The 57671-nt window shown below is 39.0% G+C and carries 47 protein-coding genes and 1 tRNA gene (2 of these 48 cut by a window edge); 19 read left to right on the forward strand and 29 right to left on the reverse strand.

Features of this window, described 5'->3' with window-relative positions:
* Positions 1 to 515 carry the 5' portion of a serine hydrolase domain-containing protein gene (locus ESB04_RS03235; protein ID WP_129026229.1) on the reverse strand. It extends 730 nt beyond the left edge of the window, so only the first 515 of its 1245 coding nucleotides appear in the window; it begins with the start codon at positions 513 to 515; its stop codon lies off the left edge, out of view.
* 153 nt (positions 516 to 668) lie between these two features.
* Between ESB04_RS03235 and ESB04_RS03240 the strand changes: the two genes are divergently transcribed.
* Positions 669 to 2066: an aminopeptidase P family protein gene (locus ESB04_RS03240; RefSeq protein WP_164969582.1), complete on the forward strand. Its 1398-nt coding sequence runs from the start codon at positions 669 to 671 to the stop codon at positions 2064 to 2066.
* A gap of 76 nt (positions 2067 to 2142) precedes the next feature.
* Positions 2143 to 2439 (forward strand): DUF1304 domain-containing protein, encoded by a 297-nt coding sequence (locus ESB04_RS03245; protein WP_317127016.1) that lies wholly within the window; start codon positions 2143 to 2145, stop codon positions 2437 to 2439.
* Positions 2440 to 2514: 75 nt separating this feature from the next.
* On the opposite strand, the gene ESB04_RS03250 is transcribed toward ESB04_RS03245, so the two are convergent.
* Positions 2515 to 2886, reverse strand: coding sequence for a hypothetical protein (locus ESB04_RS03250; RefSeq protein WP_129026233.1), 372 nt, complete (start codon positions 2884 to 2886; stop codon positions 2515 to 2517).
* 140 nt (positions 2887 to 3026) lie between these two features.
* Here ESB04_RS03250 and ESB04_RS03255 point away from each other — a divergent pair, with 140 nt between their 5' ends.
* On the forward strand, positions 3027 to 3755 hold the full coding sequence (locus tag ESB04_RS03255) for an NUDIX hydrolase (RefSeq protein ID WP_129026235.1): 729 nt from the start codon (positions 3027 to 3029) through the stop codon (positions 3753 to 3755).
* A gap of 70 nt (positions 3756 to 3825) precedes the next feature.
* Here ESB04_RS03255 and ESB04_RS03260 read toward each other — a convergent pair whose 3' ends face one another.
* The 6 genes from ESB04_RS03260 to ESB04_RS03285 form a co-directional block, all read right to left on the reverse strand.
* A complete protein-coding gene (locus tag ESB04_RS03260; RefSeq protein ID WP_129026237.1) occupies positions 3826 to 5232 on the reverse strand; it encodes a sulfatase family protein in 1407 nt (468 codons plus the stop codon).
* Between the two features lie 2 nt (positions 5233 to 5234).
* Entirely contained in the window at positions 5235 to 6719 is a 1485-nt protein-coding gene (locus ESB04_RS03265; protein ID WP_129026239.1) for a sulfatase family protein, read from the reverse strand.
* 402 nt (positions 6720 to 7121) lie between these two features.
* Positions 7122 to 8729, reverse strand: a complete 1608-nt coding sequence (locus ESB04_RS03270) for a tetratricopeptide repeat protein (RefSeq protein ID WP_164969583.1) — start codon at positions 8727 to 8729, stop codon at positions 7122 to 7124.
* A 622-nt stretch (positions 8730 to 9351) separates the two neighbouring features.
* Complete coding sequence (locus ESB04_RS03275; protein ID WP_129026243.1) at positions 9352 to 10425, reverse strand: helix-turn-helix domain-containing protein; 1074 nt, start codon at positions 10423 to 10425, stop codon at positions 9352 to 9354.
* 640 nt (positions 10426 to 11065) lie between these two features.
* On the reverse strand, positions 11066 to 12100 hold the full coding sequence (locus ESB04_RS03280) for an AraC family transcriptional regulator (protein WP_129026245.1): 1035 nt from the start codon (positions 12098 to 12100) through the stop codon (positions 11066 to 11068).
* Positions 12101 to 13000: 900 nt separating this feature from the next.
* Positions 13001 to 13074, reverse strand: a tRNA-Asp gene (locus ESB04_RS03285).
* Positions 13075 to 13148: 74 nt separating this feature from the next.
* Here ESB04_RS03285 and ESB04_RS03290 point away from each other — a divergent pair.
* Positions 13149 to 13673, forward strand: coding sequence for a DinB family protein (locus tag ESB04_RS03290; RefSeq protein WP_129026247.1), 525 nt, complete (start codon positions 13149 to 13151; stop codon positions 13671 to 13673).
* A 204-nt stretch (positions 13674 to 13877) separates the two neighbouring features.
* Positions 13878 to 14651: a diaminopimelate epimerase gene (gene dapF / locus ESB04_RS03295; RefSeq protein ID WP_129026249.1), complete on the forward strand. Its 774-nt coding sequence runs from the start codon at positions 13878 to 13880 to the stop codon at positions 14649 to 14651.
* Here dapF and ESB04_RS03300 read toward each other — a convergent pair.
* Entirely contained in the window at positions 14638 to 16422 is a 1785-nt protein-coding gene (locus ESB04_RS03300) for a hypothetical protein (RefSeq protein WP_129026251.1), read from the reverse strand. The genes dapF and ESB04_RS03300 overlap by 14 nt on opposite strands.
* Before the next feature lie 107 nt (positions 16423 to 16529).
* On the opposite strand from ESB04_RS03300, the gene ESB04_RS03305 reads away from it, so the two are divergent.
* Positions 16530 to 18284: a phospho-sugar mutase gene (locus tag ESB04_RS03305; protein WP_129026253.1), complete on the forward strand. Its 1755-nt coding sequence runs from the start codon at positions 16530 to 16532 to the stop codon at positions 18282 to 18284.
* A 126-nt stretch (positions 18285 to 18410) separates the two neighbouring features.
* Here ESB04_RS03305 and ESB04_RS03310 read toward each other — a convergent pair whose 3' ends face one another.
* From ESB04_RS03310 to ESB04_RS03325, 4 genes are all read right to left on the reverse strand, one after another.
* A complete protein-coding gene (locus tag ESB04_RS03310) occupies positions 18411 to 20003 on the reverse strand; it encodes a peptide chain release factor 3 (protein ID WP_129026255.1) in 1593 nt (530 codons plus the stop codon).
* Positions 20004 to 20089: 86 nt separating this feature from the next.
* A complete protein-coding gene (locus tag ESB04_RS03315) occupies positions 20090 to 21568 on the reverse strand; it encodes an APC family permease (protein WP_129026257.1) in 1479 nt (492 codons plus the stop codon).
* Between the two features lie 64 nt (positions 21569 to 21632).
* Positions 21633 to 24557 carry a protein translocase subunit SecDF gene (secDF, locus tag ESB04_RS03320; RefSeq protein ID WP_129026259.1) on the reverse strand — a complete coding sequence of 975 codons (2925 nt, stop codon included), beginning with the start codon at positions 24555 to 24557 and terminating at the stop codon, positions 21633 to 21635.
* 57 nt (positions 24558 to 24614) lie between these two features.
* On the reverse strand, positions 24615 to 24968 hold the full coding sequence (locus tag ESB04_RS03325; RefSeq protein ID WP_129026261.1) for a hypothetical protein: 354 nt from the start codon (positions 24966 to 24968) through the stop codon (positions 24615 to 24617).
* 93 nt (positions 24969 to 25061) lie between these two features.
* Here ESB04_RS03325 and nadC point away from each other — a divergent pair, with 93 nt between their 5' ends.
* Both nadC and nadA read left to right on the forward strand, forming a co-directional pair.
* Positions 25062 to 25922: a carboxylating nicotinate-nucleotide diphosphorylase gene (nadC, locus tag ESB04_RS03330; protein ID WP_129026263.1), complete on the forward strand. Its 861-nt coding sequence runs from the start codon at positions 25062 to 25064 to the stop codon at positions 25920 to 25922.
* Complete coding sequence (gene nadA, locus ESB04_RS03335; protein WP_129026265.1) at positions 25919 to 26905, forward strand: quinolinate synthase NadA; 987 nt, start codon at positions 25919 to 25921, stop codon at positions 26903 to 26905. Before nadC ends, nadA begins: the two co-directional genes overlap by 4 nt.
* 177 nt (positions 26906 to 27082) lie before the next feature.
* Here nadA and ESB04_RS03340 read toward each other — a convergent pair whose 3' ends face one another.
* Both ESB04_RS03340 and ESB04_RS03345 read right to left on the reverse strand, forming a co-directional pair.
* Positions 27083 to 27556, reverse strand: coding sequence for a RidA family protein (locus tag ESB04_RS03340; RefSeq protein WP_129026267.1), 474 nt, complete (start codon positions 27554 to 27556; stop codon positions 27083 to 27085).
* A complete protein-coding gene (locus tag ESB04_RS03345; RefSeq protein WP_129026269.1) occupies positions 27549 to 30185 on the reverse strand; it encodes an MGH1-like glycoside hydrolase domain-containing protein in 2637 nt (878 codons plus the stop codon). Before ESB04_RS03345 ends, ESB04_RS03340 begins: the two co-directional genes overlap by 8 nt.
* Before the next feature lie 234 nt (positions 30186 to 30419).
* On the opposite strand from ESB04_RS03345, the gene ESB04_RS03350 reads away from it, so the two are divergent.
* The 5 genes from ESB04_RS03350 to ESB04_RS03370 all read left to right on the forward strand — a co-directional run bounded on the left by ESB04_RS03350 (position 30420) and on the right by ESB04_RS03370 (position 35041).
* On the forward strand, positions 30420 to 31391 hold the full coding sequence (locus tag ESB04_RS03350; protein WP_129026271.1) for a GSCFA domain-containing protein: 972 nt from the start codon (positions 30420 to 30422) through the stop codon (positions 31389 to 31391).
* 63 nt (positions 31392 to 31454) lie between these two features.
* Positions 31455 to 32537 carry an Mrp/NBP35 family ATP-binding protein gene (locus ESB04_RS03355; RefSeq protein ID WP_129026664.1) on the forward strand — a complete coding sequence of 361 codons (1083 nt, stop codon included), beginning with the start codon at positions 31455 to 31457 and terminating at the stop codon, positions 32535 to 32537.
* 3 nt (positions 32538 to 32540) lie between these two features.
* On the forward strand, positions 32541 to 32795 hold the full coding sequence (locus ESB04_RS03360; RefSeq protein WP_129026273.1) for a NifU family protein: 255 nt from the start codon (positions 32541 to 32543) through the stop codon (positions 32793 to 32795).
* A gap of 4 nt (positions 32796 to 32799) precedes the next feature.
* Positions 32800 to 34518 carry a D-alanine--D-alanine ligase family protein gene (locus ESB04_RS03365; RefSeq protein ID WP_129026275.1) on the forward strand — a complete coding sequence of 573 codons (1719 nt, stop codon included), beginning with the start codon at positions 32800 to 32802 and terminating at the stop codon, positions 34516 to 34518.
* Between the two features lie 4 nt (positions 34519 to 34522).
* The gene (locus tag ESB04_RS03370; RefSeq protein ID WP_129026277.1) at positions 34523 to 35041 is read left to right on the forward strand and encodes a YfiT family bacillithiol transferase; all 519 of its coding nucleotides are present in this window, start codon (positions 34523 to 34525) and stop codon (positions 35039 to 35041) included.
* Positions 35042 to 35058: 17 nt separating this feature from the next.
* Here the strand turns inward: ESB04_RS03370 and ESB04_RS03375 are convergent, their stop codons facing one another.
* The 5 genes from ESB04_RS03375 to ESB04_RS03390 form a co-directional block, all read right to left on the reverse strand.
* On the reverse strand, positions 35059 to 36000 hold the full coding sequence (locus ESB04_RS03375; RefSeq protein WP_129026279.1) for an SPFH domain-containing protein: 942 nt from the start codon (positions 35998 to 36000) through the stop codon (positions 35059 to 35061).
* A gap of 131 nt (positions 36001 to 36131) precedes the next feature.
* Positions 36132 to 37286: a serine hydrolase domain-containing protein gene (locus ESB04_RS03380; RefSeq protein WP_129026281.1), complete on the reverse strand. Its 1155-nt coding sequence runs from the start codon at positions 37284 to 37286 to the stop codon at positions 36132 to 36134.
* A 46-nt stretch (positions 37287 to 37332) separates the two neighbouring features.
* A complete protein-coding gene (locus tag ESB04_RS12635) occupies positions 37333 to 37464 on the reverse strand; it encodes a hypothetical protein (protein WP_262707673.1) in 132 nt (43 codons plus the stop codon).
* Positions 37464 to 37940 carry a SixA phosphatase family protein gene (locus ESB04_RS03385; RefSeq protein WP_129026283.1) on the reverse strand — a complete coding sequence of 159 codons (477 nt, stop codon included), beginning with the start codon at positions 37938 to 37940 and terminating at the stop codon, positions 37464 to 37466. The genes ESB04_RS12635 and ESB04_RS03385 overlap by 1 nt, the downstream gene beginning before the upstream one ends.
* On the reverse strand, positions 37937 to 38440 hold the full coding sequence (locus tag ESB04_RS03390; protein WP_129026285.1) for a gamma carbonic anhydrase family protein: 504 nt from the start codon (positions 38438 to 38440) through the stop codon (positions 37937 to 37939). The genes ESB04_RS03385 and ESB04_RS03390 overlap by 4 nt, the downstream gene beginning before the upstream one ends.
* A gap of 190 nt (positions 38441 to 38630) precedes the next feature.
* On the opposite strand from ESB04_RS03390, the gene ESB04_RS03395 reads away from it, so the two are divergent.
* Both ESB04_RS03395 and udk read left to right on the forward strand, forming a co-directional pair.
* Positions 38631 to 39167, forward strand: a complete 537-nt coding sequence (locus ESB04_RS03395) for a class I SAM-dependent methyltransferase (RefSeq protein ID WP_129026287.1) — start codon at positions 38631 to 38633, stop codon at positions 39165 to 39167.
* A 66-nt stretch (positions 39168 to 39233) separates the two neighbouring features.
* Positions 39234 to 39863, forward strand: coding sequence for a uridine kinase (udk, locus tag ESB04_RS03400; RefSeq protein ID WP_129026289.1), 630 nt, complete (start codon positions 39234 to 39236; stop codon positions 39861 to 39863).
* On the opposite strand, the gene nadB is transcribed toward udk, so the two are convergent.
* The gene (nadB, locus tag ESB04_RS03405; RefSeq protein ID WP_129026291.1) at positions 39849 to 41432 is read right to left on the reverse strand and encodes an L-aspartate oxidase; all 1584 of its coding nucleotides are present in this window, start codon (positions 41430 to 41432) and stop codon (positions 39849 to 39851) included. The genes udk and nadB overlap by 15 nt on opposite strands.
* Positions 41433 to 41543: 111 nt before the next feature.
* Between nadB and ESB04_RS03410 the strand changes: the two genes are divergently transcribed.
* The gene (locus ESB04_RS03410) at positions 41544 to 42485 is read left to right on the forward strand and encodes a hypothetical protein (RefSeq protein ID WP_129026293.1); all 942 of its coding nucleotides are present in this window, start codon (positions 41544 to 41546) and stop codon (positions 42483 to 42485) included.
* A 187-nt stretch (positions 42486 to 42672) separates the two neighbouring features.
* On the opposite strand, the gene ESB04_RS03415 is transcribed toward ESB04_RS03410, so the two are convergent.
* On the reverse strand, positions 42673 to 47133 hold the full coding sequence (locus ESB04_RS03415; RefSeq protein WP_129026295.1) for a translocation/assembly module TamB domain-containing protein: 4461 nt from the start codon (positions 47131 to 47133) through the stop codon (positions 42673 to 42675).
* Positions 47134 to 47202: 69 nt separating this feature from the next.
* Between ESB04_RS03415 and tsaD the strand changes: the two genes are divergently transcribed.
* On the forward strand, positions 47203 to 48201 hold the full coding sequence (gene tsaD, locus ESB04_RS03420) for a tRNA (adenosine(37)-N6)-threonylcarbamoyltransferase complex transferase subunit TsaD (protein ID WP_129026297.1): 999 nt from the start codon (positions 47203 to 47205) through the stop codon (positions 48199 to 48201).
* A gap of 127 nt (positions 48202 to 48328) precedes the next feature.
* Here the strand turns inward: tsaD and ESB04_RS03425 are convergent, their stop codons facing one another.
* The 6 genes from ESB04_RS03425 to ESB04_RS03450 are packed head-to-tail and all read right to left on the reverse strand — an operon-like array spanning position 48329 to position 54803.
* Positions 48329 to 48985, reverse strand: a complete 657-nt coding sequence (locus tag ESB04_RS03425; RefSeq protein WP_129026299.1) for a hypothetical protein — start codon at positions 48983 to 48985, stop codon at positions 48329 to 48331.
* Positions 48986 to 48990: 5 nt separating this feature from the next.
* On the reverse strand, positions 48991 to 50271 hold the full coding sequence (locus ESB04_RS03430) for an adenylosuccinate synthase (RefSeq protein WP_129026301.1): 1281 nt from the start codon (positions 50269 to 50271) through the stop codon (positions 48991 to 48993).
* Between the two features lie 20 nt (positions 50272 to 50291).
* Positions 50292 to 50777 (reverse strand): Fur family transcriptional regulator, encoded by a 486-nt coding sequence (locus tag ESB04_RS03435; protein WP_129026303.1) that lies wholly within the window; start codon positions 50775 to 50777, stop codon positions 50292 to 50294.
* Between the two features lie 49 nt (positions 50778 to 50826).
* A complete protein-coding gene (locus ESB04_RS03440) occupies positions 50827 to 53076 on the reverse strand; it encodes a RelA/SpoT family protein (protein ID WP_129026305.1) in 2250 nt (749 codons plus the stop codon).
* Positions 53077 to 53079: 3 nt separating this feature from the next.
* Positions 53080 to 53559 carry a 2-C-methyl-D-erythritol 2,4-cyclodiphosphate synthase gene (gene ispF, locus ESB04_RS03445; protein ID WP_129026307.1) on the reverse strand — a complete coding sequence of 160 codons (480 nt, stop codon included), beginning with the start codon at positions 53557 to 53559 and terminating at the stop codon, positions 53080 to 53082.
* A 5-nt stretch (positions 53560 to 53564) separates the two neighbouring features.
* The gene (locus ESB04_RS03450; RefSeq protein WP_129026309.1) at positions 53565 to 54803 is read right to left on the reverse strand and encodes a M16 family metallopeptidase; all 1239 of its coding nucleotides are present in this window, start codon (positions 54801 to 54803) and stop codon (positions 53565 to 53567) included.
* A 93-nt stretch (positions 54804 to 54896) separates the two neighbouring features.
* Here ESB04_RS03450 and ESB04_RS03455 point away from each other — a divergent pair, with 93 nt between their 5' ends.
* Together ESB04_RS03455 and ESB04_RS03460 are read left to right on the forward strand one after the other, a co-directional pair.
* A complete protein-coding gene (locus ESB04_RS03455) occupies positions 54897 to 56009 on the forward strand; it encodes a hypothetical protein (RefSeq protein ID WP_129026311.1) in 1113 nt (370 codons plus the stop codon).
* 2 nt (positions 56010 to 56011) lie between these two features.
* Positions 56012 to 56713, forward strand: a complete 702-nt coding sequence (locus tag ESB04_RS03460) for a class I SAM-dependent methyltransferase (RefSeq protein ID WP_129026313.1) — start codon at positions 56012 to 56014, stop codon at positions 56711 to 56713.
* Positions 56714 to 56917: 204 nt separating this feature from the next.
* Here ESB04_RS03460 and ESB04_RS03465 read toward each other — a convergent pair whose 3' ends face one another.
* On the reverse strand, positions 56918 to 57671 hold the 3' portion of the coding sequence (locus ESB04_RS03465) for an NAD-dependent epimerase/dehydratase family protein (RefSeq protein ID WP_129026315.1). 182 nt of this gene lie beyond the right edge of the window; only the last 754 of its 936 coding nucleotides appear in the window; its start codon lies off the right edge, out of view; the stop codon is at positions 56918 to 56920.

Genomic DNA, 57671 nt, shown 5'->3' on the forward strand with positions numbered 1-57671 from the left:
CGATCAAGCGCCGTGGTGGCCAATCCATGCGTCATGCCGGATGTATGACTAAGCAGCTGAGCTATGGTGATTTGACTATTCAAAGAGTCGGTTTCACCATTGGCACCCTGATGAATATCCTTAGCTACACGCATATTTTTAAACTCTGGAATGTATTTGGAAACAGGATCTGTCAATAAAAAATGGCCCTCTTCAAATAACATCATAAATGCCACACTGATGATAGGTTTGGTCATTGATTGCATGTAAAATAGGTCATCCGTTTTCATAGGAATCTTATCCACGGCATTGCTATATCCTAAAGCACGATGCTCAATGATTTTAGCATCCTTAACAATCATACTGACCGCACCTGGAATTTGCTTGGTATCAATTTCTTTTTGTAAAAAAGCTTCGTAGCGTTTTAGGCGCTCCATAGACATCCCCGCAACCAGTTTATCGGAAGACTGTGCAATACTCAAGGACGTGCTAAATAGTAAGGCAAGTAGGGAAAATATAATTTTAGTCGTTTTCATTGGGTAAGATAGCTAGCTAAAAATTTGGGATGAAGCTACTAAATATTTAGGTCAAACACCTACATGAGGTGCATCAAATTAATGGGAGCTTCCGTCATTATCTCAAATGAAATTGATACTTTTATTTTCTTGATCCAATTAAAGCCAAAAAACATGAAAAATAAACTACTATTTAGCTGGATACTTTCCATGGTCATTGGGATGGATGCCTTCGCACAATCCAGCTCATTATATCCCAACGATTATCTTAGTCCCGAGTTTCACGCCAGTAGAAGAGCAGCATTCAAAGAAAAAATATCGGATAAAGGAATGGCTGTATTTTTTGCCTCTCAGGTTCGGGTTAGAAATAATGACATCACTTATCAATATGCTCAAAATAAAAACTTTTACTACCTCACAGGTTTAGATGAGCCTAATGCGGTCCTGTTCCTATTTAAAAAACCCGTGACCATTTTGGGGAAAACAGATACTGAATTTATCTTTATTCAAAACCGTGACCCATTCAAAGAACTTTGGACAGGTAAAATTCTAGGTGTAGAAGGTTTCAAGCAAAAAAGCCATATGGAGCAGGTCTTTACGTATGACAAATTAATGGCCTCCACCCTACCCATTGCACAGGTTGATTCCGTTTATTCCCTTTACAGAAATGAGGGTATATTTGGCAAATATGAAAGAAGAGAAGAGCCATTAACTCGCATGGCGAATATGTTGGATAGTCTAATTATTGCTCACAATAAACCCTTGGCTCAACGTTCGACCATGCAAATATTAAGCAAGTTGAGAGGAATCAAACATCCCGAGGAAATTGCCTTAATCAAAAAAGCAGCTGAAATCAGTGTAATGGGACATAATGATGTGATGCGTTCCATCAAGCCAGGAATGAAAGAATACCAAGCGCAGGCCATCATGGAATATCATTTTAAAAACCAAGGATCAGAATATACGGGCTACCCTAGCATCAACGGAGCGGCGGGTAATGCCTGTGTATTACACTACATCACCAATCTGAAGGAAATCAAAGCGGGAGAATTATTACTGAGCGACTGTGCCGCTGAGTATCATGGCTACAGTGCAGATGTAACCAGAACGGTACCTGCCAATGGTAAATTCAGTGAGGCGCAAAAGCAAATCTATGAAATTGTCTTACAGGCACAAGATGCAGGAATAGCTGCATGTAAAGCCGGATTACCCTTTTCAGGTGTCGATGCTGCTTCCAGAAAAGTTGTTAATGAGGGTTTAATTAAGTTAGGTATTGCGGCCAACGACAAAGAAGCTAGAAAATATTTCCCTCATGGAACTTCCCATCATTTGGGATTGGATGTACATGATATGGGGCCAAGAACCCTGGAAGCAGGGGTAGTTTTAACGGTGGAACCAGGAATATATATTCCCGCAGGAAGTAATTGTGATCAAAAGTGGTGGGATATTGGAGTCAGGATTGAAGATGATATTTTAGTGACCCAGGATGCCCCTATTAATTTGTCGGCAGGTTCACCTAGGACAGTAGCTGAAATTGAAAAAATGGCCAAAGGAAAAAGCATTTTTAAATAATATCCGATGGAAATCCTAGCCAAAATTAGTATTGGATTGGTTGCCCTAGAGCATATCTATATGTCTGTATTTGGAGATGTTCGCTTGGGAAACCTTGGGCAAAAAAACATTCCGTGGGGTACTAGCCCCCGAATTATTTAAGCCCACCAAGAGCTTGGCTGCCAATCAAGGATTGTATAATGGCTTTTTAGCGGCAGGATTAATTTGGTCTTTTTGTATCTCAGATCCTGTTTGGTCAAAAAACATAGCACTATTTTTCTTGGGATGTGTGTCGGTAGCAGGTCTATTCGGGGCGATGTACAGCAAGGCCATATTTTTCAAACAAGCATTGCCTGCCCTCACAAGCCTGATATTAAGTTATTTATTTCTCTAAAATGAAAATTTACTAATGAATAAAACATAAAAAAGGGGCCATGAAGCCCCTTTTTTAGATCAAACTATTACCTAATTATTTAGTTTCTTTGATACGCTTGGCCTTTGTTTCAAACATCCCTAATAAATCACCTTTCAAGTTATCATCATCCACTTTAGTCAAAGTCATCGTGATATCCATTCCTTGCGCTTGAAAAAAGATTTGAACTTGATTTTCCTTTTCTTCAACGCTAGCATCCAAATCCCCAGCTTCACCTTTCAACACGGCTTTAAGTTTACCCTCAACACGCGTAATCTCACTAATGAGTTTGGTATCTCCATTGGGAGTTCCAACAACTACGATTTCCCATTTCCCAGCAAAAAAATCAGGCGCAAAGCTGGAGGCAGAAAAACTTTGAAAGCTTACGAAGAAAGCTAACAAGGCTAATAACATACTTACTTTTTTCATGGATTGAAATATTTAGATAGTAAAAATCTCCACGAACTCTCATGGAAAGGATTTAATTTGACTCAAATATAAAAACAAAATTTATATTGTCTATTTTTTAGACAATAATTTATTATTTTTGAGTAGAGCTCCATAAACCTATGTCTAACAGCTACATAAACATTTCTCAGAAGAATTATATCCCTCAATTGTCAATTGATTGTGTCATATTTGGCTACCAATCGGGCAATATCAAGGTGCTGGTTTCCAAATTAAATTTTCGGGGAGATTTCTGGTGCTTACCCAGTGGGTTTATCTACCAGGATGAGGATTTGGATGCAGCAGCCCAACGAATCTTGGAGGATAGAACCCAAATAAAGAATATATACCTCAAGCAATTTTATGTATTTGGGAAATCGAATCGAATCAACTCCGTATTCATCAATTCTCTGTTGGAGCAAAATCCACAACTACAAGGCTCGCCTGAAGAATTTGCCTGGTTTGTCAGAAGATTCATTTCGGTAGGTTATTTTGCATTGGTGAATATGGAAAAAGTTATCCCCCAAAAAACGGAATTGGATGAAAAAATGGAATGGGTAGATATTTATGATTTACCCAACCTGATTATGGATGGAAAAGAAATTATTGCAGAAGCATTGCAGTCATTGAGAAGGAATTTCGACGACCAGATGGTTGGATACAACCTTTTACCTGAAACTTTCACTATGAAGGACCTACAGCAATTGTACGAAACCATTTTTGATAAACCCTTCCGCAGAAATAATTTCCAAAAAATGATGCTGGATCTAAATATCCTAGACCGATTGGAGAAACAATTCACCGGTGGAGCGCATAAGGCGCCTTATTTGTACCGATTTAAGGAAAGATAATTTAACTATACCCTGATGCTGATTTGACAAACAAGTTTTTCATATATCACAAAAATAATATGGCAATACATTATAGTCTACTCGCCTCTAACCTGGCAATCTTTTGCCCCATTTTCTTCCTCATTTCCACCAAAACAGATTGATATTTTTCTTGATTGGCCAGATTATTTTTTTCCATTGGATCACGAAGCAAGTCATATAATTCTTCGTGCTTCAAATCATCTCGGTACCTAAAGTATTTCCACTTTTTGGTTCTATAGCCCTCGCTGGAGGCAATAATATCCACTTTCCATAAATGTTCACATAAAAACTCCAATCGGCTTTTGGCAGGGGCCTGCGATTGGGTATAGTTAGCCAAATTGATTCCTTGCCAAGCATTTGGAGCCTTCACTCCCGCAAATCCAAATATGGTGGGAGCAATATCAATGTTCAATACCTCGTCTTTGATAACCCGAGGCTTTAAATTTCTGGGATCATAAATAATCATGGGCACTCGTAAAGACTGATCATACATTAACCACTTATCGGCAAATTGCCTTTCCCCCAAAAAGTAGCCATTATCTCCCATCAAAATGATGATGGTATTTTTATCAATTCCCTTTGCGACCAACAATTTTCTAATCTTTCCAATTTCCAAATCTACTCCAGAAATCATACGATAATAACCTTTTACGCTTTTTTGATATTTCTCTGGTGTATCAAATCGCCATAACCAGCGTGTTCTATTTTCTCCCTTTCTTACATACTCTGGTTGAGCCATAAAATCAGCATCAGAAGACATGATTGGCGGAGGAATGGTGACATGTTGATACATAGTATCCAATTCAGGCTGCCAGAAATATTGGTCTAAGGCCGGGTCGTGTGCATGCGGCGCACTAAAACTCAAGGATAAACAAAATGGTTTATCTGTTGGCGCTTTGGAAATAAAATCCATGGCCTTTTGAGAGGTATATCGGGTTAAATGAACCGTATCTTGACCCAAGGTTTTATAGAAATAACCCCTTCTATCTTTGTATTTCGTATTTCGATCATAATTCTCTCCTTCATCAAATAGCGTATTAAAATGCGGATATTCTACACCAAATTTTCCATAAAACCCCGTGTAATACCCCGCCTTTTTAAGTAAAGCCGGATAAGACATATCCGCATAGCCTTGTTTCAAATTACCTTGTTGGAACGTGTATAAATGGGTTCTCTCATATAATCCCGTAAGAATACTCGCCCGACTGGCTGCACAAATTGGCGTGGTAACAAAAGCATTTTTAAAATATATACCCTCCTTGGCCAGCTTATCCATCTCCGGCGTTTGAATAATTTTGTTTCCGGCAAAACCCATCGCATCTGCCCGGTGATCATCGGTTAAAATAAAAATAATATTTGGTCTTTGTGACTTCCCTTGCGCCAAGCTATAGATGGGGTTTTGAACCGATAAACCAAGCGCAAGAATCCAAACAGGAATCAATTGAAATACTTTCATATTTATTTAGTTTCTGGATATCCGGAAGAATTATCCTTGATGGGCAATCCTTGATAATTAATTTTTACATAAGGCACGGTTTCCGTGGAATCGATCACATAATTCCATTTTTTGACATATTGTAAACCTGGCAAGAATGCGTCTTTCCGCTTTTTCAACTCATGGGATAGCATCTTGTCCAACTTACTTTCTAGCTGATACAGCTCCTTTTTACCCACCAAATTATTCATTTGAAAAGGATCTTTTTCTCGGTCAAAAAGTAACCAAGGCCCATTCAAATCACGCACATAAGTATATTTTTCTGTCATGACCCCACGGTATTCTTTACCTCCTCTTTTACGAGTCCATTGACCAAATGGCTGTACACAAGACAAAAGGGTATAGGAAACATCATTTTTCTTTTTCCCCTTTAAAATAGCTGAAAAGTCCTTTCCTTCCACCGATGAGGGTATCTTAATTCCAGTGAACCCTAATAAGGTAGGCATGATATCTGGAGAATTTATCAATACCTTGGATTTTTTACCCTTCTCTCCCAATGCTTTAGGATAATGAATTAAAAACGGTACACGTACGCTTTCATCATAAGGTTGCTGTTTATTCCAGGCCCCATGTGAACCCAGCAAATCTCCATGGTCAGAAGTAAAAACAATCAGGGTATTTTGATCCAATCCTTTATCCTTCAATGTTTGCCAAAGCTGCCCAACACAATCATCAATGGCCGTCATATGAGCATAATAACCTCTCAAATCATTTTGTACTTTGGCTACTTTATCCGCTGGAACATTATCCCTGAGTTTAAAGATTTTATTCTCATATATTTTTCGGTATTTTTCAGGTGCTGTTTGGTAAGGATCATGAGGAGAACCAATGGAAAGCACTAAAAAAAATGGATCATCACCAGCTTGCTGCTTATTAATGTATTGACAAACATCTTGGGTTTGCGCAATGGCATCATAGGTTTCCCACATTTTTTTCTGTGGGGAATCTCCTTCATAGTAGGCCGATTTATTATAGTCATGCGTACATTCCAAAGCCTTCCAATAATCGAAACCTTGTTGACGGGTTTTAGGAATATAGGAACTACGCCCATGACCATCCACATGCCATTTTCCTAAATAGGCCGTTTGGTAACCATGAGCCTTGAATATTTTACCAATAGTAGTACGGTTAGAATCCAAGAGCACGTCATTCATGAATACTCCGTGGGTCAAAGGATACTGACCCGTTAAAAAAGAGGCCCGATGTGGAGAACATACAGGCATACCTGAGACGGCATGAGTTAAATTTAAACTTTTACTTGCCAAACGATCCAGATTGGGCGTTTGTACATTTTCATCACCGGCATAACCAGTAGATTGCGCCCGCCACTGATCTACTAGGATGTAAAGAATGTTGGGTTTAGATTTTTTTTGGCCCGCAACACTCCAAGGCACCATAGCCAACAAACATAGGCTACAAATTGAAATATAGGTTAGTCGCTTTTTCATGTATGAAAGGCAATAGTCTAGAATTTCATTAAATTTTGGAAAATCAACAAAAGTAATATCCCCTGTAGCCCAATTTCGCTTGAATGTCCAAGACTTATCTTATTTAAATAGGTTAGTAATTATATTGGTAAATATACTCTTTGTCATTAAATACCAATAATGATCAGGGAAATTAAGAAGAGGTGGGAATAAGAATAGAAGGGAAAATTGGAAACATGGAGGGAATAAAAAAGCTCAACCCTATCAAAGGTTGAGCTTTCCAAAATCTCTGTGTTCTATTTCTTTAACATGTTCTATCATTAAAGATGTACAAATAAATACACCCAAAAATTGTGGTGCAAATTACAGACTGTCACATAACTGTCACAAAAAAGAAATACACATTTGAAGTATTTTAATTAGCTAAAAATCAGACAAATAAGTAAAAATACTGACGTCAGAATTAGTCAGGTTTAACTTTTTCCTTAGTCGAATTCTAGCCATTTCCACTGCCCTTAATGACTGACCTGTTAAATTAGAAATCTCCTTAGTGCTCATATCTAATTTCAAGAAAGCGCATAGACGCCGGTCATTATTACTTAGCCCAGGGTGTGCCTCCAGTAATTTTTGAAAGAAAAATTTATGTATCTCAACGAATCGGACTTCAAATTCCTCCCAGTTTTTTGTTGAATTAAGCTTTTCTATATCTTTAGAAATACTTTTTAATAGATGGCTAGGGTCAGAATTAGTTGGCTTTGTTGATCTTATTCGGTGAACTATTAGATTAAGTGATTCTTCCTTTTGAATGGCTTGCAAGGCATTAGAGGCCATTTTCTTATTGACCATTTCTAGGTCTGCCTGCAACCTATCATTTTCCAACTTACTGATTTCCAATTGCTGTAATTCCTTTTCATAACCTAATTCGATTTCCTTACTACGCCGAAAATACTTCATTAAGAAATATAAAATAACGAGTATAATGACCAAGAGTAAAACAGCTAAAAGTCGCCTGGTCTTCCTTTCTTGATTCTTTTCTGCTTCTAATTTCTTAAAAATTTTTCGAGCAAATGATTTCCGATACAAAGCTTCTTTAGCTTCATCTCTTTTCATTTTTGCTTTGGAATCCAAATTTTGATTTAAATAATCCAAGGCTAATTTGGCATTCCCCTCCTTCTGATAAATCTGATATAAATGATCCGAAATTTCAGCTTCTACCTCCACTAAATCTGACTTTTTAGCTATTTCGAGACCTTTCGTATAATAATCTAGCGCAGCATTTTTTTGATTATTTTTTTCAGAAAATTCACCCAAACTCAAATAACATGCCGCTACCATAGGAGAATTTTCTAGCTTTTTTTGAATTTCTAGGGCTAAGTCTAAATAACTTTTTGCTTTAGCTATTTGATTTGTTTCAACATATAAAATACCCAATGATTGAAGTAACTGTGCATAAACTAATTGGAATTCCGATTTATGCTTTGCAAAGGTAATACCAGAAAGGTAAGCTTGTTCAGCTTTAGAAAATTGCTTTTTCTCTTTATAAATATGCCCTAAATCCAAATAAATATTCAGCTGATCCTCCAAGGAAACATCCTCTTGATGTTGTTTGGCATATTGCTGTAACTTGGTAATCCCTTGATTAAATAAACTATCCGCATGATCTAATTCTCCCAAAAACATGTGTAATACCCCTAAATTACCCATAGCTTGACCTATTCTCTTCTCATCTTGTTCCTTTTCTGCCAAATCCAAGTATTTATTTAAATATACCTCCGCTATATCATATATTCCCGCATACAAAGCCCCTCTTGTGACTTCTAAATAGCCGTCAAATCTTAGCTTGGGAATATCTAGTTTTTCAGCAAGTTTCGATGCTTCAATAGCTTCACTAATACCCAGCTTATAGTTTATTAATATATTTTTCTTAGCAATTTGTAATTTCTGAATGACCTGTAAAGAGTCTTTGATTTTTTGACTGTCCGTCAAAATTCCCACATCGAGTGATTTCTCATTCTCGCAGGATATTGTCAATAGGATTGTGAAAGAACACAGTAAGTACCCAAAAACAAATTTCATAGCTAAAAAGCAATTAGTATTCAGATATTAAATAGAACAAATTATACCATTTTTCTTCTCCCAAATCATTTCTCAAAATTTGAAAATCACAAAAGATGTAAGTTAAATATCTATAAAGTGAGGAAGAAAGATGTTACTATCACATTACTGTCACATGTGAGATAATTCATATTCAAAAACCACATAAATCAACAAACAAAGTCACAGTCATGTAGTAATTTTGCTGCCACAATTCGCCTATAATCAGACAAATTAAAAGGTTAGCTCTTAAACATTAACTATTCCAATTGCTATATTTAGTTTATTAATTTTTAAAGAATAATCCGATTATCTTCCTTGAAATACTTCCATTTTTGCTAGTAAGGTTAGCTAGTTACCATTCCAATTAGTTAGCTGAAAGACTAGTGCTGAAAAAAGTAACGGCGATACGTAAATGTAAAGAATAAAACAATTGACAAAAAAATAAATAACCCTCATCATTTTATCCAAATTTCAAAGGCTTGCCTCAAAACTAAGGCATAATATTCTTTTAATGCGGAGTGAAAAGTAATGAGAAAACCTGTTATCCCGAATAAAATTAATCCACAGATGCGAGTTTTTCCAAATACTCACTGGGCAATAAGCCTGTTCTTTTTTTAACAGCCGTTATAAAAGAAGTACGCGAGGCAAAGCCAACATATTTTCCAATAAATTCAATGGAGTAATTAGCAAAGTTAGGGTCTTCACTCTTAAAAGTCTTCAAATAATCTACTCGAGCGTCATTAATAAACTCATTAAAATTTTTACCCGATTCTTGATTTATAACTGCCGAAAGCAAATAGATGGGAATATTCACTTCCATGGAAAGATCAGAAATGGTGTAGCCGATTTTGGTAAATGACTGACTTTTTTCAAAATGTTCATTTATGGTAGACCAAATATTTCTCCCTTTGTGAATACTGACAAAAGTGATTTCTTCTTCTGGTTCTACAAATTCGACAGCCTCATTTAAAGACCTAACGGGATTATTGATTTGAACCCATCCCGTCAATCCATAAAGAATTTTGGGATGGCAAAATAAGTACAAACTAATAACCAAAATCTCCACCCAAATACTTACTAAAATGAATCGACCCACAGAAATATTATAATTTAGATGCAGAACGCCTCCTACAAATGCAACAAGTATTCCAAAAAATAAAACAGTAGCTATGATTAGATGAAATCGGAAGATCTCCTTATTTCTTTCAATCTGTAACTTTAAATTAAATATTTTATCCTTTGATTTATATAATTCATAAAAGGTCAAAACCGAAAAAATCAATAAACAAAAAATCCGATAAAAAGGAGCCCAATTAGTTGGCAACATTCCTTCAGGCTCAGAAATATACAGCGATTTATCAAAAATTGTATTTAATATAAACGCCTTTTTTTCTTCCTGACTAAGTAGATAAAAAGGAATTCTGTTAACCATATATATGAGCACAGGAATAAAGTTTAACAATTCCTTTCGCAATAAAACTACCGACTGATGAAGTACTGATTTAATATACAAATAAGCAAAAGGGCCGATGCATATGGGTGCCCAAGAATAAATTTTGTACGTGTATGGAAATTTTATGTATATATCCGTCAAAGGCAATATATTTCCTGCAGAGGTTAATACTAACATCAAAATTAAAGCTCCTAATAATTTTGAACTTAAAGACGAATAGGATTGCCCCAAGATCAGTATGCAAGCAACTACAATTCCCAGCGTAGATACAATCAGGGTTATGAGTATAAATGTAAAATCGTTCAATTTGAAGTGTAAATGATTGTAATGTTAATTTAGAACAGTATCGTATTATTTTAAAAATTTAAGGTTTATTCCATCATAGAACACCTAAAGAAATTATAATACCCATGCGTTTGACAACAATTGATATTGATAATATCCTATTTTAAAGTAAAACTAGAAAAAAACGCAGGGAACAAACGACAAAGAGAGCACCATGATGTCCAAAATCTTGAAATTTGAACACAAATTCCCCAAAAGTGAACAAGAAGCTCTTGTACACTAAAATTGGGGTGGCTAATTTCGACTTTATTTGTTTTAGGAACAGATAGAACTATAGAACACAGTTTTTGGTAATCCTTTGGCTTATAGCTGAAGGATTATTTTTTTTGCATCTACAGCTAAAATTTATTTAATGTAATTTACAAATACAAATTTTCTATTCCTCAATCTAACATTTTACTAAATACTTAAATAAAAAAGCTTCAGATTCCTCTGAAGCTTTTTAGATAATAAGTAGTAAATAAACATTTAATCAATCCAATTGATCTAAATAATCTTTAGGTAACAAACCGGTTCTTTTTTTAATAGCTGTAATGAATGAGGTACGGGAGGCAAAACCAATTTTTTGACCTATGTATTCGTTGGAATAACTTTCAAAAAATGGATCTTCCTTTTTAAAGGTTTTCAAATACTCAATTCGAATATCATTGATAAATTCATTGAAATTCTTTCCTGCCTCTTGGTTTATAACTGCGGAAATCAGATACATGGGAATATTGATTTCTGTGGAAAGATCCACGATAGTGTATCCAATTTTGGTAAATGATCTCTTTTTTTGCAAATGTTCATTGATGGTCAACCAAATATTTCTCCCTTTATGAATACTGACATGGGAGATTTCTTCATCCTCCTCCATGATACCCACTGCCTCTTGTAAACTTCTTACTGGATTATTTATTTGAATCCATCCTATCAATCCATATAGAATATTAGGCGTTGAAAATAAGTAAATACTGATAACTAATATTTCTACCCATAAACTTATAAGAAATATCCCATTAGCTTGTATGTTAAATTTTACTTGAATGATCACACCTAAAATGGCAGCGATTAATCCCCAAAATAAAATGGAAGTAATAATCCAATGAAAACGATATATATCTTGATTGTTGGAATTAATATCCTTAAGATTAAATATTTTTTTTCTAGATTTAATTAACTCATAAACGGTAAAGATGGTAATAGTCAACAAATAGATAAATCGAATAATTGGTGCCCATTGTATAGGAAGCAATCCTTCAGGTTCGGTTAAATACAATGTTTTATCTTGATATGTTCTTAGGATAAACTGCATTTTTTCACCATCGGAAAGAAGATAGAATGGGATTCTATTGAGCATATAAAGCAGCACAGGTAAAAACAATAAAAATTCTTTTCGGCGTAATCTTACGGATTGGTGTAAGACCGATTTTATATACAAGTAGGCAAAAGGAGCAATAGAAAATGGCGCCCAAGCAAATATTTTATATGAGTTGGGGTATTCTAGATATATACTCGTCGTTGACATGGATAAGCCAATGGAGGTACAGCATAAAGATATGAGTAATCCAGCGAGTAGCTTCGAGCTTAAAAATGAAATGGATTGTCCAAAAAGTAGTATGGAACTTACAATAAACCCGAGCGATGATAAAACAAGGGTGATAATTAAATAGGTTAAATTAGTCAAATCCTATAGTTTTTTAAATCCAACAATTACGATATCACCAAAAAAGTGATACCAAAAATCATACAACCATAGTATTTAATAGAACACTGACGAATAGACCCCTGAAAACCTAGCTTGTAAGCTTGAACACATCCAAGTGAAATTCAATCATTTGATACCTGAAATTACACTTTTTCATTCAAAAAACAAAAACGAAATCGCTTAATTATCAAATAGTTACGTATAACAGCATCAATTTTAATCTTGGTAATGTTCAAAATCAAAAAATATGGTCAGCAGATTTCTAATTATGAACTTTATTTGAATTTATTGAACATATACCATTTGTGGACAAAAAATACCCTATTTAATTTCGTGGATATCGTATTTAGAAACAGATACAGTAATAGAACACAGGTACATATTAATCCTCTAGCCTTTGGTTAGGGGATTATTTTTTAATAAATGGGTTCTTAATGTTTTCCCAAAAAATTGCTTGAATTTTACAAGAACATTAGATACAATGAATTACTCTTAGTTCAAAAAAACGGGTTAAAGATAAGTTTATCAACCGTATATTGAATGAAAGCAATAGTTGAATGGAAATTCATGTAACTCTTTCCAATGACATATGGTAAGAAATTAACCTCACTTGTCCATTCCCCGATCTCCTCCTCCATATATTGCCCCGAACTAGATTTTGATACAATCTAATAGACATAAAAAAAGTCCCTGAAAATCAGGGACTTAACTTTATTTGAGCGGTCCGGACGGGACTCGAACCCGCGACCCCATGCGTGACAGGCATGTATTCTAACCAACTGAACTACCGGACCGTCTTGTAATGTGGCACAAAATTAGCTAATTTATCCTTTCAAACAAATGCCCAAGCAAAAAAAACCTAAAAAATATGTTCCCTCCTGCCTCATATGAATACCCTAAAACCAGCTACTTCACTGAATATCTGAATTTTGAGCCCAACGAGAATATTTTTGAAGTTTTTGAGAATCAAACAAAAATAATCTTGGACATTTACCAAAATCTTTCTCCTAGGCAATGGTCTTACGCCTATAGCCCAGGTAAATGGACCTTGCAACAGCTTTTAGGCCACATGGTAGATACAGAACGTATCATCTCTTATCGTGCCTTGGCTATTAGTCGAGGAGAACAACAGGCCCTACCGGGATTTGATGAAAATGCCTATTTAGTAAAAGCCCATTACGAAAATCAAAATCCTGAACTGATCCTCAAACAGTATCACCTAACACGTCAAGCTACCATCGCCCTTTTACAATCCTTCTCTCCTGATCAATGGAATACTATTGGTCAGGCTAATGGCAATTCCGTCTCTGTTCGTGCATTATCTTGGATGATTGCCGGACATGAAAAGCATCATCTGTCCATTATGAATGAGCGATATGCTATTAGGAATTAGGAATGTAGCAACTGGAATGTACAATTGAGTGTTAGGAGGTCTTGCGCCTACGGGCATTGCAATTTGTCTTACCTAGTTGCTGTCGAATCTATCATTCAAGTGATTATTTTGAATTTTTAAACCAAAACTCTACAATATTCATTTTACATTCTACAACATTACTAACTCTGTTAACAATTATTCATTCTTCACTATCTTTACCCCATGAAATTTTACAAATACCAAGGTACAGGCAACGATTTTGTGGTCATTGATGACAGAGAAGGAACTTTTCAGCTCGGTCAAGCGGAGATTGCCCATCTATGTCACCGCCGTTTTGGCATTGGAGCCGATGGGTTAATGCTACTTCAAAATGCCGAAGGTTATGACTTCCGTATGGTTTATTATAATTCAGATGGAACCGAAGGTAGTATGTGTGGCAATGGTGGACGCTGTTTAGTACGCTTTGCGGCCGACTTAAATATCGTACAAAATTTCACCACTTTCATTGCCATTGATGGAGAGCACCACGCACATATTGCCCCGGATAAAATCTCCTTGCACATGAAAAATGTGGCCAAAATTGATGCTATTGAAGGCGACTATTTTGCACAAACAGGTTCCCCGCATTTGGTTCGATTTACTTCAAGTGTGAAGGATGAGAATGTCCAGCAAGTAGGTGCCGCCATCCGCTATTCTGACACTTTCAAACCACAAGGTGGTACCAATGTCAATTTTGTGGAAATTCTAGAAAAAGGACTATTTGTCAGAACCTACGAACGCGGCGTAGAGGATGAAACCTATTCCTGTGGAACTGGGGTAACAGCTGCCGCTTTAGTGGCTAACTCGGTCAAAGGCCTGTCCAGTCCAATTAGCATTCAAACTTTAGGAGGAAATCTATCCATTGAGTTCAAAGGTGATGCTCAAAACGGATATCATGATATATTCCTTATTGGACCAGCGGTGTGTGTCTTTAAAGGCGAAATTACATCCCTTTAACGGGTATATTGGTAAAACTTCCCATCGCACTTACTTGATTATTTTCTACCCGGTATATTTTCAGGCGGTAATTTCCATCTGGCAGATAAATAAATGGCAAATATCCTTCAGCGTGTCGCACATAAATGGCATCGTGATATTTCAACTGACGGGCTCTATCCAATTCCATAAAATACAAATTAAAGACCCAGCATTTCTTTTCGGCATTCTCAAAGACCACGTAAATCCCGTCGGAACCATGCGAAACCTTGACATGCGTTTTCTCGCCATGATACCTTAAACCATTTTTTTCTAACTTAAACTGCAACAAATCTTTGCCTGTTGATAAGGAAGTTTTTACCTGAACATCTTTTTGAAATTCCTTTTCTAAATGTGCCTCTCTAGGGCCCAACTGGTAAAATCCATGGGCAAATGTTAGCGAAACCACATCATTCACGTATGCCACTGAACTAGGAAGTTCTGCCGTAAAATCCACGATTGGCCCACTTAATTGAGACAATGATACACCTTTGGGAGCTCCTAAATCAGATTTTTTACCTAATGAATCAACAAAATAATAATGCTCTCTGCGCTGGATGCTGTGTTTGATGATAGCTGCAGATTCTGCCGTGGTAAAATTAACCACAGCCAATAAGTTATTCCAATAAGACAACCCAAAGTATAGCATAGAAAATGCTAAAATTAGCCAGACATTCCATGATTTATTCAGTGAAAATGTATGCCAATAAAGTAGGCATAGGCTGATTAAGAACAGGGTACTATTAATCGCATAACGACTCTCAAACACAAATTCAATCGGCAAATTGGCACGACCAATTGAATAAATCAGGGCGGTAGCCAGAATGAATAACTGAATAGCAATAATGAAGTCAAAAGATGATTTCTGACGAATCAATTGATAGGTATTTCTGAGAACAAATATCATCCAAGCTAATAAAGCCACTGCTCCTAGGCCCATACTTACTTGAATCCGAAGCTCGGAAGTGGTTGAGAAAAATACTCCTACAAATGAACCTAAATAAACCAAGAAAGTTTGAATGATAGCTCCCACCAGATGTAGATTATCCGACAAATGTCCTCGTTGGTACGGATGTTGATAGCCCCACATATACAATCCGAAAAAGGCAACTCCAGAAATAACCCAAATTAACCAATACATCTTGGCATAATTTTTCAACATGGGTATGGCCGCAGCAAATAGTAAAAAGCCATTTCCACTGGTGAAAACTGCTATAAATGCTAAAATTAGTGCGGTGATAAACTGGGTCTTGGCATTCCCTTTACCGTCCAGCACATAAAATACAATTAGTATGAAAAACACAATGCTATTATGCTGCAAGGCACAGACCGGCCAAAAGACATTGTGAAAATAAGCGACATTGTACCAAATAAAAGCTAATGGAATAATCCACCATTGAGGTAATTGGTAGCGATGCAGGTAGGCTTGTAAAATGAAATGTACCCCCAAGGTTGCCCCTGCCCCAACCAGGTTTAGAGTCATGTAGTCAATCTGCCCAGTTATGAAATATTGTATTAAACTGACAATGGACAAATAACCCTCTCGATGTTCATTGCATTGAGATACCAACAAGGCAATTTTGTCTAACCATGTATCATTCCCGTAAAAAAAACGAATTATAAAGCCATTGATAGCACTCCAGTCATCAGCAAAAGGAGCATTGATTCCAAATTTCAGCAGAAATAAATAGAAGAAAATGGCAGGTGCTAGTGAAAGAAAAAAATAAAAATACCGCTGGCGAAACAAGTTCATTAAACCCAATATTATTCTTAAGAAAATTTTCTAATTTAGAGGCTATGTGTTCTCATATCCACAAAAGTAAGCAAATAATTTGACAGCCTTCTTTGAAAATTAACCTTATGGCATTACACCTTGACAGTACGACTCAACAAAATGTAAATCAGTGGCTTTCCGGAGCCTATGATGCAGAAACAAAATCTCAAATCCAGCGCTTGATTGATCAAGAAGATCATGTGACCCTGACCGACTCATTTTATAAATCTTTGGAATTTGGAACAGGTGGAATGCGCGGAGAAATGGGGGTAGGATGTAACCGCATGAACCGCTACACGGTTGGTGCTGCTACACAAGGATTTGCCAACTACCTATTGACCGTATTGGGTAATCAGAAAATCAAAGTGGTTATTGCCCATGATTCTAGAAATAACTCGCCGGAGTTTTGTCGGATTGCGGCTGATATTTTTACTGCCAATGGCATAGAAGTGTATTTATTCCCTGCCTTGCGTCCTACTCCTCAATTATCGTTCGCAGTGCGACATTTAAGTTGCCATGCGGGATTGGTTATTACCGCTTCTCATAACCCCAAGGAGTACAATGGTTATAAGGCGTATTGGGCAGATGGATCGCAAGTGGTGGCTCCTCACGACAAAAACATCGTTGCTGAAGTGAACGCCATTCTTTCAGTAGATGACATTAAATTCCAAGGCAACGATGCACTTTTGCACATTTTGGATGAGAAAATAGATCAAGAATATTTAAAAACTATACAAGCAAACTGCCGTCAACCGGAGGTTATTCAGCGTCAAAAAGACCTTAAGATTGTCTTTTCTCCTATTCACGGCACTGGTATCACTTTGGTTCCTAAAGCATTGCAATTGTTGGGTTTTACCTCGGTACATATAGTGCATGAGCAGGCAGAACCAAACGGGAATTTCCCAACCGTAATATATCCTAATCCAGAGGAAAAAGAGGCGATGACTTTGGCACTTGAACAAGCCAAAGCTTTGGATGCTGATTTGGTGATTGCGACCGACCCAGATGCGGATCGTGTGGGAGCTGCCGTGAAGAGCCCTAGTGGTAATTGGCAATTGTTAAATGGAAATCAAATGGCCAGCTTGATTCTTTATTACTTATTGAAAGTAGACAAAAAGCTTGGCCGATTAACGGGCAAGGAATTTGTAGCTAAAACAATTGTAACCACCGACTTAATTGATAAAATGTGTGCTCAGCAAGGTGTGCCGTGTTATAACACATTGACGGGATTTAAATACATCGCACAGGTCATTCGCGAATTAGAAGGAAAGGAAAAATTCATTGGTGGAGGAGAAGAATCTTATGGCTATTTAATTGGGGATGCAGTGCGCGACAAAGATGCCGTGGCCTCATGTGCGATGATTGCTGAGTTAACAGCCTTTGCCAAAGACCAAGGAAAATCCCTATTCGATTTTCTGGCTGAAATGTATATCGAGAATAATTTCTATTATGAAGGATTAATTTCGCTTACGAAAAAAGGTAAAGCAGGTGCGGAGGAAATCAAGCAAATGATGATTAACCTTCGATCTAATGTCCCTGCTAGCGTGGCGGGAAGTAAACCCGTTAAGGTATTGGATTATGAAGGATTACAGTCCACGGATTTAAACACCGGACAAGTGAGTCCAATCGTGGAGGGAAGAGGAATAGAGGCTTCCAATGTGATCCAGCTAATCCTTGCTGATGGATCCAAAGTTTCCGCTAGACCCTCGGGGACAGAGCCTAAAATCAAGTTTTATGTATCTGTCAATGCCCCGTTAAAAGAGGCAAGCGACTTCGACCAAACATTGAAGGCTTTGCAGGAAAAAGTCAAAACTATTCAGGAGGACTTAGGGCTTAAATAAAATTGTTTCCTGAGGAAATTAGAGAATTTTCAACGCTCTTTTTTAACGCTGTTAAGGTTTAAAACCTTGACAGCGTTGAGCGTTGTAACGTTTTTAAAACAAAAGATATTGTCCAGAAAACTGATTTTACGCTAACTTAAACTCCGAAGTAAAGTGGAATTCTATTTCTGGATTATTCGTTTGGTTCATCCGCAAAATCCAATCAGACTCTGCTAAAAACACATAATTGCCATCTTTATCTTGGGCAATGTTCTGGCCCTTCAAACGCACAAACTCTTGAAGCTTTTTGGGGTCTTCTGAGGTTATCCAACAAGCTTTACTTACTTGCATACCATCGAAGCGACATTTTGCACCATATTCATGTTCCAATCGATATTGAATGACCTCATATTGAAGGTCTCCTACCGTTCCTACGATCTTACGATTACCCAATTGAGGTTGCAAAAATAATTGAGCTACTCCCTCATCTGTCAACTGATCAATCCCCTTTTCCAATTGCTTGGCTTTCATTGGATCCAGGTTAATCAATTCCTTGAAAATTTCTGGTGAAAAATTAGGAATGCCTTGATAATTCAGCACTTCTCCTTCTGTGAGGGTATCGCCAATTTTAAAGTTACCTGTATCATACAATCCCACTACATCGCCGGGGAAACCCTCTTCGATCACCTCTTTTTCTTGGGCCATAAAATTGTATGGATTGGCAAAACGTACATTCTTCTTTAATCGAACATGTTGATAAAAAGTATTCCTTTGAAAAACGCCCGAACAAATACGCAAGAAAGCTATTCTATCCCGATGTTTAGGATCTAGATTGGCATGTATTTTGAACACAAAACCTGTAAATTTCTTTTCGGTAGGCTCAACAACCCTTACATCGGTGCCACGAGCCTGAGTGGGTGGAGCTATCTTGGTAAACGTATCCAACAATTCTTGAATACCGAAATTATTCACCGCCGATCCAAAAAATACGGGCGCAATTTCTCCAGATAAATATTCAGAACGATCAAAAGGCTCATAAACTCCTTCAATCAATTCCACATCTTCCCGTAATTGGGCAGCATCCTTCTCTCCTACTCGAGCATCCAATTCTGGGGTATGAATATCCACCGAAACCACATTTTTCTCAATTTTTGTTTTATTTGCCGAGAATAAATTCAGGGAATGATCTAGCAAATGATATACTCCTTTGAAATTGGAGCCCATGTTAATAGGCCAAGTCAAAGGACGAACGCGAATAGAAAGCTTCTGCTCCAACTCATCCAATAAATCAAATGGATTTTGACCTTCGCGGTCCATTTTGTTAATAAAAATAATCACTGGAGTCTTTCGCATCCGACAAACCTCCATCAAACGCTCGGTTTGTTCTTCTACTCCTTTTACGCAATCAATCACCAAAATAACGGAATCAACTGCCGTAAGGGTTCTATAAGTATCCTCCGCAAAGTCTTTGTGCCCTGGTGTATCCAAGATATTAATTTTAACCCCCTGGTAATCAAAAGTCATCACCGAGGTAGCCACCGAGATTCCTCTTTGTCTTTCGATTTCCATGAAATCAGAGGTAGCGCCCTTTTTAATCTTATTCGACTTAACAGCACCTGCCGTTTGTATAGCTCCTCCGAAAAGGAGTAATTTTTCCGTTAAAGTGGTCTTTCCAGCATCCGGGTGAGAGATGATTCCAAAGGTTCTTCTTTTGGAAATTTCAGCAGCGAGATTACTCATTCAATGAATTTTAAAAAATGAATTGCAAAATTAAGGCAAAAAAAAATGGCACCCAATGCGGGTGCCAAATATTGTCTCTGATAAACTTACTTATTCTGATTCAGGTTACTATTTTTTCTACTGTAAAGGAAATACACCAATACACCTAAACTACCCCAAATCAAGAAAGAAATCTTAGTTTCTGTACGTAATCCCCACATGAGGTAAAGGTTGCACAAGATACCTAAGGTAGCCACTACCGGAAGCAATGGGGCACGGAATGGACGCTCAATATTCGGTTCACGAACGCGCAACAACCACACTGCCCCACAAATCATCGCAAAAGCTAATAAAGTACCCGAACTACACATTTCTGACACTTTGTCGATAGGTGTCAAGGCAGAAACAACAGAAACAATACCTCCTACGAAAATAGTGCTCTTCCAAGGGGTTTTGAACTTAGGGTGAATTGCTCCAAACAATCCTTTTGGCAACAAACCATCTTTTGCCATACCTAAGAAAATACGTGTTTGAGACAACATCATAACCAGCATCACAGATGTAAGACCAGCCGTGGCGGCAATTGTCACAATGTACATGGCAATAGGCAACCCAGCTCCTTCAAAAGCTGATGCTACTGGAGCTTTTAAATCCAAAGTATCGTATTTGACCATACCAGTTAATACTAATGACACCAAGATGTACAATAAGGTACAAATCAATAAGGATGCGATAATCGCAAATGGAATATCTTTGGTAGGATTGATAGCCTCTCCGGCTTGGGTAGATACTGCATCAAAACCAATATAAGCGAAGAAAATAATACTCGCAGCTGTTACCACCCCATTAAAACCATAATGTTGTGCCCCAGAATCATCAATGACTGCATCCGGGATAAATGGTGTCCAGTTGGCGGTATCTACATAAAAAGCACCCACCACAATCACGAAAACCACCGCTGCCACTTTCAAAATCACGATTAAATTATTCGTACTGGCAGCTTCTTTAATTCCTTTTACTAAGACCCAAGTTACTCCCCAAACAATTAAGAAGGCTGGTAAATTAAAGGCAAAAGCAAAATCCGGTACTACTTCTCCCGCAGCTCTCAACTTTTCCGCTTTTTCTGCGGCAGTTACAGGGTCATTGGTGAGATAAATCGGTAAGTTAATATTGAAGAGGTGTAATAGTTTTTCAAAATACCCAGACCAGGCCACGGCTACCGTAGTAGCTCCCATCATATATTCCAAAATCAAGTTCCATCCAATGAACCAGGCAAAAAACTCTCCTACTGTTCCATAGGAATAAGCGTAGGCAGAGCCTTCCACAGGTAAAATGGAAGCAAATTCTGCATAACATAAAGCAGCAAAAGTACATGCTACCCCTGCCATCACAAAAGATAAAGCTAGGGCTGGACCTGCCCAATCATGGGCAGCAATACCCGTCAAGGTAAAAATACCTCCACCGATAACGGCACCGATACCTAAGGAAGTCAATGCCCATTTACCAAGTACTCTTTTTAATTGATTGTTTTTCACATCGGCAGCATAGGCTTCCAATGGTTTTTTTCTCCAAATACTGTTGCTCATAGCATCAAATTTTTAAATGGAAATCATCAAAAAGCCGGTGCAATGTTGCACCGGCCTAATGAATTTATTTTTTATCTTTTTTCGACGAACCCAAGTCGATAACAATAGGTGCTGCCACAAATATAGATGAATATGCACCAAATACAACACCAATAAACATGGCGAAAGAGAATCCTCTTAGTACATCTCCACCGAAGAAAAGCAATACAGTAACCACTAAAAATACGGTAGTCGCAGTCATCACGGTACGTGACATGGTGTGGTTGATGGACTCATTGATGGTTTTAATCATCAAGGCTTTGTTGTTCATATCAGGGTTCACACCAATTTCCTCTCGGATACGATCAAATACTACCACGGTATCATTGATGGAATAACCAATTACCGTCAATATCGCAGCAATAAACACTTGATCTACTTCTAATTCGAAACCAAATAAACGAACGATTCCTACCATACCCAATACTACCAATGTATCGTGCAATAGGGCAATGATACCTCCCAAAGAGTATTGCCATTTACGGAAACGAATCAAGATGTAGATGAAGATGGCAATCAGTGCATAGAAAATTGACACAAATGATTGAGTCAAAATATCATCCGCTACGGTTGCTCCCACTTTTGACTCAGATAAAATCTTAGGATTATTAGCCGAAAACTCTTTTAATCCCTTTTCTAAAGCCGTTCTAACTGTATTGTTCGCTTGAATCGACTCATCTTCCACTAAATAAGAAGTAGTCACTTTCAACTTGGTTTGACCGTTATAAGTCTTCACCTCAGAACCTACTCCATTAAAGTCATCTTTTAAAGCTTCTTTCACCAAACCAGCCTCAACTGGCTTTGAGAACTCCACCACATAGGAACGTCCACCTTTAAAGTCTACTCCAAGGTTGAATCCTCCTTGCATAAACAATACCACAGCTCCAGCAATAATTAAACACCATGAGAACCAGTAAGAATATTTACGCTTTCCAATGAAATCGAAATTCATTCCTTTGAAAAGATCCTTAGAAATAAATGTCTCAAAAGTCATCTCCTTTTCTTTTCCGGCCTTAATGGCACGCTTTGCCATCCAGTCGATGAAAATATGGGACAAATACACTGCAGTAAATACGGAAGTAGCTAAACCAATACACAGTGTTACTCCGAAGCCTTTTACTGAACCTGATCCAAAAATAATCAAGATAACACCCACTAAAACTGTAGTGATATTACCATCCAAGATAGCACTCAATGCCTTTTCGTATCCTAAGTTGATGGCATCCAATAATCCTTTCCCCTTATGCAACTCCTCGCGAATACGCTCATTAATCAATACGTTGGCGTCTACCGCCATACCTAGTGTTAAAACTACACCCGCGATACCCGGTAAAGTCAAGGAAGCTTGAATTTGAACCAAAACTCCGGCAATAAAGAATAAGTTGAACAACAAAGATAAGTTGGCCATCCAACCCGGAGCACCGTAGTAGCCTACCATGAACACAATCACTAATAACAAACCAATGGCCATGGAAATATATCCTTGATTGATCGCCTCATTACCTAATGAGGGGCCGATGAAAGCGTCCTCTACGATACGAGTAGGGGCAGGTAACTTTCCAGCCTTCAACACATTAGCTAGATCCTTTGCCTCTTCTACAGTGAAATTACCTGAGATAGAGGAACGACCACCTGGAATCTCACCATTAATTACTGGGGCAGAATACACATAACCATCTAATACGATGGCGATACGACGACCTACATTAGCACCAGTAAGGTTTTTCCAAATACGAGCACCTGTTCCATTCATAGACATAGTTACTTCTGCACGACCCGTTTGATCAAAGTCTTGTGCGGCATCAGTAATCACATCACCTTCTAATGGAGCTGATTGACCTTCTCCCTTCTTTAATGCTTCTAAACTTAAAATCTCATCGCCGTTTGTCGATGGGGTACCTTTAGCTGACCAGGCAAATGTCAAGTTCGCTGGGAAGAAAGCCTTCACTTCTGGACGACGAAACAAAGCGTTCACACGAGCAGTATCTTTACGATATACGCCAATGCCATTGCCCATTTGAACAAATAATTTTGTCAGGGCATTACCCGCAGATGTATCTGCCTTCGCCTTTCCAGAATCTGATTTAGAAGATGATGCCAATTGAGATGCTAGGGCGTTGGAAGCAGTATCCTTTGTAGCCGTAGCTGGTTTAGCTGCAACAGCAGGAGCCTTAGTTTCTTGCTCTAATAAAGCACCCAAAGCATTTAAGCCAGCACCATATTCGTTCAATTCATAACACTCAATAAACTCTAGCTTAGCCGCGCCTGACAATAATTTACGAGCTCGCTCTGGATTATCCACACCTGGTAATTCTACTTGAATACGGTTAGAACCTGGCAAACGCTGAATATTTGGGTTAGCCACACCAAATTTGTCAATACGTGCCTGAATGATTTTGTACACGCGATCTACCGCTCCGTCAATCTCCGCATTGATCACTTTCTTCACCTGAGAATCAGAAGAAGTTGAACTAATTTTACCTCTATTCACTGAATTAGCAAATACAGAAGCTAGCTTTTGGTTCGGTGCAATTTTAGCAAAGGCAGCATAGAACAACTCATTGAAAGGCAAGGTCGAATTCACCTGTTGCTTCGTAGCCTCAGCTAATGCCTTTTCAAAATTCGGGTCATTGCTTTTACCGGAAAGAGCGCGTAAAATCTCATCTGGAGAAACCTCCAAAACAGCATGTAAACCACCTTCTAAGTCAAGACCTTTTTGTAAAGCATATTGAGTAACCTCTTGGAATGTATATCCTAAATAAACGGGTTGTTTCCAAAGAGAGTCAATAAAACGCAAACGCTTAGCAGGATCATACTTGCCATCTTTGGTCGTAGCATAAGAAACCGCTTGATCACGTAATTGATTAGCTTTCCAAGTAAAGGAAAGGAAGAAAATACATAAGGCTGAAATAATCGTAGTCAGCCATATAATGGCACTTTTGTAACGCATAATAGTAAATTAAAAATGAAATAAATGAATATAATTGTCCTTAAAACAAGACAATCATCAAGGGGCCAGAGTGGCTATAAATTGAGTAAATAGAATACTCAGAATTTGGGCACGTGGTAATGAAATAGGTAATTTGATGGCATGCAAAGTCTCCTGAAAAATCGGAATATTGATTTGAGGAAAGACCCAATCACTTGGAAAATCAAGCTGTAAATGACTACTTACCTGATAAACGGGGTGCTCTGCTTTAATAATAGTTTCCTTAGAGGAATCCTTTTTGCCACTGGTTGTAGTCTTTTCAGTTTTATGTTGTTCCTTTCCTACTCCTAACAAAGAAATAGGATTTGCCACCATCCAGAATAGGACGGGAAGAAACAAAAACAACTGAAAAATATTTACCTTCTTTTGCATGATGGAGTGCAAAAATAGGACATTTTTTTTACAAATCAATTTCCCCTAGCTTACAATTAAAATTAGTAAATTTGCGAAACAAAACACCCAACCATGCTGGCTTACCTGGACCCTACACATATTAAGTCTTTTATTCAAGCTGCTTTGAGAGAAGACGTGGGTCCTGGAGATTTCACCTCTCTTGCCACCGTGGATACATCCACTCAAGGAAAAGCTCATTTAATAGTTAAGGATTCTGGCATCTTAGCAGGAGTAGAAATGGCTCACTACATTTTTAAGGAAGTGGATCCTTTACTCCATGTACAAACTTTCTTGATGGATGGCGCCAACATTCAGCCAGGACAAGTAGTTTTAGATGTACAAGGAAATGCACAATCCATTCTAAAAGCAGAGCGACTCGTTCTGAACTGCATGCAAAGGATGTCAGGAATTGCCACCTATACCCGAAAAATGGTCAATCTGTTGGAAGGTACTCGATGTCAATTATTGGACACTCGGAAAACAACTCCCAATTTCCGAATTGCAGAGAAATGGGCTTGTAAGATTGGTGGAGCTGTCAACCACCGCTATGCCTTATATGATATGATTTTAATCAAAGATAATCATGTCGATTATGCAGGTGGAATCAAAGCTGCCCTAAAAAAAGCTCAGGAATACAACCAAAGTCATGCACTTGGCTTGGCTATCGAAATCGAGGTGCGCAATGAAGCAGAATTGGATGAGGTCTTAGAAGTAGGTGGAATACAACGTATAATGTTAGATAATTTTAGCCCAGATAGACTCCGTGATGCAGTTCGCAAAATCAATGGAAGATATATTACAGAGGCTTCTGGTGGTATCACAGAAAATACCCTTCGGGCCTACGGCGAAACGGGCGTTAATTATATTTCTATGGGAGCATTAACTCATCAAATTAAAAGTTTAGATCTAAGCTTAAAAGCAACAAAAGCATGAATTTACAGGAAGAAGCAGTAGAAGTAGGATATATCAGTAGATCAGCCCCCAAGGGAGCTGAATTAATTAATGCCATCAAAAAACTGAAAGCGGAAAAAAACGCCGTGATATTGGCGCATTATTATGTGGACGGAGAAATTCAGGAATTAGCTGATTATGTGGGAGATAGCCTAGGGTTATCCCAAGCTGCGGAAAAGACAGATGCTGATCTGATTGTGTTTTGCGGTGTACACTTTATGGGAGAAACCGCTAAAATATTGAATCCAAGTAAAAAGGTGGTAGTACCCGATTTCAATGCGGGCTGTTCTTTGGCAGATTCTGTACCGGTAGAAGAATTTGCGGCACTAAAAGCCCAACATCCTGATGCGGTGGTGGTAAGCTATATTAACTGCTCGGCAGAGATTAAAGCCATGACCGACATTATTTGTACTTCCTCCAATGCCGTACAAGTAGTAGAATCTATTCCTGCTGATAAAGAAATCATCTTTGCCCCAGATGCCAATTTAGGAAGATACGTAGCCCATAAAACTGGTCGAGAACTGATATTATGGGAAGGTGCTTGTATGGTGCATATTGACATTTCCTTAGAAAAATTAAAGCAATTGAGAGTCGAATTTCCAGATGCTTTGTTGATTGCCCACCCAGAGTGTCAAGAAATGATTTTACGGGAAGCAGATTATGTGGGTAGCACTACTGCGCTATTGAACTACGTAGAAAAATCCGATAAACAAACCTTTATTGTCGCGACTGAAGCAGGTATATTACATAAAATGAAATTGGCCGTTCCCAATAAACATTTGATTCCTGCCCCAGCCAATGAACAAAATTCATGTGCCTGCAGCGAATGCCCATACATGAAAATGAATACGATGGAAAAGTTGTACAATGCTTTATTTTACGAACTCCCAGAAATTCATTTAAGCGAAGAAATACGTGTTCCCGCTTACAAGGCACTGAAGGCCATGTTGGAAATTTCCAAATAAAGGAATTCTAATTTGTTAATCAGTTCTTGCGATCTGAAGATTTCACCCGGATTTCACTTGAAATTCACCTGAATTTCACTTGGGGCTTACCTGAATTTCACTTGAGTTTCATTTAGATTTGTCAACTTTGTCAAAGTTGACAAATCTAAATGAGGAAAAGCAAAAATAAAAATCAACTTATTGATGTAATTCGAATAAGGCTTCAATCTCGACAGGAATATTATCGGGTAAAGTTCCCATCCCAACTGCACTCCTAACTCCTATCCCCCTTTCTTCTCCCCATACCTTGGCAAACAATTCGCTACATCCATTGATGATGTAAGGATGACGTTCAAAATCAGCTGTACAATTCACCATTCCCAATACTTTTACCACTCTTTTGATTCGATTTAAACTACCTAATTGAGCTTTCAAGGTAGCTAAAATGGTTAATCCAACTTGTTGGGCAGCTAGTTTACCCTCTTCCATAGATAAGGCATCTCCCACTCTTCCTATGATCAGCTGGCCATTTGTTTGAACAGGACCATGTCCTGAAACATAGTATAATTCTCCCATTTGAAGCCCAGGCTTGTAAACGCCGAGTGGGCTAGGAGCTGGCGGTAATTCCAAATTTAAGGCTGCAAAATTTTCTTCAGGTGTATGCTTATCCATATAGTTGATGTATGATTTCTGAAATTAAACCCGTCCAACCCGTCTGATGGCTGGCACCCAATCCTTTCCCTGTATCCCCGTCAAAATACTCAAAAAACAAGATGGAATCCTTGAAATGTTCATCTTCTTGCATTTTCTCATAACTTCCATACATAGGAATTTTCCCCTCCTTATTGCGTAAAAACAAATCCAGTAAGCGCTTAGAAACTCCTTCTGCCGCATCCTTGATATTGACCATGACTCCTGAATTAGTGGGAAACTCCACCTCGTAGTCAGTACCGTAATAATCCGAGAATTTCCTCAAGGAGTCAATAATTAAGAAATTCATGGGGAACCAAATAGGCCCTCGCCAATTGGAATTACCACCAAACATATCCCCAGTAGATTCTGCTGGGTCATAATTTACCTGAATAGTTCCTCCCTCATAATTAAATCGATAAGGATGTTCTTTGTGGTATTTGGATAAAGTTCTAATACCATAATCAGATAAAAACTCTGTTTCGTCGAACATTCTCTTCATGATCATCTTCATTCGATGCCCCCTCAAAATGGATAAAAGTCGACTTTCTCCTTTTCCCGGTTCATACCATCGAGAGATAAGATTGGCCAAATCGGGACGGTTGTTTAATACCCATTCCACTCGGCGCTTAAATAGAGGTAATTTTTCCAACATATCAGAGGTTAAGACCTCCACCGCAAATAGAGGAATTAGCCCCACCATAGAACGCAGTTTTAATAACATGACACTACCATCTTCCTTGTGCAGCATATCATAATAAAACTGGTCATCCTCATCCCAAAGGTTTACTTTATCTCCTCCAATGGCCTGCATGGCACCTGCAATATGCAAAAAGTGCTCAAAAAACTTGGAAGCCATATCCTGATAAACCGGATTTTCAAGGGAAATCTCACAAGCGATGCGAAGCATATTCAAGCTATACATGGCCATCCAACCCGTGCCATCAGCCTGCTCTAAATGTCCTCCCGTTGGCAATGTCGCCGATCGATCAAAGACCCCAATATTATCCATCCCCAAAAATCCACCTCCAAAAATATTGTTTCCTCCTTCATCTTTTAAATTAACCCACCAAGTAAAATTCAATAACAATTTATGAAAAATTCGCTCCAAGAAAGTCACATCACCCACCCCATTCATCTGCTTATCTATCTCGTAAACTTTCCACGTTGCCCAAGCATGTACAGGAGGATTGACGTCTGAAAATGACCACTCATAAGCTGGTATCTGCCCATTGGGGTGCATATAATACTCTCTAAGAATAACCGCTAATTGCCTCTTGGCAAAATCTGGATCTAAACGAGCTAAAGGCAAGGTATGAAAGGCCAAATCCCAAGCAGCAAACCATGGGTATTCCCATTTGTCAGGCATTGACAATATGTTGGCCGCATACATGTGACGCCAAGTATGATTACGCCCAAACTTCCTACTTGGATGCGGCGCTGGCATGGCGGGATCACCTTTGATCCATTCAAAAACATTATAATAATACCACTGTTTAGTCCAAAGCATCCCCGCATAGGATTGCCGCTGAATATTTCTCAGTTTTTCATCCTTTACTTGTCCATGCAATTCCTCATAAAATTCATTCGCCTCCTGAATCCTCTTGGCATAAATAGCATCAAAATCCTCGAATGGATGCGCCATCGACTGGTTGGTCAATCGAAGACGAAATACTTTTTTGCCCCCTGCTGGCACCTTTGCGGAAAATCGAACGGCCGCCTTACTACCTATATTATTGGGATTAACCGCATTTTTTGCCTTGTTTACGATATAATCATTGATTCCATCCTTCACAAAATGACTAAGATTTGGAGAATCATGTAAGCGCCTGAAATTGGTCTCATTATCACAAAACAAAAACTCGTCCGGATTTTCTGCATAAAGCTTGAAGCGTCCCACGACCCGATGATCCACCTCAATAAAAGAGTGTCCTACTCCCGTCAGTAAAGGCTTGTATTTATAATTTTCGTATCCCCAACACCAGGTATTTCTATACCAAATAGTCGGTAAAACCGTGATGGGTGCCGCTACTTTAGCTCTATTTTCAACCGTCACCTGAATCAAAATATCCTGCTCATCGGCTTTGGCATACTCCATTTTGATGTCAAAATACTCATTACGATCAAAAATACCGGTATCTAATAGCTCGTATTCTGGTTCTAAGCGAGTCCTTTTTTTACTTTCATCAATGAGTTTTTGATAAGGAAAAGCCTGATGCGGGTATTTATAACTCATGCGCATGTAGGAATGCGTAGGCGTAGAATCCTCGTAGTAATACAGCTCTTTGACATCTTCACCGTGATTGGATTCACCACCCGTCAGCCCAAAAAATCTTTCTTTTAAGATATGATCTTTATGGTTCCAGAACGCAAATGCAAAACAAACATGTTGTTTATTATCCGAAATTCCACCTATACCCTCCTCGCCCCAGCGATAGGCTTTGGATCTCGCCATATCATGCGTGATGGAATCCCATGCATTCCCATGTGCGGAATAATCCTCACGTACTGTTCCCCATTGTCGCTCCGTCAAATATGGCCCCCACTTCTTCCAACCCTTATTATCATTCCGAGTTTTTAATCGTGCCCGCTCCGCTCCTAATTCCGACATATCGTTTAATTTGTATGAATAAATGCAATTCGCAAAGTTATTCATTTCATGCAGAATGGAAATATTATCAGAGGCGAATTGTAAACAAGCATTGAAAAATACTATTTCATGGAAAAAGAGTGAAAATCCAATGAGTACTCCCCTCTCAAATTCTTCTAAAATTCAATACCTTTAAACTTTAATTTGAGTTTACATAATCACTCTCTTACATAAATAATTACTTTAAGATCAAAAATGCAGTTTAGTACCCCTGTATACATTCCTGAATCAGTTCATAAAATTACCGACAAAAGCACATTGCTCAGTATTGGTTCCTGTTTTGCAGAAAATATGGGCAAAAGATTGGAACTGTTACCTCTATCTATCCTAAATCAACCCTTCGGAACACTATTTCACCCTCAAGCAATTACAAATGCTTTGCAGACCCATAAGCTCTCCGCCATCGAATTGGTAAAACAACAGGGCGTTTGGCTACATCCTGATTATCATTCTAGCCTGTGTGCTAATGATGCCTCCGATTTAATGGAGCTTATTCAAGAGCGTCAACAAAAGGTCAAAAGGCAATTAGAACAATGCCAATTCCTTATGATTACTTGGGGAACTGCCTTTTATTATTGGGACAAAAAGCTGCGCAGACCCATCGCTAATTGCCACAAACAAGCCGCCCAATCATTCGAAAAACGCCTTTCTACTATCGAAGAAATAGTGGAAGTCTATCAAACATTTATCAAAAATACGCTACAAAAAAATCCTGATTTACGTATAATACTAAGTGTATCTCCCGTCAGACATACCAAAGATGGCTTACCAGAAAATGCTATATCCAAGGCTACGCTCCGCTTAGCTGCGCAAAAAATTCAGGAGATTTTCCCGCAGGTGGATTATTTCCCCGCCTATGAAATCATGATGGATGAATTGAGGGACTATCGATTCCATGCTTCTGATTTAATCCACCCGAATGAAACGGCAGAAGAATATATTTGGCAGAAATTTAAGACCTGCTACCTGCATGACGACTTGATTGCCATTGAAAAAAAATGGAAATCCGTCTATCAAACACTAGCGCATCAATTTCATCCAGCCAAAAAAGCCCTTTATCTACAAAATCTGGAACAAATCCTCAGCGAATATTCCCATGATTCTTTGGCATATGATACTCATAAAATCCAAGAGGCTATCCGTGCTCGAATTTTATCAATTACTTAATGTAGGCAGGCAAAAAAAGGTGAAAATACCTTATATTTGAGGTTTGATAGAGAAAGAACCGACATGGGAGAATTAAGCGTCAGCAAAGAAATAATATTAGGTGCCCTAAGTACCGTTCAAGAGCCCGATCTGAAAAAGGATTTGGTTACCTTGGGCATGATTAAAGATGTGGAATTAGGTATCGGTGAAGTTCGTTTCACCGTCGTTTTAACTACACCCGCCTGTCCACTGAAAGAGAAAATCCGACAAGATTGTGAGGAGGCCATTCATCGCTTGGTTCACCCAGATTTGAAGATTACCATCAACATGACGGCAGAAGTAACGAGTTTAGCTTCTTCCGATCCACTGATACCAGGAGTTAAAAATGTGATTGCCGTAGCATCCGGAAAAGGTGGAGTGGGTAAATCGACTGTTACGGCCAACCTGGCTATGGCTTTGAAGCAAAGCGGAGCCAAGGTGGGAATTTTAGATGCTGATATTTCTGGCCCATCCATCCCCGTGATGTTTGGGGCAGAGGATTTACAACCTTTGGTCCAAGAAGTAAATGGGAAAAACCGTATTCAACCGATCATGCAATACGGTATTAAAATGATTTCTATGGGCTTTTTAGCCCCAACGGAAAGCCCAGTGCCTTGGAGAGGGCCTATGATGACACAGGCTTTGCGCCAGTTTTTCGGTGATACCCATTGGGATGAACTAGATTATTTGTTGATTGATTTACCTCCGGGAACATCTGATATACATTTAACATTAGTTCAATTGATTAAATTAACGGGGGCGGTCATCGTGACCACGCCTCAAAAGGTAGCACTTTCAGATGCTACCAAAGGTCTACAGTTTTTTAATCAAGCGGGAATTAATGTGCCTATTTTAGGCTTAGTAGAAAATATGGCCTATTTTACTCCGGCAGAATTACCAGAAAATAAATACTATTTGTTTGGACAAGATGGGGGTAAGCAATTAGCAGAAAAATATAAAGTTCCTTTCTTAGGAGAAGTTCCTTTAGTGCAAGCCATCCGTGAAGCTGGAGATGAAGGAAAACCAATTGCATCGAATGACAGTGCGAGTGCGAAAGCATTTGCACACATTGCTGCCAATTTAGCACAACAAATAGCTATTAGAAACGCTTCAACGCCACAACTTTAATCCATGGAAAATCACCCTCTATACTCCAAAGTACAAGCAGCCCTTGATTCCATACGTCCATACTTAATCGCAGATGGCGGAAATGTTGAAATCGTGGAGATTACAGACGACAATCGCTTAAAGCTAAATTTATTAGGAGCTTGTAAGTCGTGCAACATGTCAGCCATGACTTTCAAAGCTGGTGTAGAAGAAGCTATTCGCCGTGAGGTGCCCGAAATTGTTTCGGTGGAGGAGTTAAGTCAAACCCTACATTCATAAATTCATGATGCGTATTGGAATATTTTTTGGTGGCCCAGCTCGTGAACGTGAAATTAGCTTTGCTGGAGGTAAAACGGCTATGGCGCATATCAACCAAGCACTGTTTCAACCTGTACCAGTCTTTGTAGACAGCTTGGGGAACTTTATTTTGATTCATGAAGAGTTGATTCATGCTAGCTCTATCCGAGATTTCTATCCTCCCAAGAGATTTCAAGATGACATTTTCTCGGTGTACATTGAGTCTTTAAAAGATTTATCAGCATCAGATTACCAAGAAATTATCTCCGAAATAGGACAAGTAATACACCCGCACCAATTTACCCAATACTTCGATTTTGTATTTTTAGCCATGCATGGTCCAGCCGCCGAAGATGGAAGCATCCAAGGCATGTTGGAATGGTATGGTATACCTTATTCTGGGCCAGGCTTATTAGGCTCCTCCATTGGTATTGATAAAGCTAAGCAGAACGATTGGCTGAAAAAGAGTGTGGGTTTGGATAAAAAATACTTTGTTCTTCAAAGAGAAGACTACGAGAAATACGGTAGAGAAACGCTTTTTGAACAGGTAAAAAAAGAAATCGGTATACCTTTTGTCGCCAAAGCCCCTCATCAGGGTTCTTCTATTGGATTGGCTTTTGTAAAAAAGGATTCTCTGGAGGACTTCGACAAAGCCATTAAAAAGTGCTTATTTATTCAAGAAATCTATCGCGAAGATTGGTTACTGTATTCTGAAGAAGACAAACTTTCCTTATTGCAAAAAATGGTGAATTTGGATGAAGGAATTGGCTTTCCAGTACGATTCAATCATCAAAATTACCAGCATCCAGCGGACCTTTTAGCTAGCTTGCAAGAATACTTTAAATTAAGTGTAACCAAGGCTAGCATTCATTCCATCCACTCAGAAGATGCCATTTTATTGGAGTCTTTTGTACAAGGAAACGAGTTCAGCTGTGGAGTAATTCAAAGTCCGAAAGGACAAACCATTGCCCTTCCTCCTACGGAAATCGTCATCGATGAATCAGTGGAAGTATTTGATTTCAACGCCAAATATAAATCCAAAGCCACCCGCAAGCGGATTCCTATGGAAGCCAGCTTAGCTCATTTGCAACAAATCCAACTGATGGTTTGTCAGGCATTTGATGATCTTGGGTTCGGAGTTTGTACTCGTATAGATGGATTTTTAGCAGAAAACGGTCAAATCGTTTTACACGATCCCAATACCATACCGGGTATGTCACCAAGCTCTTTGATATTTAAGCAAATGGCTGAAATAGGGCTTACTATCACAGATTCCATTACTTATTTCATTCGACAATCCCTTCGGGAGAGAATGCGGACAGGTAAAAACTACCATGCCATTAGAAAACAGCTGGAATCCTTGGATTTAGCTATTTCTACTGAATTGCAAGCTCAAAGCCAACAAGAAAAAATAATCCTAGAAATAAGAGGTAGCAATGCCAAAGAACTAGAAGCAAGTTTTGATGATGTCAAAAAGCAAGCCAATGCCTTAGCTGCATCAGGAAAACAAGCTTTTCAGGTTCAAACACCCATCTTGGTAGAGGAAGGAGAAATAATGGTTGTTGTGAACACTGCTCAATGGAACAAAGACTCAGCTACTGAAATGTTAGACTCTATTTCCAAGGGTGTACATCCGTTAATTGCTCAAACACATCAAATAGCTCAAGAAATTACCGAATTTTACACACTTGCCAAAAAAGCTTAATTATATGGAAATCAACCCATTGCAATACCCCATTGGAAAATTTTCTGCGCCGGAAAACATCACACCGGAAATTCGCCAAGCATGGATTCAAACGTTGGCAGATTTTCCAGAAAAACTTCAAGAGGCCATAAAAGGGATGTCGGAGGAAAGTTTAGCTAAACCATACCGCCCAGGGGGTTGGACGGCTAGACAGGTGATTCATCATGTCTACGACAGCCATATGAATTCATTTATTCGTTTCAAAATGGCATTAACAGAGGATAAACCCATTATTAAAGCCTATTCTGAGGCAGATTGGGCAAATCTTCCTGATGGAAATGAAGCCCCAATAGAATGGTCCATAGAAGGATTAAAATATGTGCACTTGCGCTGGGTCTATTTGCTTAGAACCTTTCAAGAATCCGATTGGAAAAATGCCTATACCAATCCTGAAAGAGGAATTACCTATCCATTGGACAGGGCATTAGGAATTTATGCTTGGCATTGCGACCATCATCTAGCCCATGTTTTATCGGTCAAATAAAAGAAGAAAGAGAGCCCTTAGCTCTCTTTCTTCTTAGTAGACTTAATCGTTTGTAATTGGTTGACACTCATCATTTGCTGCATGGTTCTTTGCATATTCTCTGCAGATCCATCTAAGAAAATCACATTCCCATTAGATTGCTCTCCAAACTGCTTGATGGCTTCTGTCCACATGGAAAATAAAATCACAGATGTATCCAAATTGGCCTGTTGCATCTCTCGAGCCGCATCTGACATACCTTTCGCAACTTCCTGACGGAATAATGCCACCCCTTGTCCACGCAATTGCGCCGCTTCACGCTCGGCATTAGCAGAAATTTTAATGGCATTACCTTCCGCCTCTGCTGCCTTCGTCTTCGTAATTAATAAAGCTTGACCTTCATTTTCAGCTGCAGCTTTTAGGTTATTGGATGCCACCACTTGACTCATAGATTTCAAAATCACCTCATCAAAGGTGATATCATTCAATTGTAAATCTTGCAGGTGATAGCCCCATTCTTCCATCACTTGGTCTATCTGATCCTTCACGTAGGAAACGATTTCTTTACGCAAGCTCAAAATTTCACTTTGTCTTTTGGTAGCTACAAAAGAGCGAATAGATCCTTCCACCGTTCGGGTCAAAGCCTGCATAAGGCTCTGTGTATCAATGAATTTATAGGCCACATTTTTGATGGTTTCCTCCTCTTGATTGATCACGGAATACAACAGCATGGATTTAAAATACACGTTGGCCTGGTCAACGGTAATCGCCTGAAATTCCAATTCAATGGAGCGATTTTGTATGGAAATCACTTTGAATACACTTTCTATCAGGGGTATTTTAAAGTTTAAACCTGGATGAAGGATACGTTGATATTTTCCAAACATGGAAATCACCGCAATATTACCTTGCTGAACTGTCACCAAACTGAAAAATATCAATATAATGGCAATAATTCCAATAATGAGTAAAGTAGACATAATGGTAGGGGGATATAGATTAAAATCGAATCAAACTTAAGGAATTATGAAGAACGCGGATGCATTAAGTGATGAATGGTTGTATACTTCGCTCAAAACGATTTAAACCAAGGTCTGGTAAATTTATATGCCTACTTAACAAAAGCATCATATAATACATTGGCTGTTCTTTTCAAGACTGCATTAAAGCCATCTAACATCTCAGGATGGCAACCATTGCTTATCACCACCAAACCAAACTTTTCTTTAGGATGAAAAAACATCATGCTTTCTAAACCATAAGCGGAGCCCGTATGTCCCACCAAGGTCTTTCCCTCAATCAAGCGATCTGTTTGCAACAAGGCTAATCCATAATGTTCTTCCTCAGAAAGTGCTGTTTGCATCTCTTTGGAACTACGCTTACTTATAATTCGTGTTCCCGCTAATTTCCCTTGTTGACTATGCATGATCATATAGCGCGCCAAATCCCCTGTAGAAATTTTCATCCCTCCCGTGGGTGAAAATATGGGCGTAGAATAGCCCATGATATAATGGGCAATCTCCTGACTCCTAGGAGCATATGCCGCTGGAGAAGGCTTAAATTTCATGGATTCCAAGGAGTATTCATAGATGGTGGCAAAGCGGGATTTATCCAATGAATCGACGCAATATCCCCCATCAATTCGTAAAGGTTGAAGAATATGCCTTTTTATATATTGATCAAATCTTTCTCCTGAAACCCTTTCAATGATCGTTCCAGCCAAATTAAAATTAAGATTGCAATACAAATATCCTTTCCCGGGCTCCGTCTGATTGTAACATGCTGCCCAATTCGGATTCTTCTCAGGATTCAGTACGTCTAAATTAAAATATCCTTGACTATCGTGTAAGGATGACCGATGTGACAATAGCATTCGCAGGGTTATTATTACATCGGGAAATCGGGGATTGCGAATTCGAAAACCTAGCAACTTACTCACATCATCTTCTAAGGATATCTTATTAGCCTCCACCAATTGCATAATAGCGGTTGCTGAAAAAGATTTTGAAATAGAAGCAATCCGAAAAAGACAATCATCCGTTAAGGCAGTATGTTGTTCCTGATCCTTCAGACCAAACGAATGCTGATAGACTACTCGATTATTTTTCACCACAGCCACAGATAATCCCACGATAGGATTCGACTGCATCATGGATTGAATAGCCATTTCAGCCTTGGAGACTTGAGAAAAAGTCGAGAACGGTAAAATACCCCAAAAAACTAAGACTAAGAACTTTATTCGATGTAGCAATTGATGTCGTTCCATAGGGTAATCTATAAGTTCCTCAGGCAAATATCTTCCAAATTAGTCCTTATCTCCCCTTCTCCACCTTCTTTTTGTTCCACGGAGCTGTCGTATTTCTAGCCATATCAATAGCTAAAGCCACCATCAACAAAGTAAATAAAATGAGTATCCAGCGGAAAATTTTCTGATTTTGATTCATTAGACAATTTGAGGATTAAAATGAAAAACTAAATCACCCGCACCCTTACTTAATTCTGCAGGTGAGTCGGCATATTGAAAGCGTAAATAACAACAGCCTCCCGTTTCCATTTGCATTAAACTACCAGCATAGTAAGATGCTACGTAAGAAATAGAAGGATTATGTGCGATCAAATAAATGACAGGCCTGTTTTGCGCTTCAATGATGTCCACATATTTAGGTCCTGAGGCATGATACCAACAATTATCCAAATTAATGGGACCGACTATCCCTAGCTCACTCCGAAGTGCCGTGGCAGTTTCTAGGGTCCTTTTGGCATCAGAACAAAGCCACAGTCCAGATGGCAAATGAACCGATTTCATTTTTTGAGCCAATAAACTTACTTCCTCCATGCCTTGCAAGGATAGTGGCCTTTCCTTATCTGGCTGATCATAAGGGCCCGCGTGGGCATGTCGGATGAGGATTAAATCTATCATGATTCCACGTCTGCTTGGGTGATGAATGGAAATTCTCCTTGGGCATGTTTAGCCCCCATTTTGATATAATGCGGCGGTCCAAACTTCAATCGCTCAATCTGCGATTCATTCAATGTTTTTACCACTTTGGCAGGAGTACCCAAGACTAAAGAATAATCAGGTATTTCCATGCCTTCAGTGACTAAAGCATGCGCACCAATCAAACAATACTTACCAATTTTAGCCCTATTTAAAACTGTGGCATGCATTCCAATCAAACTACCTTCTCCTACCTCTGCCCCATGCACGATAGCAGCATGACCAACGGTCACTCTCGGACCAATGATGGTCTTATCCCCTTCATCGGCATGTAGAACTGCATTATCTTGAATATTACAACCTTCTCCCAAATGAATCTCCTCCACATCTGCACGAATCACCGCCCCATACCAGATGGATACATCCGAAGAAATAAAAACACGTCCCATAACGGAAGCAGTTGGAGCGATAAAAATGGCCATAAGATGTTATTTTTGTTCAAATTTAGCTTTCCGAAAATTACTGATTAATTTCTTTCTTTCCATTTCCTTTCATTTTTTCTACTCATAGTCATTCAAATAATCAAATCTTACTGAAATCCGAGCAAGCCAATATACCCTAAGAACTAACAAAAATTCCTAAAATCTAACAACCCATATCTTTTCTTTAACGATGAAACAATTGCTAGAACACTTTGCATGGAATCCAACCGACCGACTACTTTCTTTGGGTTGCGGTTCCGCTTGGTGGGAGGCCAACCTGATTTTACATCAAACTTGTCAAGAGATAATTTTAGTCGATACCAACGCTGAAGTATTAAATCCCGAACATTTCAAGGAGAATATCGACTACTTTGAAAAAAAATTGGAAAAAAAATGGGAATGTACTTATCAAATTTTTAATCAAAGCTTAGAGCAACTTCCATTAGACAAACATCATATCGATGGTGTTTGGGTATTCAACGCCTGGCATGAATTGGATACTTGGGATACTATTTTACCTGCCTTGAAGAACATCCTAAAACCGGAAGGATGGATCCTAATAGAAGAAGAATTGTCCTTACAAGAAAGGCGTTTTCATGAGGGCTGTGGCAAAAAATTGCTTTATTTAGATGAACTGAACGAGCAAATGAAAAGTATCTCTTTTCGACTCAATCAGCAGATTTGGAAAGACCAACAGTCCTGTTATTTGAAATATCAAAAAGCCTGAATTATCTGGCTAATTTTGAGGAGTAAAATGCTTTTAGCAAATTTGCATTCCGAATACGCAACATCAATGACCCCAAACAACGAAAGACCCTATATCATCGGAATTACCGGTGGGAGTGCCTCTGGAAAAACCCTTTTTTTACAAAGGCTCATGTCCCAGTTTCCATCCGAAGAAATTTGTCTTTTGTCTCAAGATAATTACTACCGTCCTAAGCACGAACAAACCAAAGACGATAATGGAATTGAGAATTTTGACCTACCAGGTGCCATTGATGATGAGGCCTTTGCCAAGGATGTTGAAAAATTACGCTCAGGACAAATTGTTACTCGCGAAGAGTATACTTTCAACAATTCCAGCAAAGTACCCGAGATCCTTCATTTTTATCCTAGAAAAATATTAGTCGTGGAAGGTATTTTTGTATTTCACTTTCCAGAGGTAGCCAAATTGCTAGACCTTAAGATATTCATTGACGCACAAAACAAAATTAAACTGAAGCGGAGAATTAAGCGCGACAATGAAGAACGCGGCTATGATTTACAAGACGTGATGTATCGTTGGAAATACCATGTGAAGCCTACTTACGAGGAATACATTCGACCGCACAAAAAAAGCTGTGACATCGTGATTCCCAATAATATTCACTTTGAAAAAGGACTAGAGGTAATCGTACATTACTTAAAATCACGCATTAAGTAAGTCCAAGTTATAATGTAATCCCTTATTTTCTCGCTGCGCACGCGCATGTTTGATGATGAGATAGGCCACATTGATCATATTCCGCAATTCACAGAGTGGAACCGTAATCTTGGATTGTTTATACAGCTCTTCATGTTCCAAATAAATCAATTCCAAGCGGTCATAGGCGCGTTTTAGTCGACGGTCCGTTCGCACAATACCCACATAATTACTCATAATCGACTCCAATTCACGAGTCATTTCGGTCACTAAAACCATTTCTTCTGGATTTCTTGTACCCTCATCATTCCAATCAGGTATGCCCGCTGGAATAATTTGTGTACCAAATTCCTGAACCGATTTCTCAAAAGCCCGATGAGCGAAAACGATAGCTTCTAACAAAGAATTAGATGCAAGACGGTTGGCTCCATGTAAACCCGTATGGGAACACTCTCCCGCAGCATATAAATGTTCAATATTGGTTTGACTGTGTTCATTGACAATAATACCTCCACATAAATAATGTTGACAAGGAACTACCGGAATCATTTCTTCCGACATATCTATTCCCAATTGATCCAGGCAATAGTGATAAATCATGGGAAAATGCGCAATGATTTCCGACTTAGGTATATGTCGAGTATCTAAATACACATGGTCAGTTCCGTTCTTCTTCATCTCCGAATCGATAGCCCGAGCAACAATATCTCTAGGAGCCAGCGACAGTCGTTCATCGTATTTTTCCATGAAGGTGGTTCCATCCAAATTTTTGAGAATACCACCATGTCCACGCACAGCCTCTGAAATCAAAAAATTTGGTTTTTTACCCGGTTGATAAAGGGCCGTCGGATGAAACTGAATGTATTGCATGCCTTTCACAAAAGCCTTTGCCCGGTAGGCCATGGCGATTCCATCACCGGTAGCAATGGTTGGATTGGTTGTCGATTGATATACTTGACCAATTCCTCCTGTAGCTAGCAAGGTAGTTTTACCAATAAAGGTTTCTACCTTTTTAGTCTTTTTATTCAGTACATATACCCCAAAACATTTTTTATGCGGGGTATCCTTAGTTACCTTTTCCCCTAAATGATGCTGGGTGATTAGGTCAATGGCGAAATAATGGGTAAAAAAATCAACGCTTGAAAACGACTTTACTTTCTCTAATAAGGCGCGCTCGATTTCATTTCCAGTGGAATCTTTGTAATGTAATATGCGCTTGTCTGAATGACCGCCCTCTTTGACTAAATCGAAACTTCCATCCGATTTACGGTCAAAATCCGTTCCATATGAAATAAGTTCTTTTAATCGTTCAGGTGCTTCCTTCACGACTATTTCAACCACCTGCTGGTCGCTCTCAAAATCTCCTGCCACTAAGGTATCTTGGATGTGTTTGTCAAAAGAATCCTCCTGATCCCAAACAGCCGCTATACCACCTTGTGCATATTTAGTGTTAGTTTCCTCCGCAACGGTCTTGGTAATCAATGCAATTTTGATGGGTTTTTGTTTGTCTTGGAAATACTGAGCTACTTTCACGGTGTAGGATAAACCAGCAATTCCTGAACCCACCACAATAAAATCATACGTAGGCATATTCATGTCATTCAGAGGCGCAAATTAACCAAAAGCCTATTTAAAACGAAATATTGAATATTAATGTTAACTTTGTCTCTAATTAAACCCTTAAATAAACATTTCAAGCAAATGGAAAGCTCCAACAACACCTCAAAGATTGCCCTAATTGTATTGGCTGTATTAACAGCTGTATTGGGTGTCTTATATTTCCGGTCCAACCAACTGACCAAAGAACAGGCCGTCAACATTGAGGAAAAAGCCACTGAATTAGCCAATACTCGAATGAAATTGGATTCAATATCCACACAATTGGATGCTAAAATCGAAGAAATTAAAGCTTTAGGTGGACAAGTAAGCGATTTAGAAGCTTTAAAAGTTCAACTAGAACAGGATAAAAACTCCCTTAAGAAAGCCAATCATGCTACTATTGCTTCTTATGAGGCTAAAATTAAAGAGTATGATTTAGTGCTGACACAAAAAGATGCAGATATTGCTGAATTGAAGAAACAAAATGGCATTTTGACGGAAAACAACCAAGTCTTGACTACTCAAAATCAATCTCTAAATACAGAAAACAGTGGATTGAAAAACGAGAACAAAACATTGGCAGATACCTTATCAGAAGTTACCGCGAAGAACAAAGAGTTAGCAAGAAAAGTAAGTATTGCTGCGGCATTGAAAGCTCAAAATCTACGTGTATTATCGGTCAACGCAAAAGGTAAAGAAGCCGAAAAATCACGATTCAATGGCAAGAAAATTGAGAAGCTAAAAATCACCTTCAACTTAGCTAGTAATCCTATTACTAAATTGGAGAACAAAACCATTTTTGTGCGTGTATTGGATGGCGATGGAGCAATTGTTTCCGACGAGGCAGCTGGTTCAGGTAAGTTCACCCAAGACGGAAAAGAAATGGTGTACACAGCTAAACAGGTTGTTAGCTACTCCAACAATAACCAAAGCGTAGATGTTTTCTATTCTCGTGGTGGTGTAGCTTATAAGCCAGGTAAATATACCATTGAATTGTATTCAGAAGGTTTTGCTATTGGCTCAGGAGGATTTGAAGTAAAGTAAGGATTTTCAATTTTTATATTGTTGAAAGAAGGAACTGCGAAAGTGGTTCCTTTTTTATTGGAAAATAGAGAATTATTTGTGTCTTGTCCAGATGTAGGTTGAATTGGGTTCATTGATTATTCATTTTAAATATAGAATATACAGGATATGAAAAAATAGCCTTAAAATTCTACTTGCTACATTAATTTCACTTCCCAAACAGCTTATTAAAGCTACGATTGTAGAGTAAACTAGCTCCTAAAGTTTGATTGATTTGGTAGGAGTTCAAAGAACCTAATAGCGTCGTCTGGACGTTGCGGTTATAGGTTTTTAGACGAAGAGAACCGTCTCTTTTGACAAAATATTCCAAAGCCCAATCTCCCAATAAAATCAGTGGACTGGTCTGATTTCGGGCATCGGTAAAGCCTCCACTGCGAGTAATTCGTAGGCGATCGTTGACATTATAAGAAGCTCTCAATTGTAAATTGGACAAGATATCCTGATTCAAATTTCCTCCTCCCAAATACACGTCGATATTCAAATCCTTATTTATCTGCGAGGCCAAATTGCTTAATTGGTTAGAAAGCATTTCCGTGAAATTCCCCACCAAATTACCCAGCGCAATACCACTGCCTCCAAATGGGGAAACCAATTGACCAAACAACAACACATTGGAAACTTGTCGGGTCAACTCCTGCTCATCCGTTTTAATTCGGTTCGTAAAAGCAGTAACGGCCCCATTCAAATGCACGTCTTTAGGATAATCACGAATACCTATGTCAAAACCAATATTGGGCGACAATAATCGGTTTTGTAAATTAATAGTCACATCCACTGGATAACGTCTTTTAAACTCAGGCAAATTCGATTTGTTGGTCGTATCCAATAAAATGGGAAATAAGGAGGCGTATTGCGTGTAAATAGCCTTGATATTAACATTCGCTTCTAAGGGATCTCCTGTCCAGGAAATCTTGGAACCTCGCTGAATAGAAAAGCGCTTATTGATCAAGTTTTGCAAGGTAAAGGTATAATCTCCCTGATCGATGGCATAATCACCAATCATCCTGAACTGCCCTTTTTTATCCAAAGTCATATTGATACCACCGGTGCCATATATCCGCATCAGGTCTCCTTTCTTCTTGTCGATCTGAACCTCGCCATATGCCTCAGGAGTAAAGGCCAAATCCAAATCTAAACTGATTCCTCCTTCCTTCAATTTAGATGTCAAAGGCTGGGTTAAAGCATTGATATCCGCTTGCAAAGATTTACTGAAAAACTCATAATCTTCTTCATTATCAGAACTGCTTTCTCGGTCCAAAGGAATGTACAATCTGGTTCCTTTTTCACTCTTTAAATCAGCCGTAATCAATAAGTCGTTTACCGTTCCTCTGATAGACAAGGGCCCAGATGCATAGCCTATTCCATAGTAAAATGAAGTGGGGTCACGCTGTGTATTCAAAATTTTAAAGCGATTCAAATTGCCCTCAATATTCATTTCGTAAGGACTGCCTACTGGGAAATTAAAGTTGGCATTCAGCTTTGCCGTATTTCCCTCAGGGTCTGTAATCTTCCAATTTCGACCAATAATCTGTCTAGTTTTAAAAACGACAGTATCTGAAAATGCCATACTGGTCTTCAAGTAATCAAAAAATAGTTTGGCTTTTTGAACCACAATTTTACCCTGAATATCGGGTTCCTCAAAAGTACCACGAACCAATAATTTACCCGAAGCATCCCCTGCCAAACCGGAGAATACCCCTTGTGTGAATGGCTCCAAAATACTCAAGTTTGTCTTGTTGAGTTCCGCCGTAATATCCAATTTATTTTTCGTCTCAAAGGGTTTATATTGACCATCTACCTCCAAAACGGATTCACCTAATCGGTTAAGATGGTAATTCAAATCCATGGTTTTTAAATCCGCATTATAGGTACCCACTCCCTGAAGATTTCCGATATAAAAAGAATTCAAACGCAAAGAATCTAGCAACAGCCATGTATCCAATCGGGTATGTTGGTACCAATCTTGAATGTTGATTTCTGCATTAAGTTCTCCTTGTACTTTCCAAGAAAACAAAGGAGCTAAAGTTCCCAATTGAAACTTATTAGCCCGCAATCTCAGCGTCTCCGTCGAGTCCATGGACAGGCTTCCTTGTAGAGCAATGGACTGTTTTTGATTGGATATCAGGAAGTGCTCTGCATGCAATTCTTTTCCCTGAATGGATATTTTATTTTCTGGGTCAACGGCCCAATCTTGCCCCAAAATACGCAGGTAGGTATCCCTAAAACGCAAGGAAAGTCCATCTTTTTCAAAGCGCCAAATACCTCCCAAATGAGCTGAATTTTCATCTCCTTGCTGTTTGAAATCCAGCTCAAAATTGATTCGATCCTGGTCCCAAAGCCCATCCAATTTGAGGTTTTCGGTGGGTGTCAAAAAGTTTAATTGTTGCTTTCTCGATTGAAAAACCAAGCTACTCGACACTTCCGGTCCACCCAAAAACTTAGAGCTTTGAAAAGAAAAGATGGACTGGTAAAATTTATAACCACCCAAAACTACCGTGTCTGGGTAGGACTCCAAACTCAAGGAAACTGAACGGCCCTTGTTAACACTGCCCGAAAATACCGTGTTTTTGGCTAGATCAATAGTAGGAAACCAGCGCGATAAAATAGGCTTGACATCATGGCAAATGATAGTGAAATCAGAACCGTATTTGCGACTCGTTTCATGGGCCTTGGAGGCATAATAGGTGGCCCGCTCACTTTCATTTTTGGTAAAATACAGGGTATATTCTTCCCACAGTTGACTCAAATCTTTTTGCAGTTGAGAGGGCACAAAATCACCTTCAGCCTCCAAAGAAATCATATCGGAATTCAATCGATAGTGTCTTTTAAGACCTCTTAAATCAGAACTGAATGTGAGCAGATGAATGGGTAAATCCATCTTCTTGGGAGTACCCAAAATAGCTTCTGAAAACGTAGCTCTTCCCTCCAAATCATCCCAATCATTCATAGCAATATTGACTTGAAAATCACTCACTAATTGCATCGGTGAATCGGTCAATTTTAATCTTCCAAGGTCTGCGTGATCTATACGGCCTTCGAGATTATAGACAGGTTTTTCTTGTCTCAAATTGATTTCCCCAGTCATTTGAACCAGCAAATTACTGTCCTTCACCGAAACCAAACCCTTAAACAATTGCCTTTGTAAATTTCCCTTTAAACTAACTCGACGGTAGGCATAACGATTGACATTGATTTCCGATACTTGACCATCAAAATCCACTTTGGCAGAATTACTAGAAAACCCTGAACCCTTCACCTGAGCTTCCAAATCAACCGTTCCTAAATACTGCTCTAAACTGAAAAGTTTACCTAATTTAAATTTCTTTAATTTTAGTTTTCCTTGGTATTTAGAAAGTGCCGAGGAGTCGCTCAGGTTCATCGCCACATCCCCCTCTAAATAGCCTAAACCTGTATTTAATTTGCCTGATGTACTGAAATTCTTGTTCGTTCCATTGAACTTACCCCCAAAGGAAACTGGGCCTAATATGTTCATTTTTTCAATGGCCGACTTCGACAAAAATACCTGTAAATCCTGAGGATGGAAGAGGGAATTGACCATGTCAAAATCCATGATGGTCTTATCGATTTCAGGTAAACCCTTAAAGCTAAAATCGCCTCGTAAAACGCTTTTCGTACCAAAGGCCATTTCAAAATTTCGTAAATTTAACTGGGCCACAGGGCCCTCCAAATTACCTTTCAATTTGTATAAACCTTTGTATTGGTACATATCCGACACAAATCTACCTAAGTCCTCCCCTCGGACCAGACTATTATCGAAATAGGCCTTCATCCGCACTTTTTTGTTCCAATCCTTAAAATCCTTTGTGCTTTGATAATCAAAAACAATTTGATTTTTTATCTGGGAATCGTTAAAAAATAGGTTCAATTGATCAAAACGCATTTGCTTGTCGGCATACATGAACCTGGTATCCAAAGACTTGATATTCAATCCACTAACTGGATCAAATGCCTTTAAACCTTCCGCTTGTAATCCTATGGTATCTCCCAACACATAAAAATTCTTGATTTTGGCATGGATATGCGTAAAAATGATGTGATTCAAATCAAAATGCTTAGCACTGGCCTCACTCTTAATTTGCTGATCATCTAACATAAAGGAGCCATTCACTACCTCAGCATCCAAGATTTCAAATTTGGAACTTGGACCGGTACTCGGACCGGGATTTAACCAACGGTCAATTCTGAAAATGAACTCATCCAAATTCATTTTACCGGTTTTTTTCTCGTAAATCAGGTGAACTTTAGGCTTATACAAACGTGCATAATCTAAATGGGTATTGCCCACTTTAAATACTAAATCAGAGAGGCTGAAATTGACATCCAATCGCTCCATATGAATCATTTCTTTACCCCAAGGGTCTTTTACTCGAAGATCCCAAAAGCTGATTTCATCGAAAAATTTCAACTGAATGGCGCGAACCGAAATGGGATAACCGATGGCTTTTTCAATTTTCGGTGCAAAATACTGGGCAAGAAGGGTTTGATTGGCGGGAACGCGAAGTAATAAAACAACTAAAAAAAACAACAAAAAAATGCCCACCAAACCGTAAAGAATGGATTTAGCGAAGATTTTTGTTGCTTTAATCATATTTTCTTTTTCAGAAAAACCAACGATTACGGCATATTTTGCCTTATTTTTGCGGAGTTTTTATTCCCTATGAATCTACTGGCTATTGAATCTTCTTGTGACGAAACCTCCGCTGCCATTATGGTAAACGGTGAACTTCAGTCCAACATTGTATCTACCCAACTTATCCATACTCAATGGGGTGGAGTAGTACCGGAATTGGCCAGTAGAGCTCATCAAAAATCTATCATTCCGGTCGTTCACGAGGCTCTGCAAAAAGCAAATATAAACAAAAATGAACTGAATGCCATTGCCTTTACACGTGGGCCGGGTTTATTAGGTGCCTTGCTGGTGGGGACCTCCTTCGCCAAAGCTTTAGCGCTTAGTCTAAACATCCCGCTCATTGAGGTAAATCACATGGAAGCGCATGTCTTGGCTCATTTTATTGAGGATCCAAAACCGACTTTCCCTTTCCTTTGCCTCACCGTGAGTGGTGGACACACGCAACTGGTTTGGGTGAAAAGTGCCTTGGAAATGGAAGTCATTGGGGAAACACAAGATGATGCCGTAGGCGAGGCTTTTGATAAGACGGCCAAACTTCTTGGACTACCCTATCCAGGTGGGCCCATGATTGATAAACTAGCCAAAGAGGGTAATCCCGACCGTTTCCCTTTTCCCATGGGTGAAATGCCCAGATTGGACTTTTCTTTTTCAGGCATCAAAACCGCCATTCTCTATTTTTTACAAAAAGAGCAAAAAAATAATCCTCAATTCATCGAAGAAAACAAAGCTGATATTTGTGCCTCCGTTCAAAAAACTTTGATTGATATTTTGCTTCGAAAGGTTAAAAAAGCCATGAAAGAAAAGAATTGCCAACAAATTGCTATTGCTGGTGGGGTGGCAGCCAATTCAGGCTTGAGAAATGGCATACAGACATTAGGAGAACAACAGGGCTGGGATGTATTCATTCCTGCCTTCACCTATTGCACAGATAATGCAGGGATGATAGCCATGGCCGCACATTTCAAAGCTGAAGCGGGAATATTTTGCGGACAAGACGTAAGTCCTTTGCCTAGGATGGCCATGTAAATGGTGAATGGTGAATGGTAAATGGTAAATGGTGAATGGTGAATGATATCTTATTGTATTTCAGTCAATTACAATTCACAACTTGCCATTTATAATTTATAATTTACAATTTACCATTCACCATTCATCATTTACCATTCCTAACCATTTCTTTCATCGCATTCCAAAAAGCTAATTTTAGTGGCTTCTCAGAATCTTTTAAGCTAGAAATTAGTCTAGGAAAATAAAATACTGATTTGTTGGCTATGGACTTGATTTGAGCTTCTACCAAGGTCTCTTTCCAAGCTGGTGCTTGTTCCCCTAAAAACAGGTAATAACTCGCCTGGGTTTCACGCACTAATTCCTCCACGCTCATATCTTCTACTGGCTCAAGTACTTGCCAATCCGCTGTTGATAAAGAGACCGGGGCAGCAGACAAGACCAATTGTAGGCGCTCTTTTTCGGTGGCATTAATTTTACCCACAATGAGTAATTGACAAGTAATGGATGCTAGGTTGGGGCGCTCGGATGAATTGCTTGGCTTGGTCACTTTTTCCTCATCCATCAAGCTAGCCTGCAAACCTGGGCCTTGTGGTTCTTTTACTTTAGATTCTTCCCTAATATTGAGTGGTTCGACCGGCGAATCTGGAATAGAAGGTTTTGCCTCCTGCTCAGGCTGGACTTCTTGCTTCTCCATCACCACAGGAGAATCGGCTTCGGATGGTTGGCTTGAGCGATCCGCTGGTATCCAGTAAATCTCGTCGAACTTATACAATTCTGCCAAGTCTATTCTATCCGAAGCCATCCTGTTTATGCTAAAGATCCCCTCAAAACGCAAGCTTCACGGTCAGGACCAGTTGAGATGAAGTTGATAGGTAAATTTAAATGCTTCTCTAAGAAAGCGATGTAATTCGTCAATTCAGCCGGCAACTCGTTAAAATCACGCATGCCCTCTAAACTGCAATGCCACCCTGGTAAGGTAGAATATATAGGCTTCACCTTGATATCAGTAATCTCAAATGGAATTTGATCCGTCACTGTACCATCTGGCATTTCGTAGGCTGTACAAACCTGAATTTCTTCGAAAATATTCAAGACATCTGCCTTCATCATGATTAATTGAGTCACCCCATTGATCATCATGGCATATTTTAAGGCAGGTAAATCAATCCAACCACATCTACGTGGACGGCCAGTAGTAGAGCCAAATTCACGACCTTCCTGACGCATCGCCTCTCCTACCTCATCTTCTAATTCTGTTGGGAATGGACCAGAACCCACACGAGTAGCATAAGCCTTAAAAATACCATATACCTCTCCAATGTTCTTAGGTGCAACTCCCAAACCTGTGCAGGCACCTGCCGTAACGGTATTGGAAGAAGTCACAAATGGATAAGAACCAAAATCCACATCCAACAAGGAACCTTGTGCCCCTTCAGCTAAAATAGTCTTACCTTCCGTGATGGCATGATTAACAGAATACTCCGAATCCACCAATGGGAATTGCTTCATGAAGTCTACTGCCTCAAAAAAAGCAGCTTCAGCCTCCGCCAGATCATATTCGTATTGATACACGTCTAAAATCGCTTTGTGGCGATCAACTAACGCTTTGTATTTTTCAGGAAAATTAGGAGAAATCATATCACCCACGCGTAGCCCTTGACGGGATATTTTATCGGTATACGTAGGACCTATGCCCTTTAATGTCGAACCAATTTTTTCCTTTCCCTTGGCCAGTTCATAAGCAGCATCCAATAGTCGGTGAGTAGGCAAAATGATGGAAGCCTTTTTAGAAATTTCCAGGTTTTTCTTCAAATCTAAATTGAAATGAGCCAAGCCTTCGATTTCCTTTTTGAAAATAATGGGATCTAAAACCACCCCATTTCCGATAATATTTTGAACTTCCTGACGGAATATACCCGATGGAATCTGATGCAATACATGCTTAAAACCATCAAATTCCAAGGTATGACCTGCATTGGGTCCTCCTTGAAATCTTGCCACAACCTGATAACGGGGCGCCAAAACGTCCACAATCTTTCCCTTTCCTTCATCCCCCCACTGTAAGCCTAATAATACATCAACTGCCATAAAAACTATTTTTAAATCTTTTATTCTTGTGACCTAGCTTGGAAACTAACCCGGTGTTCACAATTCTTTTTGGTACATGATCCGTAGAAAATCAAGGAATGGTGCATGACATTGAAATGTAACATTTCTCCTACCAAACTTTGAATGGTTTGAACGCGTGGATCACAAAACTCAGTCACTTTATGGCAATCTGTACAGATTAAATGATCATGCTGTCTACGGCCATAAGACTTCTCAAACTGTGCCTGATTACGTCCAAATTGGTGTTTCACCACCAAATCACACTCCACCAACACATCCAAAGTGTTATAAACGGTGGCTCGGGAAACTTGGTATTTTTTATTTTTCATGGAGATATAAAGCTCCTCCACATCAAAATGGTCATCACGTAAATAGATCTCTTCCAAGATGGCAAATCGCTCGGGAGTCTTGCGCAGACCCTTGTTTTCCAAGTAAGCTGTAAAAATCTTCTTGACCGAATCGAACTTCTCTATTTCTGTGGACATTTATTGAAAAAAACGACGTAAAATAAGCTATAAAAACTGAAAAAAGCTATTATTCTTCCCGGGCTACCTCAATTACTCCTGACACCCGTTCCAATTCCCCTACTAGCTCTACCAAATGATCCGTATCTTGTATCATGAGTGAAATTCTTCCTTCAAAAAGTCCATCTTTTACCCCAATATTTAGCGCAGTTATATTCACTTTTAATTCATCCGAAATCACTCTAGTCACATCATTGACCAAACCCACCCGATCTATCCCTCGAATAACCAAATCTACCACAAAGGACATGGCTATCTGGCTGGCCCATTGAGCCTTGATGACGCGATCTCCGTGTCTCGACAAAAGTTCGGGAGAATTGGGACAGTTCGTTCTATGGATTTTAATCCCCTCATTGATGGTCACAAAACCAAACACTTCATCTCCCGAAATGGGATTACAACACTTGGCCAAGGTATAATCTACCTTATCCATATCCTCACCAATCAACAAAATATCAGCATCCTTACGATCATGCTGCACCCGTTTCATTTCCTTGGTAAAGCTTTTACTATCCACAATCGGAGCCTGAATTGCCTTCTCTGCCTGCTTGCGCTCATGCATTTCTTTGTCGGCCTTCCAATGTTTCAACTGCTCAATCGCAATATAGCCTTTACCAAATCGGTAAAATAGGTCATTGGCGTCTTTAGCGTTATAATAAGCTCTCAGTTGGTTAGTAATCTCCAAAGTCAAGCTTGGATAACCCAAAATCTTCAAACGATGCTCCACCATGTCACGCCCTTTGATGACGTGAGACTTATTCTCCTCCTTGATAAAATCCTTAATTCTGGCCTTCGCCTTGGTCGTAGTAACGATACGCAACCAATCCTCAGAAGGCTTTTGCTTAGAAGATGTTAAAATTTCTATCTGATCCCCGTTACTTAATTTATGCGATAAAGGAACCAATTTCCCTCCGACCTTGGCACCGATACATTTAGCACCTACTTCCGAGTGAATTTCAAATGCAAAATCCAAGGCGGTAGATCCCGCCTGCAAGACCACTAATTTTCCTTTGGGGGTAAAGACAAAGACCTCTTCATGGTACAAAGAGTTTTTAATATCATCCACCAACTCAATCGCAGATTGACTTCGATCATTGGTTTCCAAAGCCTCTCTTACCTGACTTAACCAAGACTCAAAAGCTTGACTGGTACGTGTATCTGTTCCTTTATACTTAAAATGTGCAGCCACCCCTTTCTCTGCAATTTCATCCATACGTTTGGTCCTGATCTGCACTTCCACCCAGCGCCCCTCCTTATCATTGCCGTAAGGCAAACTCATCACCGTGGTGTGTAAAGACTCATATCCATTGGACTTGGGAGTGGAAACCCAGTCTTTTAATCGACTAGGATTAGGTCGGTAATGATCGGTAACAATGGAATACACCTCCCAGCAATCGGCTTTTTCCCTTTCCAATGGCACATCGATGACCACCCGCACTGCGAATAAATCATAAATTTTATCGAAGGGCGTATTACTACTCTTGATCTTATTGTAAATCGAATAAATGGATTTAGGACGGCCTTTGATCGTATAATGAAAATTCATTTCATCCAAAGACTTCTTGATTGGACGAATAAAATGATCCACAAAGCTTTCCCGATTACGCTTGTTTTCGGTCAACTTATTCGCAATATCCTTGAATGCTTCTGGCTCAGTATACTTTAAACCTAAATCCTCTAATTCTGTCTTAATAGCATTTAATCCCAAACGGTGGGCCAAAGGAGCATATAAATAAATAGTTTCTGAGGCTATCTTCAACTGCTTCTCCTTAGCCATGCTGGAGAGCGTTCGCATGTTGTGCAGGCGATCTGCCAACTTGATTAAGATTACTCGAATATCATCTGAGAGCGTCAACAACATCTTACGGAAATTTTCCGCCTGTTGAGAAGTTCCATATTCAAAGGTTCCGGATATCTTGGTCAAACCATCAATGATGGAGGCAATTTTTGGCCCAAAAACCTTTTCAATGTCGGCTAAAGTCGTGTCGGTATCTTCCACCACATCATGCAAAAGTGCAGAGATGATGGAAGTGGTCCCTAGACCTATTTCTTCCACGCAAATCTGTGCCACTGCCAGAGGATGATAAATATATGGCTCCCCTGATTTCCTACGCATTTCCTTGTGTGCATCTGCGGAAATCAGAAATGCCTTTTTGATTTGTTTGGCATCATCATCCTTTAAAAAGGGTTTGGCCGTACGCAATAACTTCCGATACCTCTTTAAAATTTCTAAACGCTCTTTTTCTAAATTGATAGGCATAGCTTATTCAGCAGTAATTAGTGCCACTGCCATGGCCGAGACTCCTTCTCCCCTCCCTACAAAACCCATCCCCTCTGATGTGGTTGCTTTTAATGTTATTTGATCCAAATCGACTGACATCACCTGCGCCAAATTTGCCTGCATGGAGGGAATATGAGGATTTAACTTCGGTTGATCCAAGATGATGGTCACATCCACATTACCTACTTCCCATCCTTTTTCACGAACCATTTCTAATACTCGCTTCAACAAGGCAAGGGAGGATACACCTTTCCATTGGGGATCTTTATCAGAAAAATGAAAACCAATATTCCGTAGGTTAGCCGCTCCCAAAAGGGCATCACATATCACATGACAAACCAAATCGGCATCCGAATGACCGAATGGCCCTTTGGGTGAATCAATGCTGATACCCCCTAAAATGCAAGGCCTACCTTCCACCCAGCGATGCACATCATATCCTTGACCAACACGTATTTTCATAATTTCTATAATTCTTTCTTATACCATAAGGTATTGGATTTCCCATCAATAAACAAACGCTGAGCCCAAGTTTGTACTTCATCTAAACTTACTGCCTGGATTTTATCTGCCTCCGTATTAACGGCATTGGGATCTCCTGAATTGGCTGCCATTGCCAAATTCATAGCCCGATTCAACACCTCCACCTCCATAAATACCAAACTAGATTCCGCTTGATTTTTTACTTTTTGTAAACCATGTTCAGAAATTCCCGAACGGACAAATGAGTGAAGCGTTTCATCAAGAGCTTGATTGGCATATTCAATGTCCACCCCCTCGCTCACTTGGCCTTGTACCACCAAAATACCTGGATCCAATGAACCCATTTGATAGGCTTGTACAGAATCAAATAATCGATTTTCCTGCACCAAATGCTGATATAAAAAGGAAGATTCCCCACGACCTAGCAAGTCGGCCAGCATATCAATGGCATGAAATCCTTCTTGATATCTCCCCACCATGTGATAGGCTTTGTAAATCCGATCAGATGGAACCTTCGCCCGAATTTCCATATGTCGGTCTTCTACTTGTTTGTCTTCAAGTTCCAAGTGACGTTGCGGTTTTTCCCCACCAGGAATAGACCCAAACCACTTCGCTGCCAAGGCTTTCACTTCATCAAACTTCACTCTTCCGGCCACGACCAATATTGCATTAGCAGGAACATAGTATTTGTAAAAAAAAGCTTTAACATCTTCCAAGCTAGCCTCCTCAATGTGATTGATATCGGCTCCAATGGTGGCCCATCGATATGGATGTTTTTGGTAAATTATGGGACGGAATTTCAACCACAAATCGCCATAAGGCTGGTTTAAATAACGTTGCTTGAATTCTTCGATGACCACCTTCCTTTGAACTTCCAAAGAGTTGGGATTAAAGGCTAATTGTTTCATCCGATCAGACTCCAACCAAAAAGCAGTTTCTAGATTTTGATAAGGTAAGCTAATGTAATAGTTGGTCAAATCTGGAGTAGTAAAGGCATTGTTTTCCCCTCCCACTCGTTGTAATGGCCCATCATAATTGGGGATATTTTCTGAACCTCCAAACATCAAATGCTCAAACAAATGAGCAAATCCTGTTCTATTCGGATCTTCATCTCGTGAACCCACATCATAAATCACATCCATCACAGCCAGTGTGGTGCTTGGGTCCTCATGTACAATGACACGCAAGCCATTCTCTAAAGTAAATTCTTGAAATGAAATCATTCGGAATATTTATTTCTAAAATAGAAACAAAAGTAAATAATTAGGCCTAAAAACTACCACACTTACGTATTTTTGCAGTTCAATATAGTCTGCATGCATCGAATTTTCCTTTTCCTTTTTTTACTCATTTCTGCTAGTATTTCTGGACAAATTTTGTCCGACAATCAAGCGAAAGAATGGATATCCAATGGATTGAACCACATGTACAACCATGAATTCAAAGAGGCTACGGAAGATTTCAATGCTTTGAAAGCTAAATACCCCAAGCACCCTAGCAGTTATTTATTGTTGGCCATGCAGTGGGAGAAGCAATATTTTCCACTAAAAGATCATCCAAATCAAAGCAAAGCTTATTTAGCTTACTTGGAAAGAAGTTTTGAGCTGGCTGAATTAGCCTATGAAAAAAACGACAATGATTTAGAGGCCGTCTTTTTCTGCATTTCCTCCACGGGTTTTTTAGCTGCTTATGAGGCTGATAATCAAAATTTCATGAAAGCGGTTTCGTACACGCGCAAATCTTATTCCTTTTTGAAGATTGCTCTAAAAAACACCGAAAGGCAGCCTGAGTTCCTATATTCAGCTGGCATCTACAATTATTACCGCATCGTATATCCAGAATTACACCCGGTGATTAAGCCTTTTATGGTGTTTTTTGAAGATGGGAATAAGCGGATTGGTTTAAGTTATTTAGAGCAAAGTACCCGCAAGACTACCTTTGTTAAAAATGAGGGACGCTTTTACCTAGGCTATGTATTCAACAAATATGAAGGGACACCAGCTAGGGCACTACCTTTAAATCAGGCGCTCCTAGAAGATTTCCCGAACAATCATTTATTTATATTGCAAAGAGCTGAACTGTTGGCATTGACTAACAATTTTGAAGAGGGTGAAATTTACAATGAGAAATTGGACAAATTGAAAATTCCTTACTACCAGGGCGCCGCGTGTGTATTTCGAGGGATAGCCGATGAAATTGGCAGAAAAAAGCTGGCGCAGGCAGAATTCCATTATTTGAAGGCATTGCAATACCCTTTTGAAGAAAGGTTTACTAAGGATATCCGAGGATTGGCCTATTTAGGCTTATGCCGCATTGCTTATAAGTCAGGCCAAAAGGCCAAAGCCAAAAAATATTTACATTTGGCAAAAGAATTCATCGAATACAAAAACTCACAAGATGAGTATAAACGCATGTCCCAAATTTTATAATTATGGAAAGTAGAGAAGCAGGAATAGAGCGATTATATCCCAAAATTTGGGGAAGGATGTCGGCCCGATATTATTACCTCATTCAACTTAGAAAACAATTAGAAAAGGTTATCGAGTTGTTTGTCAAAAACGCTCCTCACCAATTACTTGCCGACTATGGTTGTGGCAATAAACCCTATGAGCCCTTATTTAAACCATTTGTGGAACAATACATCGGATTGGATTTAGCACTCAATACCAAAGCAGATGTGGTGGTAGACCCCAAGGGGAAAATTGATATGCCCGAGGAGAGTGTCGGCTTTGTGCTTTCTACCCAAGTGTTAGAGCATGTGGAAGATCCAAAATCCTATTTAGAAGAGGCAAATCGCATTTTACAAAAAGGGGGTAAACTTATATTATCCACACATGGCTATTGGATGTTTCATCCAGACCCCACGGATTTCTGGCGCTGGACTTCTACCGGTCTACAGAAAATTGTCAAGGAAGCGGGCTTTGAAATCATTTATTTTGAAGGAATCCTGTCCAGGTCCTCCATGGGACTTCAATTATTTCAAGATGGTTTACTATTTAAATTCCCAAAATTCATACGTCCTCTATGGTCTATGCTATTACAACCACTCATTATTTTCTTTGACAAAATTGCAGGTAACCAATCTCGTCGTCAGGATGCATGTACGTTTATCTTGGTAGCTAGAAAATTGTAAATTGTGAATTATAAATTATAGATTATCACAATTCGCAATTATCAACCTGTATCAGGACGAGGAAGATTATAAATTATAAATTATTTCTTTTTGCAACTGTCTATCTATATCAAGGCAAATTATAAATTATAGATTATTTCTATTCGCAACTGTCTAATTATTTCAGAAAAAGACACCAGCCATCCATTATTTATAATCTATAATTCACAATTTATAATTTACACCTTCCCATTCCCATGTTCTCTTCAAGGCCTCCTCAAATGAAGTACGTTCAAAGGGAATGATGGACTCCAATTTGCGAACATTCAAACAAACATGTGGAACATCCGTTGGTTTAGCTTCCTTAAACTCCAATTGAAAACTTGGAACTAATTCTTTAATCTTTTCTAAGATACTCAACAAGGAAATGGCTGAACCATAACCGATGTTGATGGTATCATTTTTATGACCTGAACGCCACAACTGAAATATAGCCTTAGCAATATCTTCCGCAAAAATATAATCTTTAGTTTGGCTACCATCTCCCCAAACCGTGAATGTTTCACCACGTAAAGCTTTCCTCAAAGCAATATTGATCACACCTTGCTGCTCTGAATGATGAAAACAACCAAAGGGATTGGACAGACGCAGAATTAAATAATCAATTTGATGGATTTTGGAATACAATTCAATGTAATGTTCAACCGCCAATTTGATAATCCCATAGGAAGAGATAGGCTTGCAGGCATGACTTTCACTCAGAGACTCCTTACCCGAATGTCCGTAGACAGCCCCACCCGAAGAAAAATACACTAAAAATCGACAATTGTGCTGTTTCATTACATCCAAGAGCTGAATGGTCGGATTCAAATTTGCCGCTAAATCCTCTGATACATTTTGAGTAGAAGTGGCAGGGACGATGGTACTAGCAAAGTGAAATACTTGCGTAAATTGGCCTTTTTGAAATAACTGATTCAAT

Origin of the sequence: Aquirufa rosea (assembly GCF_004118285.1) — a bacterium.
In the GTDB taxonomy this organism is placed as follows: Bacteria; Bacteroidota; Bacteroidia; order Cytophagales; family Spirosomataceae; genus Aquirufa; species Aquirufa rosea.

Coding starts and splice junctions, on each gene's coding strand:
- ESB04_RS03355 (WP_129026664.1), top strand. CDS start 31,455: ATGGGAGAATTAAGCGTCAGCAAAGAAATAATATTAGGTGCCCTAAGT.
- ESB04_RS03290 (WP_129026247.1), top strand. CDS start 13,149: ATGTTCCCTCCTGCCTCATATGAATACCCTAAAACCAGCTACTTCACT.
- ESB04_RS03395 (WP_129026287.1), top strand. CDS start 38,631: ATGAAACAATTGCTAGAACACTTTGCATGGAATCCAACCGACCGACTA.
- ESB04_RS03375 (WP_129026279.1), bottom strand. CDS start 36,000: ATGTCTACTTTACTCATTATTGGAATTATTGCCATTATATTGATATTT.
- ESB04_RS03390 (WP_129026285.1), bottom strand. CDS start 38,440: ATGGCCATTTTTATCGCTCCAACTGCTTCCGTTATGGGACGTGTTTTT.
- secDF (WP_129026259.1), bottom strand. CDS start 24,557: ATGCGTTACAAAAGTGCCATTATATGGCTGACTACGATTATTTCAGCC.
- ESB04_RS03250 (WP_129026233.1), bottom strand. CDS start 2,886: ATGAAAAAAGTAAGTATGTTATTAGCCTTGTTAGCTTTCTTCGTAAGC.
- ESB04_RS03315 (WP_129026257.1), bottom strand. CDS start 21,568: ATGAGCAACAGTATTTGGAGAAAAAAACCATTGGAAGCCTATGCTGCC.
- ESB04_RS03380 (WP_129026281.1), bottom strand. CDS start 37,286: ATGGAACGACATCAATTGCTACATCGAATAAAGTTCTTAGTCTTAGTT.
- udk (WP_129026289.1), top strand. CDS start 39,234: ATGACCCCAAACAACGAAAGACCCTATATCATCGGAATTACCGGTGGG.
- ESB04_RS03455 (WP_129026311.1), top strand. CDS start 54,897: ATGCATCGAATTTTCCTTTTCCTTTTTTTACTCATTTCTGCTAGTATT.
- ESB04_RS03300 (WP_129026251.1), bottom strand. CDS start 16,422: ATGAACTTGTTTCGCCAGCGGTATTTTTATTTTTTTCTTTCACTAGCA.
- ESB04_RS03265 (WP_129026239.1), bottom strand. CDS start 6,719: ATGAAAAAGCGACTAACCTATATTTCAATTTGTAGCCTATGTTTGTTG.
- ESB04_RS03435 (WP_129026303.1), bottom strand. CDS start 50,777: ATGTCCACAGAAATAGAGAAGTTCGATTCGGTCAAGAAGATTTTTACA.
- ESB04_RS03365 (WP_129026275.1), top strand. CDS start 32,800: ATGATGCGTATTGGAATATTTTTTGGTGGCCCAGCTCGTGAACGTGAA.
- ESB04_RS03345 (WP_129026269.1), bottom strand. CDS start 30,185: ATGTCGGAATTAGGAGCGGAGCGGGCACGATTAAAAACTCGGAATGAT.
- ESB04_RS03275 (WP_129026243.1), bottom strand. CDS start 10,425: ATGTTAGTATTAACCTCTGCAGGAAATATATTGCCTTTGACGGATATA.
- ESB04_RS03240 (WP_164969582.1), top strand. CDS start 669: ATGAAAAATAAACTACTATTTAGCTGGATACTTTCCATGGTCATTGGG.
- ESB04_RS03430 (WP_129026301.1), bottom strand. CDS start 50,271: ATGGCAGTTGATGTATTATTAGGCTTACAGTGGGGGGATGAAGGAAAG.
- ESB04_RS03310 (WP_129026255.1), bottom strand. CDS start 20,003: ATGAGTAATCTCGCTGCTGAAATTTCCAAAAGAAGAACCTTTGGAATC.
- ESB04_RS12635 (WP_262707673.1), bottom strand. CDS start 37,464: ATGAATCAAAATCAGAAAATTTTCCGCTGGATACTCATTTTATTTACT.
- ESB04_RS03255 (WP_129026235.1), top strand. CDS start 3,027: ATGTCTAACAGCTACATAAACATTTCTCAGAAGAATTATATCCCTCAA.
- ispF (WP_129026307.1), bottom strand. CDS start 53,559: ATGAAAATACGTGTTGGTCAAGGATATGATGTGCATCGCTGGGTGGAA.
- ESB04_RS03370 (WP_129026277.1), top strand. CDS start 34,523: ATGGAAATCAACCCATTGCAATACCCCATTGGAAAATTTTCTGCGCCG.
- dapF (WP_129026249.1), top strand. CDS start 13,878: ATGAAATTTTACAAATACCAAGGTACAGGCAACGATTTTGTGGTCATT.
- ESB04_RS03385 (WP_129026283.1), bottom strand. CDS start 37,940: ATGATAGATTTAATCCTCATCCGACATGCCCACGCGGGCCCTTATGAT.
- ESB04_RS03280 (WP_129026245.1), bottom strand. CDS start 12,100: ATGTCAACGACGAGTATATATCTAGAATACCCCAACTCATATAAAATA.
- ESB04_RS03410 (WP_129026293.1), top strand. CDS start 41,544: ATGGAAAGCTCCAACAACACCTCAAAGATTGCCCTAATTGTATTGGCT.
- ESB04_RS03415 (WP_129026295.1), bottom strand. CDS start 47,133: ATGATTAAAGCAACAAAAATCTTCGCTAAATCCATTCTTTACGGTTTG.
- ESB04_RS03305 (WP_129026253.1), top strand. CDS start 16,530: ATGGCATTACACCTTGACAGTACGACTCAACAAAATGTAAATCAGTGG.
- ESB04_RS03340 (WP_129026267.1), bottom strand. CDS start 27,556: ATGGATAAGCATACACCTGAAGAAAATTTTGCAGCCTTAAATTTGGAA.
- ESB04_RS03325 (WP_129026261.1), bottom strand. CDS start 24,968: ATGCAAAAGAAGGTAAATATTTTTCAGTTGTTTTTGTTTCTTCCCGTC.
- ESB04_RS03245 (WP_317127016.1), top strand. CDS start 2,143: ATGTTCGCTTGGGAAACCTTGGGCAAAAAAACATTCCGTGGGGTACTA.
- ESB04_RS03450 (WP_129026309.1), bottom strand. CDS start 54,803: ATGATTTCATTTCAAGAATTTACTTTAGAGAATGGCTTGCGTGTCATT.
- ESB04_RS03360 (WP_129026273.1), top strand. CDS start 32,541: ATGGAAAATCACCCTCTATACTCCAAAGTACAAGCAGCCCTTGATTCC.
- nadA (WP_129026265.1), top strand. CDS start 25,919: ATGAATTTACAGGAAGAAGCAGTAGAAGTAGGATATATCAGTAGATCA.
- ESB04_RS03425 (WP_129026299.1), bottom strand. CDS start 48,985: ATGGCTTCGGATAGAATAGACTTGGCAGAATTGTATAAGTTCGACGAG.
- tsaD (WP_129026297.1), top strand. CDS start 47,203: ATGAATCTACTGGCTATTGAATCTTCTTGTGACGAAACCTCCGCTGCC.
- nadC (WP_129026263.1), top strand. CDS start 25,062: ATGCTGGCTTACCTGGACCCTACACATATTAAGTCTTTTATTCAAGCT.
- nadB (WP_129026291.1), bottom strand. CDS start 41,432: ATGCCTACGTATGATTTTATTGTGGTGGGTTCAGGAATTGCTGGTTTA.
- ESB04_RS03440 (WP_129026305.1), bottom strand. CDS start 53,076: ATGCCTATCAATTTAGAAAAAGAGCGTTTAGAAATTTTAAAGAGGTAT.
- ESB04_RS03460 (WP_129026313.1), top strand. CDS start 56,012: ATGGAAAGTAGAGAAGCAGGAATAGAGCGATTATATCCCAAAATTTGG.
- ESB04_RS03350 (WP_129026271.1), top strand. CDS start 30,420: ATGCAGTTTAGTACCCCTGTATACATTCCTGAATCAGTTCATAAAATT.
- ESB04_RS03260 (WP_129026237.1), bottom strand. CDS start 5,232: ATGAAAGTATTTCAATTGATTCCTGTTTGGATTCTTGCGCTTGGTTTA.